Origin of the sequence: Streptomyces sp. NPDC006997, from assembly GCF_040635175.1 — a bacterium.
Taxonomy (GTDB): Bacteria; Actinomycetota; Actinomycetes; order Streptomycetales; family Streptomycetaceae; genus Streptomyces.
Window position 1 is genome coordinate 1 of sequence record NZ_JBEYHH010000021.1, and the last position, 57,671, is coordinate 57,671.

The following is a 57,671-nucleotide window of genomic DNA, read 5'->3' on the forward strand; positions in this document are numbered from 1 at the left end:
GAAGAAGATCCGCAACGCCCAGAAGCAGAAGGTGCCGTTCATGGTCATCGTCGGGGACGACGACATGAACGCGGGCACGGTGTCGTTCCGACTGCCACCGGTCCCCGCCGCGCTGTGCGTCGTGGGTCGGGCGCGGCTCTCAGACCAGGCCGTGGCGTACGGCGTGGGCGACCGCGTGGGCGCGGTTGCGGGCCTGGAGACGGGCCATGATCTCGTAGACGGCGTTCTTGACGGTGTGTTCGGAGCAGTCCAGCAGCAGGGCGATGTCCGCGTTGCCGTGCCCCTCGGCCATCAGGCGCAGGACCGAGGTCTGCCGGGCGGTCAGCGCCGACACGCCCGGGGCGGGCGTCCGGCCCGGCGTCAGCAGGAGGGACAACTCCGGGTAGGGGATGCTGTGTTGCGGCAGGGCGGCCCGGTGGACGGCCCTGGTCAGGCTGTCCACGGTGAGGTCGGCGCCGCCGAGCACGACCGCTCCGGCGCGCAGGGCCCGCAGTCGGCCGCCGCGGCCGACGGAGTCGCAGACCAGCAGCAGCGGCCCGGGGTGGCGCGCGCCGCACAGGGCCTGTTCCGGGGTGGCGGCGGCGATGACGGTGACGGTCCTGTGGGCTGCGTACGCGCCCTCGCCGGGGAGGAGTCCGGCCCGTTCGGCGAGGGCGCGGACCCGTTCCGCTCCCGGGCCGGGGGCCACCCGTACGGTCACGGCGGGGGCGCGGGTGACGGGCGGTTCGGTGAGGGTCGCGGTCACAGCAGGCCCGCCCGGAGCGCGTAGGCGACCGCGTGGGCTCGGTTGCGCAGCCGGAACCGCCGGGTGATGTCGTGGACGACGGTGGTCACGGTCCGCGGCGAGTAGGCGAGCCGCTGGGCGATCTCGGCCGTCTCGTGGCCCTCGGCGACCAGGCGCAGCACCGAGCGTTCCCGTTCGGAGAGCATCCCGTCGCTCCAGCCGCCGGAGCCACGGGCGTCCGTGTCCGGCCGGTCCAGGAGCTGTTCGAGCAGGCCGGGCGGCAGCGTGCAGTCGTCGCGCGCGGCGGCCAGCACCGCGTGGGCGAGGCGGGACACGTCGGTCTCACGGCGCAGCAGCAGGCCGCGGGCGCCCGCGGCGAGCGCGTGCAGGACGTCCCCGGCGGCGAGGGTGCTCGCCACCAGGACGACGGCGGGACGGTGGGTCTGGGTGCGGGTCGCGCGCACCATGTCGAGTTCGGCCGGACCCAGCCGGTCGACGGCGAGGACGGCGACCCGCGCGTCGGCGGGCTCGCAGACGGTCAGTTCGGGGTGGACGAGCAGGGTCGTACGGGTGCCTGCTTCCAGCACCGGGTCGAGGGCGACCACACTGACGGCTACGGGTGCTCCCATCTGCTGCTCCTTGGAAGATCGGCCGCCCGGCCGAGGTGGTGGGGGCGGTGGGGCGTGGGGACTTGGGAACACCGTGCCGTTCCCGCCGGTGCGACGGCATCGGTAGACGGACCCCACCTTTCCGCCCGGGGGGCGGGTGGGTGGGGGGGCTCCCGTGGCGGGGGCGGGTTCCGCGCGGGTGGTGGGGGGCGGTGCGGTGTCCGGAGGTGGGGGCGCCAGCCCGTGGGAGGGGGCGGGTATGGGGGACGGGCGCGTCACCGGTCCCCCTGGAGCGCCGGGTACACGCGGTCGCGTTCCCCCTGTGCGGGGTCCGTGGGGGCGTGCGCCACCTGCGGTTTCCCCGGTCCCGCCGGATAGCGTGCGGCCCCCTCCCCAGGGGTGGGGAGGGGGCCGCGGAGAATATGGGGGACGGTTACCCATGTGGGGGTCGTAGGGAGTCTGCGACCTTCTTTCTCGTGACCGACACCACCAGCCTCCCGACTCCCCGGACCGCCGGACTCCCCGCCACCTGGTGGGCCCCGGCGCTGACCCTCCCGGAGCGGCTCGCCGCCCCCGGGCTCCCCGAGGCGTCCACCGGAACCGACGCCCCGGGGCCGATGCCCTGGACGGCCGGGGACGCGGAGGGCTTCGGCCTGCGGCTGGCCAGACTGGGTGTGGACGGCGGCACGGCCGCCGCCCTGGCGGCCGAGCCCGCCGAGCGGCTGGCCGCGCGGACCGCGAAGCCCGACTGGGCCGCGTACGCGGAGGCGGTCCTGGCGGCGGCGCCCGAGACGCTCCCGCGGGTCGAGGTGGCGGGCGAGGGCCCGGACGTGTTCGCCCCGGCGGTACGGCCGGTGGTGACCGCGACCGCGGCGCGCCTCGCGGAGCTGGTGGAGCGCGGCGACAGGAACGACTCCGGTGACAAGGGCGGCGCGGGCCTCACGGACGCCGAACGCGCGGTCTGGATGGGCGCGTTCACCGAGGCGCTGACCCGCCAGCTGGTCCGGCAGGCCGCCCGCACCCTGGTCCAGGAGCTGCACGCGGCGCGGCGCTCCGGGCAGCTGACGGGGGCCGGTCCGCGCGAGCGGTTCGCCTCCTTCGTCTCCGCCACCGGCACCCGGCGGGGCCTGACGCGGCTGTTCGCCGCCTACCCGGTGCTGGCCAGGATGCTCGCCCGGACCGCCCTGGACGCCCTGGTGGCCGTCGCGGAACTGATCGCCCGCTTCCAGGCCGACCGGGCCGCCCTGACCGAGACGCTGCTGGACGGCCGGACGCCGGGCGCGCTCGTCCGGGTCGACCTGGGCCGGGGCGACGCCCACCAGGGCAACCGGTCGGTGGCGGTGCTGTGCTTCGCCGACGGCACCCGGATCGTGCACAAGCCCCGGCCGCTCGACCAGCACGCCCTCCTCGACACCCTGGTCGACTGGCTCAACGCCAAGGTGCCCGGTCTTGGCCTGCGCACCGCGCGCACCCTGCGCCACGGCACGTACGGCTGGCTGGAGTTCATCGAGCACCGCTGGTGCGCGTCGGTCACCGAGACGGACGCCTTCTACCGGCGCCAGGGCGCCCTGCTGGCCCTGCTGTACGCGGTGGACGGCGCCGACATGCACTACGAGAACGTGATCGCGCACGGCGACCAGCCGGTCCTGGTGGACGCGGAGACGCTGCTGCACACCGGGCTCGGGCAGGCGCTGACGGCGGGCCCCGACCCGGCCGCGGACGCCCTCGCCGCCTCCGTGCACCGCACCTGTCTGCTCCCGCACCTCCTCATCGGGGACCACGGCGCCCTGGACATCTCCGCGCTCGGCCGGGACACCGACGGCACCTTCCCCAGCGAGGGCCTGCGCTGGGAGGACAGCGGAACGGACACCATGCGGGCCGTGCGCGGCCCGCTGCCCAGCCCGGCCGCGCGGAACCATCCGCTGCCCGCGGGTACGTCCCTCACCGGGGCCGACCACACGGCGGCGCTGCTGGAGGGGTTCCGCGGCGCCTACACCGCGATCGCCGCGCACCGCGCCGAACTGCTGGACGACGGCGGCCCGTTGGCGCGCTGGGCGGACCGCCCGGCCCGGCTGATCGCCCGCCCCACCCGGCTCTACGCGACGCTCCTTGAGGAGTCCGCCCACCCGGCCCTGCTGGGCGACGCGCTCGCCCGGGAAGGGGTGTTCGCGGTGCTGTGGACGGAGTCCGAGCACGACCCGGCCCGGGAGCGGCTGGCGGAGCACGAGGCCGCCGCCCTGTGGCGCGGCGACATCCCCCTCTTCACCCACCGGCCCTCCGGCACCGCGGTCCGCGCCGACGACGGCACCACGCTGCCCGGTGTGCTCCCGGTGGCGGCCATGGCCGCGGTGCGGCGGAAGGTCGCCCGGATGGACGAGGTCGACTGCCACGACCAGGAGTGGATCATCGCGGCCACCCTCGCGGTACGCGGCGCGGGCTCGGCGCCCGGCCGTCCGCGGTCCGAACTCGCGGCGGCCTCGGTGCCGCCCGTGGCGCCCGAGCCGTCCCGGCTCCTGGCCGCCGCGTGCGGGATCGCCGACGTGATCACCGCCCGGGCGGTGCGGGACGGCTCGCGCACCAACTGGATCGGCCTGGAGCGGGTCGCGGGTCCCCACTGGGCGGTGCTGCCGATGGGCGCGGGGCTCGCCCAGGGGTACTGCGGGGTGGCGCTGTTCCTGGCCCACACCGACGCGCTCGCCGGAGCGGGACGGTACGCCGCGGCGGCCCGTGACGCCGTACGGCCGCTGCCCGCGCTCCTCAAGGCGCTCGCCGAGGACCCCGAGCTGTGCGAGGCCGCGGGACCCGGTGCCTACGACGGCCTCGGCGGGATCGTGTACGCCGTGGTCCGGCTGGCGGCGCTGCTCGACGACGGGCTGCGGGCGTGTCTGCCGGACGCGCTGACCGCGCTGGGCCACGCCGCGGTGGCGTGCCCCGACCCGGGGCTCGCCCAGGGCCGGGCCGGCGCGCTGGCCGCCGCCGTCGCCGCGTACGAGGCCACCGGCGACCCGGTGGCGCTCCGCCTGGCGGACGGCGTGGCGGACCTGCTGCTCGGCACACCGGCGAACGCGGCCGACGGGCAGGGCACGGCGTCCGGGTCCGGGTTCGCCGACGGTGCCGCCGGGATCGCCTGGGCGCTGTCGCGGTACGCCGCCCAGCGGCCCGAGCGCGCCCACCGGCCCACGGAGGCGGCCCGTGCCCTGCTCGGCGGTATCCCGCGGGCCGACGACGACACGGACCTGTCCTGGTCGGCCGGGCTGGCCGGACGGACGGTCGCCGGGCTGCTCCAGGGCGCCGCCGCCGACCTGCCGGAGGCCACCGCGCGACTCGTGCACGCCCCCACCGGCACCGACCTCAGCCTCGGCCACGGCGCCCTCGGCAGGCTGGAGGCGCTGGCCACCCTGGCCGCCGACGGCGACCCCACGGCCGTCTCCGCGCTGCACCGGCACAGCGGTCACGTCCTCGCCCTCGTCGAGGCGCAGGGCCACCGGTGCGCCACCCCCGACCACGTTCCCTCCCCGGGGCTGATGACCGGGCTGTCCGGCATCGGCTACGGGCTGCTCCGCCTGGCCCGCCCGGAGACCGTTCCCTCGGTCCTGCTCCTGCACCACCCCACGACCTGACCCCTGAGCACCACGGCATCCCCCACTCCCACCCCCTCCACCCCACAGAAGGGACAACCGTCATGGACCAGCACCTCACCGCCGCCGACGCCACCGCCGAGACCGCCACCACCACCGCCACCACCGAGCTGGACGCGGCGGGCGGCATCACCCTCTCCGGCCGCAACCGCGCCTGCGCCCGCGCCCGCGTGCTGGCCGGGATGGTCCTGACGAGCGGCGTCGTCATCACGCTGAGCACCCTGGACACCTCGGTCTCCGGCCCCAGCTGACGGACCGGCAGCGACCGCCCCGCGTGCTGGCGCGGGCCCGCCCGGCGGGCCCGCGCCGCCGCGTTCCCGGCGCCGCCCCGCCCCGACGCGGCCTGCCCCCGCGCGGATCCGCCGATTATCATCTCGGTCCATGCCTCCCCACACGCCTTCCCTGGTCGGCCGGGACACCGAACTCACCCGTCTCGAAGGCGCCATGGCCGAGGCGAGGCGAGGCCGCGGCGGTGTCGTCTTCCTGGTCGGCGAGGCCGGGGTCGGCAAGTCGCGGCTCGCGGCGGAGGCCGTCGGCGGGGCGCTCGACTCCGGGATGCGGGTGCTGCGCGGCCGGAGCAGCACCACGGGCCCCGCCGTGCCGTTCCGGCCCCTCACCGAGGCGCTGATGTCGCTGTTCCGCGGCGGCGACCCCGTGGACGACCTCGCGCTCGGCCCGTACCGCCCGGTCCTGGGGCGGCTGATCCCCGACTGGGACACCGGGGAGCGCGACACCAGTTCCATGGTCATCCTGGGCGAGGCGGTGCTGCGGCTGTTCATCGCCGCCGGGCGCGACCGGGGCCACCTGCTGCTCCTGGAGGACCTGCACGACGCCGACCCCGAGACGCTCGGGGTGCTCGAGTACCTGGTCGACAACCTGGAGCACACGCCGGTCCTGCTGGTGGCGACCGTGCGTACGGACATCAGTGACGCGCTCGACCTCGCGCAGTCCGCCCGCCGCCGGGGCGCCGCCACCCTGATCGAGCTGGCGCCGCTGTCCGAGCCGCAGGTGCGCGAGGTGATCGCCGCCCAACTCGGCGTGGACGGCCCCGACGACGTGCCCGCCGAGGTGCTGACGCGGCTGTGGGAGGACAGCGCGGGCAGCCCGTACCTGGTCGAGGAACTCCTCCAGTCGATGATCGGCTCCGGCACGCTCGTCCAGGCACCGGACGGCTGGCGTGCCGTCGGGGACCTGCGCCGTGACGTTTCCTCGACGCTGGCCCGCGGCATCGTGCGCCGGGTCGACCGGCTGGGCGCCCAGGGCCTGATGCTGCTGTCGGCCGCGGCCGTCCTGGGCCGCCGGTTCCCGCTCTCCGTGCTCCAGCGGATGACCGGCGTCGACGACCGCACCCTCCTCGGCCATCTGCACGCGGGCGTCGCCGCCCGGCTGGTCGTACCGGACGAACCGGCGCCCGACTGGTACTCCTTCCGCCACTCCCCCACCGTGGAGGCCCTGTTCACGCAGATGACACCGGGTCAGCAGGCCGACCTGGCGCGGCGGGCCGCCCAGGCGGTCGAGGAGCTGCACCCGGGGCTGGAGGGTGACTGGTGCGCGCTGGCGGCCGGGCTGCGCTGCGCGGCGGGCGACCGGGTCGAGGCCGGGCGGCTCTACGCCGACGCGGGCGGCCGGGCCCTGACGGCGGGCGCGCTGAACTCCGCCGTGACGCTGCTCAGTCGCGCCGAGGGCCTGCTCGCGGACGCGGACGACCCGCAGGCACGGGCGGCGGTGCTGGAGAACCTGCTGCCCGCGCTCGCGGAGGCGGGCGACTTCGCGAGCGCCTTCGACCTGGTGGACGACCTGCACGCGCTCGGCGGCGCCGGACTGAGCGAGGTGCGCCTGGCCACCCTGCACGCCCGGCTGGCCAAGGTGGCGCACCTCGCCGGGCGGTGGAGCGACGGCAACCGGCAGATCGCGCGGGCCCGCGAGGTGCTGCGGTCCACGTCCGACGAGACGGCCGCCCCGGCCGTGGCGGCCGTCGACGTCACGGCGGCCTACCTGGCCCTGGACACCCCCGGCCCGGACCGCACCCAGCACGCCGAGAAGCTGGCCCGCGCCGCCGCCGACACCGCGGAGCGGCACGGGCTGCCCGTCGTCGCCTGCCAGGCGTGGGAACTGCTCGCCACGGTGGCCAGGGAGCGGGACCCGGAGGAGTCGGCGGCCATGCTCCAGCAGGCGCTGACCACCGCCGAACGCCACCGGCTGCCGTTGCAGCGCATGTACGCGGCGACCCGGATGGGCGGCAACGCGTGGCTCGCCGAGGGCGACGCCTCCGGCCTGCTGGCGGCCCGCGCGGAGGCGCTGCGGCTGGGCTCGGTGAACATCGTGCACACCGTCGACGGCATCCTCGTCCTCGACTCCGTGCTGCGCGGCGAGGAGGAGGCCGCGCGGTCCGCCGCCGACGCGTGCCTGGCCGTGGTCCGACGGCTGCGGCTGGCGCCCGCCGTGCGCTACGTCCTGATGGCGCGGGCCACGCTGGAGGCGCACCGCGGGGACCGGCCCGCCATGGAGGCGGCGCTCGCGGCGTTCACCGAGTGGGACGGCGCCGGTTCCCAGGAGGAGCCGCTCAGCCTGGGCCTGGCGCGGGCGTTCTGCTCGCTGCTTGAGGAGAACCGGGAGCAGGCCCGCGCGGAGCTGGCGACCGTGCTGGAGCTGGAGGCGGACAACCCGTCGACGTACCACCTCAGCGGCACGCACGGCCTGGTGCTCCTGCTGGACGCGCTGGCCGGGGACGCGGACCGGGTCCGGCACGAGGAGATCACGGCGACCGCGATGGCCCGGATGCGGTGGAACCGGCAGTTCGTGGGACTCGCCGAGGCGGTGCTGCTGGGGCGGGAGGGCGCCGGGGAGCGGGCGGCGGCGGCCGTGGAGTCGGCGCTCGCGGTGGCACGGCCGTACCCGCTGGCGCGGCACCTGGGGCTGCGACTGGTCGCGGACGCCGCGCACCAGGACGGCTGGGGCGATCCGGTGGGCTGGCTGCGGCGGGCCGAGCACTACTTCCACGAGCGGGACGTCCCCGCCGTCACCGGGGCCTGCCGGGCGGGGCTGCGCCGGCTGGGCGCTCCGGTGCACCAGCACCGCAGCGGTACCAGCGGCATCCCCGAGGAACTGCGCACGCGGGGCGTGACGGTCCGGGAGTTCGACGTGTTCCGGCTGCTCGCGGAGCGGCTGAGCAACAAGGACATAGCGGACCGGCTGTTCATCTCGCCGCGGACGGCGGAGAAGCACATCGCGAGCCTGGTCACCAAGACGGGAGCGGCCAACCGCGCGGACCTGTGCGCGCGGTCGGCCGCTCTGCGGGACGCCTGAGGACCGTCCCCCCGTACGCGCTACCGCATCTCGCGTACCGCGCGGGAGCCGAGCACCGCCAGACCGGTGGCGGCGAGGACCGCGGCGACCACGCCGAACAGCGCCAGGTGGCCGGTGCGGGCGAGGGCGCCGCAGAGGATCAGGGAGAGCGGGGCGGCGGCGTAGCCGAGGACCATGTCGACGGAGACCACGCGGGTGAGGACGTCCTGCGGGATGTTCCGCTGGATCCAGCTGAGCCCGAACACGCCCTGGTAGCCGATGGCGAAGCCCATGGCGAGGACGGTCACCACGACGACCGGGGTGCTCTGCGCCAGGCCGAGGACGGCCATCCCGGCGCCCAGCCAGCCCGCGAGGGCGGCCACCAGCAGGCCCACCCGGGGCCGTCCGCCGACGGCGCCGCCGACGAGGGTGCCGAGCACGGCGCCCCCGGCGAGCGACCCGTTGAGGATGCCGAGGGTGGCCGAGCCGCCGCGCAGCACCTGGTCGGCGAGGGTGGCGAAGCCGACCGTGAAGGGGCCCGCGTAACAGAAGTTGACGGCCGTGTCGAGGGCGACGATGGTGCGCAGCCGGGGGTCGCGCAGGGTGTAGGCGACGCCCTCGCGGATCCGGGCGCCCAGCGACGGTCCGGTCTTCGACGTGCCTGACTCCGGCTTCTCGGGGCGAGGACGGGTGCGGATGCGGGACACGCACAGGCCGCACAGGGCGAAGCAGGCGGCGTCGACGAGGAAGGCGACCGGTGCCTGGCTGAGGGCGATGACCACACCGCCGACGGCGGGGCCGAGGACGGCGGCCGTCCGGGCCCCGGCGCCGAGCAGGGCGTTGGCCGGGGCGAGCAGGTCCTCCTCGACCACCGAGGGCAGGATGGAGACGCGGGCGGGCTGGAAGAAGGCGTCGACGGCGCCGAACCCGGCCGCCGCCGCGCACAGCATCCACACGGTGAGGTCACCGGTGAGTCCGACGACGCCGACCGCCGCCATCAGCGCCGCGCGGATCCAGCTGGAGACGACCATCAGGGTGCGGGTCGACCAGGTGTCGCCGAGGGTGCCGCCGACCAGGGTGAGCAGGGCGCGCGGTACGGCCTGGAAGGCGAGGACGTAGCCGAGGGTGAGGGTGGAGCCGGTCAGGCTCAGGGTGATCCAGGAGAACGCGACGACGCTGAAGCCGTCACCGAGGAGGGAGAGCGCCTGCCCCGTCCACAGGAGGCGGAAGGAGCGGTGCCGTACGGGCGCCCACAGCCGCGGCCGGTCCGCGGCGAGGGTGGTGGCCATGGGGTGCCTCTCTTCGAAGGGACGCGTGGGTCAGTAGCGGACGGGCAGGGCGGTGAGGCTGCGGTTGAGCAGGGACGGCTGCCAGGTGAGCCGCTCCGGGTCGGTGAGGGCCAGCCCCGGCCGCTCCCGGACCAGCGTGCGGACGGCGCTGACGGCCACCAGCCGGGCGAGGGCGGCGCCGATGCAGAAGTGGGCGCCGAAGCCGAAGCCGAGGTGGGTGGCGCCGGTGCGGGTCACGTCGAAGCGGCCGGGGTCGGGGAAGCGGGCGGGGTCGCGGTTGGCGGCGGCGGTGACGAGGAAGATCCGGTCCCCGGCGCGCAGGGTGTGGCCGTCGAGTTCGAGGTCTCGGGCGGCGGTGCGGATCGACATCTTGGACGGGCCGTCCAGGCGCAGCGTCTCCTCCACCGCGCCCTGCGCCAGCTCCGGTTCTCCGCGTACGGCGGCCAGTTGGTCGGGCCGGGTCTGCAGGGCCAGGACGGTGTTGGCGATGAGGTTGCTGGTGGTCTCGCCCCCGGCGAACGCCATCTGGGTGAGCAGGCCGACGAACTCCTCCTCGGTGACCGAGTCACCGACCCGGCCCTCCCCCAGGACCTGGCTGATCAGGTCGTCGCCGGGTTCGGCACGGCGTCGGGCGACGAGGTCGCCGAGGTAGTCCTCCAGGCTGACCAGGGCCTGGAGGGAGGCGCGGTACTCGCTCTCCTCCTGGGCGGTGCCGAGGACGAGGTCGGCGACGCGGGTGTTCCAGTACCAGAAGGAGGGGCCGTCGGTGGGCGGGATGCCGAGCCAGCGGGCGAACACCAGGGCGGGCAGCGGTTTGGCCACGTCGGCCATCAGGTCCCCGGTGCGGCCCGGGACGGCCTTGCGGGCGAGGACGGCACGGGTCGCCTTCTCGGTGAAGGCGCTGTAGCGGGCGACGGCGCGGGCGGCGAACGCCTCCTGGAAGACCTGCCGCAGCCGCCGGTGCTCGGGCGGGTCGTTGAAGACCATCCAGCGCGACAGGATGCCGAAGGCGCGCTCGGCGTCCGCGCGGGCGCCCTGCGGTACGGCGTCCATCAGCGGCCGGACCCGGTCGGCGGAGACGGCCCGGTCCCGCAGGCAGCGCATGACCTGGTCGTAGCCGGTGACGAGCCAGGCGTGGTGCAGCGGGCTCCACCGCACCGGGGCGTCGTCGCGCAGGGCGTCGAGGTGGCCGTAGGGGTCGGCGACCATGTCGGGGGCGAGCAGGTAGCGCTCGGTGAGGGCGGGGGCGTGGGTGGTCATCGCGCGTCCTCCGTCTCCAGGGCGGTGAGCAGGTCGGCGATGCCGGTGACGCGGGGCTCGGCCATCATCGACATGTGGTCGCCGTCGGTGATGTGCAGGGTGAGTCCGCCCCGGGCGGTCTCGCGCCAGCGGGCCACGTAGGTCTCGTAGTCGACGTCGAGTCCGGGCATCACGCGGCCCCGGGGCAGGTTCGCGGCCTCGCTGCCGACGACGAGGTGGATGTGGCCGGGGTAGGGGCGGACCTCGTAGGCGGCCAGGGCGGCGAGCAGGGAGTGCCAGACCTCGATGGGGGCGTTCTCGACGAGGGCGGCCTCGGCCGGGCTCATCCCGGCGCCGAGGAGGGTGGCGGTGAGTTCGGCGGTCACCTGGTCGCGCCGCGCGGAGGGGGGCAGTTCGCGCAGCCGGTCCCGCAGCCGCAGGGCCTGGCGCAGGTCGCGGGTGACGCCGTCGAGGCGGGCCCGGGCCGCGGCGTTGGGCAGGTAGGGCTCGACCAGGACGAGCGGGGCGACGGGGTGTCCGGCCCGGTGCAGCTGGGTGGCCATCTCCAGGGCGATGTTGGCGCCCATGGACCAGCCGAGCAGGGCGTGCGGGCCCGCCGTGCCGCGGTCGGTCATCTCGGCGGCGTAGTTGGCGGCGATGCCGGTCACGGTGCTGGGGTCGACGCCGCCGAGCAGGCCGCGGGCCTGGAAGGCGTGCACGGGACGGCCGGGCGGCAGCGCCCGGGCCAACGGCACGAACCAGGTGGCGCTGCCCCCGGTGGGGTGCACGCACCACAGGGGTTCCCCGGTGCCCTCGCGCAGCCGCACCTCGGAGGTGACGGCGGCGGGCAGGGCCTGGCCGGCGGCCCGGGTGGCGTGGGCGGCGAGGCGGGCGAGGGTGGGGTGTTCGATGAGGTCCCCCACGGTCACGGGCAGTCCGCGCCCGGCGGACATCAGGGAGACGCGGACGGTGGACAGGGAGCTGCCGCCGATGCGGAAGAAGTCGTCGTGGACGCCGATCCGGGACAGGCCCAGGACCTCGCGCCAGATCTCGGCGAGGATCCGCTCGGCCGGGGTGGCCGGGGCGACGTACTCGGCCTCCGGCTGGTCGAGTTCGGCGGGCGGCAGCGGCAGGGCGCGCTTGTCCGTCTTGCCGCTGCGGTTGACGGGCATCTCGTCCAGGACGACGAACCGGGACGGCAGCATGTAGGCGGGGAGGGTGGTGCGCAGGGCGCCGCGCAGGGCGTCGGGGGCGGCCTGGTCGGCGTCGTCGGTGACGAGGTAGGCGACGAGGGCGGGTTCGCCGCCGGGCAGGTCGGTGCGGTGCAGGACGACGGCCTGGCGGACGCCGGGCAGGTGCCGGAGCGCGTGTTCGATCTCGCCCAGTTCGATGCGGAAGCCGCGGAGTTTGACCTGGGCGTCGCGGCGGCCCAGCCACTCCACCGAGCCGTCGGGCCGGTAGGCGCCGAGGTCGCCGGTGCGGCAGAGCCGTTCGCCGGGCGCGCCGTAGGGGTCGGGGACGTAGGTGGCGGCGGTGAGCGCGGGCCGTCCCAGGTAGCCGCGGCCGACGGCCTGGCCGCCGAGGTGGATCTCGCCGGGGACGCCGACCGGGACGGGCTGGAGGTCGTCGTCGAGGACGTGGATCCGGGTGTTGCGGATGGGGGTGCCGACGGGCGGGCGGCCCCGGCCGGGGGCGAGGTCGGCGGCGACGGACCAGACGGTGGTCTCGGTGAGGCCGTAGACGTTCTGGAAGCGTCGGCCGCGTGACCAGCGGTCGGCGAGCGCGGCGGGGCACTCCTCGCCCGCGACCTGGAGGACGCGCAGGTCGGGGAAGGTGTCCTCGCCGAGGACGGCGAGCGCGCTGGGCGGCAACATGCCGCCGGTGACGCGGGCCTCGCGCAGGGTGCGGGCCAGGTCGGGGCCGGGGCGCAGGTCCTCCTTGGGCGCGGTGACGAGGCGTCCGCCGTTGGCGAGGGCCCAGGTCAGTTCCAGGATGGAGGCGTCGAAGCCGAAGGAGGCGAACTGCAGGACGCGGTCCTCGGGGGTGGGTTCGACCAGGTCGCGCTGGCCTTCGAGCATGTTGGACAGGCCGCGGTGCGCGATGGCGACGCCCTTGGGGCGGCCGGTGGAGCCGGAGGTGTAGATGAGGTAGGCGAGGGTGTCGGCGTCGGCCTCCCGGCCGGGCACCGGTCCGACCGGTTCGGCGGGCGCGTCCAGGCAGATCGCCGGGCCGTCGAAGGGCACGGCGTCGGCGAGGGCGCGCTGGGTGAGCAGGACCTTCATGCCGCTGTCCGCGGCCATGAACGCGAGCCGCTCGGTGGGGTGCTGCGGGTCGAGCGGGACGAAGGCGCCGCCGGAGCGGAGCACGCCGAGGGCGGCGCGCACCCAGTCAGGACCCCGGTCGACGCAGATGCCCACGACGGTCTCGGGGCCGACGCCGAGCAGCCGCAGCCGTCGCGCGATCTGCTCGGCCTGCTCGTGGAGTGCGCCGTACGTCAGCGGCTGGCCGCGGTGTTCGACGGCGACGGCGTGCGGGGTGCGGGCGGCCTGTGCGGCGACGTGCTCGTGGAAGAGCAGCGGGGAGGACGGCAGGTCGGGGCCGCTGGCCCAGTCCAGGACGGTGGCGCGGGCGGCGCCGGTGGCGGTGGGCCGCCGGACCCGGGCGCGCGGGTCGGCGGTCATGGCCTCCAGCTGGGCCACGAAGACGTCGGCGACCTGCTCGGCGGTGGCGGGGGCGACGTAGGCCGGGTCCGCGTCGAGGGTGAAGGCGTTGACGCTGGCGTTGACCAGCAGCGGGAACATGGTGCGGGCGATCTCCAGGGAGTCGTCCCAGGAGTCGTGCGCCAGGCGGTGGAAGTTGACGTAGTTGAAGACGGTGTCGGTCAGGTCCGGCTCGGTGGGCCGCAGTTGGGCGATGCGGACCAGCGGGACCCTGCGGTGCGGCAGCATCTCCTGCTCGGCGCGGAAGACGTCCCGCAGGTGGGTGAGCCAGTCGCCGCGCGGCCGGTCGACGCCGAACGGGACGGTGTTGAGGAACAGCCCGCGCATCCGGTCGGCGCCGGGTACCTCCGGGCGGCCGTTGGTGACCAGGCCGACGCTGTGGCCACGCACGCTGTCGTCGCGGTCGGCGAACAGGCTCATGGTGTGGTGGAAGGCGGTGAGCAGGACGGTACGGCGGGGTACGCCGGCCTCCTTGGCGAGACGGCCGATGCGTTCGGTGAGGTGGGCGTAGGAGCGCCGTACCTCGTGTACCGGCGGCCCGTCCGCCGCCCCGGCCTCGGTGCGGCGGCGCAGGGTGACCGGGCGCAGCTCGGCGAGCCGGTCCCGCCAGTAGGCCAGGGACTCCTCGCTGTCCAGCGCGGCCCGCTCCAGGGCGACGTACTCGGCGAACGCGGGCACGGTCGGCGGGCGCGGCGCGGCGCGGTGGGTGACGGCCTCCCGGTGCAGGGCCAGCAGGTCGGCGACGAGGGAGGTCAGGCTCCAGCCGTCGAGGACGACATGGCAGTCCGTGAGGACGAGGCGCAGGTCGTGGTCGGTGACGTGGTGCAGGTGGATGCGGACGAGGGGCGCGGCGGCGAGGTCGAAGCGCCGGTCGAACTCCTCGTCGACGAACCGGCGCAGCCGGGCCCGCTGCTCCTCGCGGGGCAGGCCGCGCAGGTCGGTGTAGCCGACGGGCAGGTGGGCGGCGCGGTGCACGAGTTGCAGGGGTTCGCGGTAGCTGACGAGGTCGACGGAGGTGCGCAGGATCGGGTGGGCGGCGACGAGGGCGTCCACGGCGGCCTGGAAGGCGGCGGCGTCGAAGCCCTCGGGGACGCTGATCTTCAGGTCGGTGACGTTGTGGTAGGCGCCGCGCCGGGGGTCGGCGAGCATCTCGTGCAGCATCCCGGCCTGGAGCATGGTGAGCGGGTAGGCGTCGGCGAGGCCCTCGGGCAGCCGGTCGGCGTCGGCGCGGTCGAGCTGGGAGAACGGGGCGACCGGCGCGGGGGCGTCGACGGCCTCGGTGGCCTGGGCGGCGAGGTCGGCGAGGGTGCGGGCGCGGAAGACGTCGGCGACGGTGAACGCGAGACCGGCGAGCCGGGCCGTGCCGACCAGGCGCAGGGCGAGGATGGAGTCGCCGCCGAGGTCGAAGAAGTTGTCGGTGCGGCTGACCTGCTCGACGCCGAGGACCTGGCCGAACACCTCCGCCAGCGCCCCCTCGGTCGGTCCCTCGGGCGCGGCGTACGCGGCCGGTCCGGTGGTGGTGGGGCGGACGGCGGTGAGCGCGGCGCGGTCCACCTTGCCGTTGGCGGTCAGCGGCAGCCGCTCGTGGCGGACGAAGAGGGCGGGGACCATGTACTCGGGCAGGGTCAGCCGCAGCCGGTCGCGCAGCGCGGGGGCGTCCAGGGGGCGGCCCTCGGGGGTGACGACGTGGGCGACGAGGCGGGCGGTGCCGCCGTCGCGGCGGGCGACGACCGCGGTGTCCGTGACGCCGGGCAGGGCGCGCAGGGCGGTCTCGATCTCGCCGGGTTCGATGCGGTAGCCGCGGATCTTGACCTGGTGGTCGGCGCGGCCGACGTAGGCGAGCTGCCCGTCGGGCAGTACCCGGACGAGGTCGCCGGTGCGGTACATGCGGGTGCCGGGGGCACCGAACGGGTCCTGGAGGAAGCGCTCGGCGGTCAGCTCGGGCCGGTTGCGGTAGCCGCGGGCGACACCGCCGCCGGACACGTGGAGTTCCCCGACGCCGCCGTGCGGGACGAGGCGGCCCCAGGCGTCCAGGACGTAGCCGTGGGCGGCGGTGAGCGGGCGGCCGATCGGTGAGCGGACGGTGCCGTGGACGTCGTCCTCGGTGAGGGTGCGGATCGTGACGTGGACGGTGGTCTCGGTGATGCCGTACATGTTCACCAGCGCCGGGCGGTGGCCGGGTGCGGTGAACCAGTCGCGGTAGTCGCGTACGTCGAAGGCGTCGCCGCCGAAGACGACGGTGCGCAGGGCGAGGTCGGAGAAGTCGGCGCCGGTGTCGCGGAGGTGGGCGCGCAGGCCCTTGAAGGCGGCGGGCGTCTGGTTGAGGACGGTGACGCCCTCGTCCCGCAGCGTCCGGTGGACGGCGGCCGGGTCGCGGACCTCGTCGGCGCCGAGGACGACGACGCGTCCGCCGGTGGCCAGGGGTGCCCACAGCTCCCAGACGGAGAAGTCGAAGGCGGGCGAGTGCAGCAGCGTCCACACGTCGTCGGGGCCGAAGTCGAAGTGCCGGTCGGCGGCGCCGAGCAGCCAGGCCAGGTTGCCGTGGGTGATCTCGACGCCCTTGGGGCGGCCGGTGGAGCCGGAGGTGTAGATGACGTAGGCGAGGTCGTCGTGGGCGGGGACGGTGTCCTCGGCGCGGTGCGGGGCGTCCTCGGGGCCGGGGGTGCCGAGGTCCAGGAGGCGGGCGGGGAGTCCGTCGACGGCGGGGCGGGTGGCGGTGTCCGTGACGATCAGTGCGATGCCGGAGTCGGTGACGGTGAACTCCCGGCGTGCCTTCGGGTGGGTCGGGTCGAGCGGGAGGTAGGCGGCTCCGGCCCGCCAGACGGCGAGGAGGGCCACGGCCAGGTCGGGGGTGCGGTCGAGGCAGACGCCGACGAGGTCGCCCGGGGTGACGCCCGCGGCGCGCAGCCGCCGGGCCAGCGCCGAGGCGCGGGCGTCGAGCTGGGCGTAGGTGAGGCGGCGTCCGGAGCCGGTCACGGCGACGGCGTGCGGGGTGCGGGCGACGTGGTCGGCGAGGCGGTCGGCGGCGGTGCGCGGGGCGGGCGCCGGGGCGGCGGCGTCGAGGGCGCGGGCGGGGCCGTCCGGTCCGAGCAGGTGGGCGCGGTCGGCCGCGCTGAGCGGGTCGACCGTGCTCAGCGGGGCGTCGGGGGCGGTGTGGAACGCCTCCAGGAAGCTCACCGTGTGCCGGGCGAGCGCGGCGACGGACTCCTCGGCGAAGAGGTCCGGCCGGTAGACGAAGGCCAGTTCGGTCCGGCCGCCGCCGTCGCGCAGGTCGAGGGTGAGGTCGAACTTGGCGGTGGTGAGGTCGATCCGGTGGGGGGTGCCGGTCGCCGCGCCGAGGGCGAGGGTGCCGGAGCCGGTCTCGGTGTGCGTGTAGAGGACCTGTACGAGCGGGTTGCGGACCAGGTCGCGCTCGGGGCTGAGCGCGTCGACGACCTTCTCGAACGGCAGCGACTGGTGGGAGAACGCCTCCAGGACCCGCTCCCGGGTGCGGGCGAGCAGCGTGGCCGGGGCCGGGTCGTCGGAGAGGTCGCCGCGCAGCACGAGCGTGTTGACGAAGAAGCCGACGACGTCCTCCGTCTCGGCGCGATCGCGGTTGGCGACGACGGTGCCCACGGCGATGTCGTGCTGCCCGCTGTGGAAGGCGAGCGCGGCCTGGAACGCGGCCAGCACCGTCATGTACGTCGTCGTCCCGGCGCGGCGGCCGACGGCGGCGAGGGCGTCGGTCAGGGCCGGGGGCAGCAGGACGGTGTGGACGGCGCCGTGGCTGGCGGGCCGGTCGGGGCGGGGGTGGTCGGTGGGCAGGTCCAGTGGGGTGAGTCCGGCCAGCCGGGCGGTCCAGTGGTCGAGGGCGGCCGACTGGTCGTCGGCGCGCTGCCAGATCGCGTAGTCGGCGTAGTCCAGGGGCAGTTCGGGCAGGTCCGCCGGGCGGCCCTCGCTCCTGGCCCGGTACAGCTCGGTCAGGTCGCGTACGAGGAGGTCGAGCGACCAGCCGTCGGAGACGATGTGGTGCATCCCGAGGACCAGGACGTGGTCGTCGTCGGCCGCGCGGACGAGGGTGGCGCGGAACGCCGGTTCCCGGGCGAGGTCGAAGGGGCGCAGCGCGGCGGCGTGCACGGCGCCGTCCAGGTGCCGGGCGCGGTCCCCGCCCGGTGGAGCGCTCACGTCGACGACGTCGAGTACGGCGTCGGGGGCGGGCAGCACCCGCTGGTAGGGGACGCCCTCGTGTTCGGGGAAGACGGTGCGCAGCTGCTCGTGGCGGGCGACGAGGTCGGCGACGGCGGCGTGCAGGGCGGGCACGTCCAGGGGGCCGGTGAGGCGCCAGGCCGCCGGGAGCAGGTAGGTGGGGGCGCCGGGGTCGAGCCGGTCCAGGAAGTACAGGCGTTGCTGGCTGGCGGAGAGCGGGGTCCGCTCCGGGCGGGGCCGGACCCGGACGGGGCCGTCGGCGGGGGCGGCGGCCTTGCCGCGCAGCCGCTGTTCGAGCAGCCGCCGGGCGGCCGGGGACAGGCCGCCGCCGCTGGTGAGGGGTCCGGGGCGCACGTCGGGCGTGGTCATGGGGCACTCCGATGTCAGGTCGGTGAGGGGCGGGCGGTGCGGCGGCGCGGGCTGCCGGGCGGGACGGCGGACGGGGCGCGGGGCCGCGAGGAGGGGCCGGGACGGGGGCGCGGGCGCCCCCGCGGGGTCGGCGGACGGGGCGCGGGCCGCCCGCGGGACCCTCGGACGGGGCGCGCGGCCGGTCAGAGGTCGGCGGTCAGGGACAGGTCGATCTCGTCGTCGCTCATCTGGGAGATCAGCTCCAGCAGGCGGCGTTCGACCTCGGCGGCGAGCCGTTCCACGGTGGGGTGTTCGAAGAGGTCGCGGACCTGGAGGGGGCAGTCGAAGGCGGTCCGCAGCCGGGAGGCGACCGAGACGGCGCGCAGCGAGTGGCCGCCCAGGGCGAAGAAGTCGTCGTGGACGCCGACCCGGGGCAGGTCGAGGACCTCGCACCAGATCTGGGCGATGACGGTCTCCGCCGGGGTCCGCGGCGGCACCAGGGTGTGCGGCTCGCGGGCCGCGGGCTCGGGGAGGGCGGCGGTGTCCAGCTTGCCCTGCACGGTCAGCGGCAGCGCGTCGAGCAGGACGAACGCCGACGGGACCAGGTAGTGGGGCAGGTGGGCCCGGCAGTGGTCGGCGAGGGACTCCTCGGAGAGGCCGCGTCCGGCGACGTAGCCGACCAGGGCAGGTTCGCCGTGCGCCGACGTGCGGACGAGGACGGCGGCGCCGTGCACGCCGGGACAGGCGCGCAGGACGGCCTCGCTCTCGCCGGGCTCGACCCGGAAGCCGCGGATCTTGACCTGGTCGTCGTTGCGGCCGAGGAACTCCAGGTCCCCGGAGGGCAGTCGGCGCACGATGTCGCCGGTGCGGTAGAGGCGTCCGCCGGGTCCGCCGTAGGGGTCGGGCACGAACCGTTCGGCGGTGAGGGCGGGCCGCCCGAGGTAGCCGCGGGCCAGCTCCGGGCCGCCGACGAGGAGTTCGCCGGGGACGCCGTACGGGGTCAGCTCACCGCGGGGGCCGACGACGTAGGTGCGGCGGCTGCCCAGGGCGCGGCCGATGGGCACCCGGCCGTCGGGACGGGCGCCGGCCCGGTGCGCGGTGGCGGAGATGACCGTCTCGGTGGGGCCGTAGGTGTTCACGACGGGCACGCCGGGCAGGTGCGCGAACCAGCGGTCCAGCGGGTCGGCGGGCAGCGCCTCCCCGCCGGTCACCAGCAGCCGCAGGGTGGCGAGCCGGGGGGCCAGCGCGTCCAGGCGGGCCACGAGTTCGACCCAGTAGGACGGGGTCAGTTCCATGACGGTGATCCCGGTCGCGGCGACCCGGTCGGCGAGTTCCTCCGGCGCCCAGATCGTGTCGGGCCGCACCACCACGCTCGCGCCGACGCTGAGCGCGGGCAGCGTCTGTTCCAGCGAGGCGTCGAAGGAGGTCGAGGCGAAGGTGAGCACCCGGTCCCGGTCGGTCAGCGCGAACGTCTCGCGGGCGGCGGCGACATGGGCGTCCAGGGCGTGGTGCTCGACGCCGACGGCCTTGGGCCGTCCGGTGGAGCCGGAGGTGAAGATGACGTAGGCGAGGTCGTCGGGGCGGGGGGTGTGGCGGGGGCCGTCGGGCAGCGGTGGGGTGGTGTCGGCGTCGACGGCGCGGGTGCCGAGGGCGGCGACGACGTCCCGGGTGCCCGCGTCGCACACCACCTGCCGTACGCCCGCCTCCTCGATCATGTGGCGCAGGCGGCGCGTGGGGAGCCGGGGGTCGAGGGGGACGTAGGCGCCGCCCGCCCGCCAGACGGCGAGCATCGCGGCGACGGCTCCGGCGCCCCGGCCCGTGCACACGCCGACCGGGTCGGCGGGACGGGTGCCCGCGGTGGTGAGCGCGGCGGCGATACCACCGCTGCGGGCGTCGAGGTCGGCGTAGGTGAGGGTGGTGTCCTCGCAGACGACGGCGGTCGCGTCGGGCCGCCCCGCCACGGCGAACGGCGGCGCCGGGGGGACGGCGCGTCCGGCGTGGGCGAGCAGGTCGGCGCGGTCGGCCGCGGAGAGCAGCGGCGCCTCGTCGACGCGGACGTCCGGGGTGTCGAGGAGGGTGTGCAGGAGGCGGCCGGTGTGCTCGGCGAAGCGGGTGGCGGTCTCGGGGTCGAAGAGGTCGGCGGCGTACTCGACGTTGAGGGCGAAGCCGCCGTCCCGGATGACGAAGGTGGCGGTCAGGTCGAACTTGGCCGAGCCCCACGGCAGGGTGAGGTCGGTGGCGTCCAGGCCGGGCAGCGGCTGGCGTCCGGCGGTGCCGTCCTGGACGTCGACCATGACCTGGAAGAGCGGGTTGCGGGACAGGTCGCGTTCGGGGCGCAGCCGTTCGACGACCTTCTCGAAGGGGACGTCCTGGTGGTCGAAGGCGCCCAGGACGACGTCGCGGACGCGGTCCACGAGGGTGCCGAGGTCCGGCCGTCCGCCCAGGTCCGTGCGGAGGACGACCGTGTTGACGAAGAAGCCGACGAGGGGCTCCAGTTCGAGGCGTCCGCGTCCGGCGACGGGGGTGCCCACCGAGATGTCGCTCTGGCCGGTCCAGCGGGCCAGGACCGCCTGGGCGGCGGCGAGCAGCACCATGAAGCGGGTGGCGCCGTGCTCGCGGGCGCAGGCGTCGACCCGGTCGACGAGGTGGTGGGGCAGGGCGACCTCGACGGCGCCGCCCCGCCCGGTGAACGCGGCGGGCCGGGGCCGGTCCGTGGGCAGGTCGAGTGCCGGGGCGCCCGCCAGGGTCTCCTCCCAGTAGGCGAGTTGGGGCTCCAGGGCGCCGCTGTCGACGCGGTCGCGCTGCCAGACGGCGAAGTCGGCGTACTGCACGGGCAGCGGGGGCAGGGCGGCGGGGCGGCCCTGGGCGCGGGCGTGGTAGTGCTGGGCGAGTTCGTCCAGCAGGACGTGCTTGGACCAGCCGTCGGTGACGGCGTGGTGCAGGGCGATCAGGACGACGTGGTCGTCGTCGGCCAGTTCCCACACGCCGGAGCGGAGCAGGGGCGGCCGGGCGAGGTCGAACCGGCGGGTGGCGTAGGCGGCGGCGCGGGGGCGGAGCGCGTCGACGCGGCGCGATCCGTCGGGGTCGGGCCCGTCGGGGCGCTCGGGGACCCGCTCCCAGTGCAGCGGGACGCCGACCGGGTCGCGCACCTCCTGCAGGGGGCGGCCGTCGGTCTCGGTGAGGGCGGTGCGCAGCACCTCGTGGCGGGTGACCAGGTCGTCGAGGGCCTGCTGCCAGGCGGTGCGGTCGAGGCCGCCGCGGACCCGCCAGCAGTACCACAGGAGGTAGGAGTCGCCCCGGTCGGAGGTGCGGTCCAGGAACCACAGCCGCTCCTGGGCGAAGGACAGCGGCAGCGGTCCGTCGCGGTCGACGGGCACCACGTCGGTGGCGCCGGAGGCGCGGGCGGCGGCCACGCGGGGGGCGAAGCCGCGCACGGTGGGGTGCTCGAAGACGGTGCGCAGTTCGATCTCGCGGCCCAGGCGCTGGGCGATCCGGGAGACGGCCATGGTGGCGAGCAGGGAGTGGCCGCCGAGGTCGAAGAAGCCGTCGTCGAGGCCGACCCGGTCCAGGCCCAGGACGTCGGCCCACACCTCGGCGACGATCCGCTCGGTCTCGTCGCGCGGCGCCGCGTAGGCGGGTCCGGCGGCGGCCCGCTGGTGCCCGGGGTCGGGCAGCGCGGACCGGTCGAGCTTGCCGGAGACGCCGACGGGCAGGGCGTCCAGGACGACGAAGTCGGTGGGGACGGCGTACTGCGGCAGGTGCTGTGCGCACCAGGCGCGCAGCGCGGCCCGGTCGGGGACGGCCGGGGCGTCGGGGGCGGGGACGACGTAGCCGGTGAGGCCGCGGCCGGTGGCGCGGTCGGGGCGGGCGGCGGCCTGCGCGACGAGCGGGCAGGCCCGCAGCACGGTCTCCACCTCGCCGAGTTCGATGCGGAAGCCGCGGATTTTCACCTGGTCGTCGCGGCGGCCGAGGAACTCCAGGTCGCCGTCGGGGGTCCAGCGCACGAGGTCGCCGGTGCGGTAGAGGCGGGCGCCGGGCGGGCCGTAGGGGTCGGGCACGAAGCGGTCGGCGGTGAGGGCGGGCTGGTTGAGGTAGCCGCGGGCCACCTCGGTGCCGCCGATGAGGAGTTCGCCGCCGACGCCGACCGGGACGGGCGCGCCGTCGGGGTCGACTACGTGCACGCGCCGGTCGCCGAGGGGGCGGCCGATGGGCACGGTGTGGGCGGGTGGGTCGTCGGCGTCGTCCGCGTCGTAGGTGGTGGCGGTGACGGTGGTCTCGGTGGGGCCGTAGGCGTTGCAGACGCGGACGTGGGGGACGGCGGCGCGCCAGGCGGCGAGCGTGTCGGGTGGGACGGCCTCGCCGCCGAGGACGAGGAGCCGCAGGGTGGCGAGGGCGGCGGCGAGGCGGCGGTCGAGGCAGTGGGTGAGTTCGGCCCAGTAGGTGGGTGGCACGTTGACGACGGTCAGGGCGTGGCGTCGGACGATCTCGGGGACCTGGGTGGGCAGCCAGGGCTCGTCGGGGCGCATGACGACGGTGGCGCCCGCGGTGAGGGCGGGCAGCACCTGGTCGAGGGAGGCGTCGAAGGAGAACGAGGCGAAGGCCAGGACGCGGTCGGCGGCGGTGATGCCGAAGCGGGCGCGGGCGGCGGCGACGTGCGAGGCGAGGGCGGCGTGTTCGACGCCGACCGCCTTGGGGCGCCCGGTGGAGCCGGAGGTGAAGATGACGTGGGCGAGTTCGCGCGGGTGCGGCCGGTGCCGGGGGCCGTCGGCGGCCGGGGCGACGGTGGTGACGTCGACCAGGACGGGGGCGAGACCGGCGGCGTCGGCGGCGGTCGCCGGGTCGGTGAGGACGCAGCCGAGGCGGGCCTCCCGGGCCATGAACCGCAGCCGCTCGGCGGGGAGTTCGGGGTCGAGGGGCACGTACGCGCCGCCCGCCCGCCAGATGCCCTCGATCGCGGTGACGGACCACAGGCCGCGGCGGACCAGCACGCCCACCGTGTCGCCCGGCCGGACGCCCTCGGCCCGCAGCCGGGCGGCCAGACCGCCGGTCAGGGTGTCGAGTTCCGCGTAGGTGAGGCTGTCGTCGCCGCACCGCAGCGCGACCGCGGCGGGGCTGCCGGAGAAGGCCGGGTACGGGGCCGGGGTGGCCGGGCGGTCGCTGGCGCGGTGCCAGTCGGGGCGGGGCCGGGCGAGCGCGCCGGGCCGCGCGGGAAGGGCACGGGCCAGCTCCCGCACCGGGGTGCCGGGTGCGGCCAGGACGGCCCGGAGCAGGGCCACGTACGCGTCGGCGAAGACGCGCATGGTGGCGGCGTCGAACAGGGCGGTGGCGTACTGGAGGAGGGCGGCGACGCTGCCGTCCGCGCGCAGCGTCAGGTCGAGGAAGACGTCCAGCGGGGTCTCGGTCAGCGGCGGTTCGACGAGGGACACGTCCAGGCCGGGCATCCGCACCGGCTGGATGGGCGCGTTGAGGAGGGTGAACGACGCCTGGGCGAGGGGGTGCCGGGACAGGTCGCGGGAGCCGCCGAGCGCGCCCACCACCAGGTCGAAGGGGGCCTGGGCGTGGGCGAGGTCCACCGGGACCCGGGCGCGCACCCGGTCCAGGAGGGTGCCGAAGTCCGGTGCGCCGCCGAGGTCGGTGCGCAGCACGACGGTGTTGACGAGCGGGCCGATGACGGTGTCGGCGCCGGGCCGGGCGCGGTCGGCGAGGGTGCTGCACACGGCGATGTCGTCGTGGCCCGCCCACTGCCCGAGCAGCGCCTGGTAGGCGGTGAGCAGGACCATGTACCGGGTGGCGCGGCGGGAGCGGGCGAAGGCGTCGACGGCGGCGACCAGGTCGGCGGGCAGGTCGAAGCGGACGACGTCGCCGGAGCCGTCCCAGGTGCGTGGGCGCGGCCGGTCGGTGGGCAGGTCGAGCGGGGCGAGGCCGGACAGCCGCTCGCGCCAGTGGGCGAGCAGCCGCTCCAGACGGGGGCCGCGCAGCCGTTCGCGCTCGGCGCGGGCCAGTTCGGGGTAGGCGACGGCGGGCGGGGCGACGGGGTCGCCGCGGTACCCGGCGGCGAGTTCCTCCAGCAGGACGCCCCACGACCAGCCGTCTACGGCGATGTGGTGCACCTCGACCAGCAGCAGGTGCTCGTCGGGCGCGACCCGGCCGAGGACGGCGCGGACCGGGTGGTGCGCGGCGAGGTCGAGGGGCCGTCCGAGGTAGCGCGCGTAGAGGTCGTCGGGCCCGGTCGCCTCGACGCGTTCCAGGGGGATGCCGTCCGGGGCGTCGACGACCGGGACGGGTTCGCCGTCCACGGCGGTGAACCGGGTGCGCAGCACCTCGTGCCGGTCGACGACCGCGGCCAGCGCGCGGTGCAGCCGGTCCGGGTCCAGGGGGCCGCGCAGCCGCAGGACCAGCGGGAGCGTGGACCCGCTGGCGGAACCGGCGAGCTGGTCCATGAACCACAGTCGGCGCTGCGCGAAGGACGCGGTGCGGGTGTCGACGCCGTCCAAGGCCCTCTCGGGGGCCGGTCCTGATGTCACTGTGAGCCTCCAAGCCGTCTTTCGCAGCAGACTGCCGCCGACGGCCGGGGGCCCATAGGGAAGAAGACGCAGCACCGCGCGCAGAGCGGGTTGCCGTACGGTCCCGGCCACCGCCCCGCCGCGGGGCGTCACCAGCCGCGGGGCTCCCGGCTCACCTCGTGCTCCCGCCCGTCCGCGCGCGGCAGCGGCTTGAGGTCGACCTGGACGCGGTGGGTCGCGTCGTGGCTCACCGAGCCGCCGAGGCGGGCCTCCACGACGCCCAGGCGCAGGCCCGCGCCGCCCTCCCCGGCGCGGTGGAACTGCACCGAGAACTCCAGGCTGACCTGCTCCACGCTGAACCGCCAGTCGCTCGCGGCGCCCTCGGCCTGGGCGCGCGCGAGCTCCGCGCGGACCGTGCCGATGGCCTCCGCCAGGCCGACCGGTTCCGGTTCGTCCACGGCAACTCCTCGTCGTAGCGGGTTGGTTGGACCAGGGTCGTCATGAGTCTAGGGAGCGGGGTGCCACGCGCGTAGGGTGAGGTCGTATGGGGGAGTTGCGCGCTGACTGGAGGCTGAGGTTACGGCGGGGCGACGCGGACGGTCCGCTCTGTGGTGCCGGGGTGCTCGTCGACCAGCGCACGGTGCTGACGTGCGCGCACGTCGTGCGGCGGCCGGACGCCGTGATGTGGGTGGAGTTCGCGGAGAACCGCGCCCTGGAGCCGGTGGCCGCGCGGGTCGCCCCCGGGGGCTGGCTGGCAGGGGGCGGGGGCGGTGAGGACGTCGCCGTGCTGCGGCTGGACAGCCCGCGTCCGCGGGCCCGGCCCGCCCCGCTGGAGTCCCGGCTGTTCAGCGGCATGGAGGTGTTCGCCACCGGGTACGCCGAGGGCTTCGACGACGGGATGACCCTGTGGGGGCGGATCAGCGGCGCCAGCGGTGAGCGGGTGCAGCTCGACGCCGCCACCAAGGCGGAGGTGGTGCGGGCGGGGTTCAGCGGTGCCGCCGTGTGCACCCGGCCCTTCGAGGGGCGTCCCGCGCGGGTCGTCGGTCTCGTCGTGAGCTGGCGGGGTGACATGGGCGAGCTGCTGCCGGAGACCAACCGGCTGGCCTTCTCGTACCTCGTCCCGGTGGACCGGATCGCCGAGCTGTCGCCCACCGTGAAGGAGCTGAGCGGTCCCGACGCCTGGGACCACCGGTTCGAGGCGCGGCTCAACCGGTGGTTCGACGAGCCCGACGACGACGATCCCGTGAAGATCACCGTCGTACCGCCCGGCAGCGGAAAGGACCGCTCGCTGCGGCACCTGCTGCACCGGGCCGACGAGGTGTACCGCGGTGGGCGGTCCGGCAGGCCCGACCTGGCCGACCACGCCCTGGAGCACATCGACTTCCCGCCCGGCCAGTACCTGACCTACTGGGACTGGCTGCTCGGCGCCCGGCGGCGGCCCGCGCGGGTGCCCCTCGCCGGGTCCGGGCGGCGTCCGGCCTGTGTCGTCGTCGACGGGTTCGACGAGGAGCCGGAGCCCGGCCCGCTGGTCGAGCTGCTCGCGCGGCTGCGGGAGTGCGGGCTGCGGCTGCTGCTCGTCTTCCGGCACGAGGGCGGCACCGGCTGGACCGCCGCCCGTGACGCCCTGCTGCGGCCCGCCCTGCTCGGTCACGCGGACGCGCTGCTCGCCCGGCTGGAGCGGGCCGAGTTCAGCCGGGCCGTCCGGTACGGCGTCGTCGGCAGCGGCTCCCTGGACACCGTGACCGAGCGGGCCGACCGGTACCGCGCCGAGCGCCGCGCCGTCGACGCGCTGACCGACCCGCACCGGCACCTGACCCGGCTGCGGGAGCTGGTCACCGCGCTCCGGGCCGAGCTACGGCCGCACGACCGCGCCTGACCGGTCCCCCACTCCCCCGCCCACCGCCCGAGGAGGCCGCTCCCGACCATGACGACCTGCCCGCACCGGCGCTTCGGCGGAGCCCCCTGCGGCGGGCCCGTGCTGCCCACCGGCCACTGCGCCGAGTGCGGCCGCCACCAGGAGGGCCCCGGGCTGCCCGCGCTGTCCGACGCCCCCCGCGACCTCGGCCCACGCGACCTGCTGACACTGCCCGGCCGTGAACCGCGGCCCGCGCGGGCGCGGCTCATCCGGCCCGAGGCGCCGTCGCGCATCCGGATGGGATGCTCGTCGCCGGAGTGCGGGGTGACCTTCGCGCCGCCGTACACCGCGGGTCCGGTGCCGGTCCAGGGGTACTGCCCGGCGTGCGGGGAGCCGTACTCGTACCGGCCCGACCTCGCCGCGGGCGACGTGCTGCGCGACCAGTACCGGATCATGGGGCCGATCGCGCACGGCGGGCAGGGCTGGGTGTACCTCGCGGAGGACACCCACCTCGGGGACGTCGTCGCCGTGAAGGGGCTGCTCAACCGGTACGAGCGGGACGGCGCCCGGCTCGCCGACGTCGAGCGGCGCAACCTCGTCGCCATCCGGCACCCGCGGATCGTGCAGATCCGCGACTTCGTCGCCAGGCGCGGGGAGGACGGGCGGGTCACCGGCGGGTACCTCGTCATGGACGACGTGGGCGACGGCACCCTGGAGAAGGTCGTCGAGGAGGTCAGGCGCGGGGAGTCCGTCCTCGACATCGAGCACGTCGCGGCGTACGGCTGCCAGATCCTGGAAGCGCTCGGGCATCTGCACGCGGGCGGCGAACGGGTCTTCCTGTACGGCGACATGAAGCCGTCGAACGTCGTGCACCACCGCGACGGCGTCAAGGTCATCGACCTCGGCGGGATGCGCGAGGAGGGCCAGAGCGAGCCGCCCGCCCATGTGACGCCGCCGTACATGGCGCCGGAGACGGAGACCTCCGGGCTGCCGACCGTCGCGCACGACCTGCACACCGTCGGGGTGACCCTGCGCGAGCTGGCCGTCTGGGCGGTCGACGAGGTGCCCGGACTCGGCGCCGCGTCGTTCTGGTGGGTCGTGGAGCGCGCCACCCGCGCCGACCCCGACCTGCGGTTCGCCAACGCCCGTGACATGGCGGGGCAGTTGCGGGGCGCCCTGCGGGAGATCCGCGCCCTGCGCGGCAAGAGCGACCCGCCCGAGCCGTCGCACTACTTCCGGCCGTCGCCGCGGCTGCTCGGCGCCCGCCTCGGCACCGTACCGGGCATCGCGCACTGGCTCGACCGTCCGCTGCGGCACCGCCACGACCCGCCCGAGGCGCCGCCGCTCGACCCGGGCGCGCCCACCCCGACGGAGATCGCCCGCTGTCTGCCCGTGCCCAGGCGCTACCCGGACGACCCGCAGACCGCGCGGTTCGAGGTGAGCGGCGGCTACGACCCCGACCAACTGCTCGGGCAGGACGGGGAGCGGCCGACGTCGGTGGAGGTCTGCCTGCACAACGTGCGGGTCCTGCTGGACCAGGACCGGCGGGAGGACCTGGAGCGGGCCCAGGAGGAGCTGGACACCGCCGACTCCATCCCGGGGCCGCGGGCGGTGCGGCAGTGGCGGCTCCAGTGGCACCGCGCCCTGGTCGCGCTGCGCCGCGCCGACCTCGACGCCGACCCGCGCCAGGTCGCCGCCGCCAAGGCGCACTTCACCCGGGTCCGGCTCGACCTGCCCGGCGAGTACGCGCCCAAGCTGGCGCTCGCCTACTGCGGGGAACTGCTCGGCGAAGACGCCGCCGCGCCCACCGCGCGGGAGCTGTACGAGGCCGTGTCCGCCCGCAACCCCGCGCACGGCGGCGCCGCCCTGGGCCTGGCCCGGCTGGCGCTGCGCGACGGTGACCGGACCGCCGCCCTCGACTTGCTCGGCCGGATCCGTCCGGGCTCCCTGGACCACGCCGTCGCCCGGATCGCCGCCCTGCGCATCCGCGCCGCCCGGCTGTCCGGCGTCCGGGACCCGCTGCCCTCCCTCGCCGCGGCCGACACGGCGCTGGCGGAGCTGCACCGGCTCAGACACCGTGACCCGGGGGTCGGGGAGCCGAGCCTGTCCGCGGACGAGGCGCTGCGGCTGGGCATCGAACTGCACGAGTGGAAGCTGGACGCGCTCTACCACCGCGCCGACCGTCCCGGCCCGCCCGGCCGGGGCGCCGCGCGGCTCGGCCCGCGCCGACTGCGGCGGCTGGGTCCACAGGAGCACGAGGTGCGCGCGCAGATGGAGCAGCAGTACCTGCTGCTGGCCGCCCACCACAAGGAGTCCGCCGCCGCGCACGAGCACCTGGTGGACCTCTCCCACGCGGTACGGCCGCAGACGGCGGTCTGAGCGACCGGCGACGAGGACGAAGCCCCACGGCGAAGGAGTGGTGACCTACCGACATGAACAGCCCCGCCCGGCAGCCGCACCTCGGCATCCGGCTGCGCGTCGACCTCGACCGGGACCTGACGCCGCGCCGCAACGCCACCATCGAGGCGCACCTGCGCGTCGAGGTGACCGCGACCGGGGCCGCCGCCGAACTCCCCGCCGTGGAACTCGCGGTGATCATCGCGGTGGACGTCGCCGAGCCGCGCCGGGAGGCGGCGCGGCGCGCGCTGCCCGCCGCGCTGCGCGCGCTCCCCGACGACATCTCCTTCACCGTGCTCGGCGGCGGCCCGGAACCACGGCGCTGCTACCCCCTCGGGGACCGGGAGTGGGCGGTGGCCGACGCGCGCGAGCGGCGCCGGGCGGCGTTCGCCGCGGGCGCCGTACCGCTGCACCGGGACGGTCCGCGGCCCGCCGGGTACGCCGTCTGGGCGGCCCGCGCCCGTGCCCTGCTCGCCGCCCGCCCGCTGTCCGTACGGCACCTGGTGCTGATCACGGACGGCAGCGGCGCGGCGGACGAGACCCGGCTGGCGGAGGAACTGGACCTGTGCGCCGGGCAGTTCACCTGCGACGTGTTCGCCGTGGGCAGCGACTTCGCCCCCGACCCGCTGCTGGCCCTCGCCGAACGGCTGCACGGCACCGCCGAGTTCGTGGAGACCGGCCTCACCTCGGCGGTCACGGCGGCGGTGGCGCGGCTGCGCCGGGTGCACACCCCGCACCTGCCCGTCGAGGTGACCGCGCGGCCCGCCGTCCGCCAGGTCTCCCTCACGGAGAAGGCGCCCCGGCCGCACCGGCTCGGCGGGCTGCCGCAGCCGGGCCGACCGCACCGCTGGCACTTCCCCGCCTACCGGTGGGAGCCCGGCGGCTACGACTACCTGCTCACCCTCGTCGCCGACGCGGACGGCGACCCGCTCGACACCGACCTGCTGTTCGCCATGGTCTCCGTCGGGGAGGCGCACGCCCCGGTCACCGCGCGCTGGCACCGGCGCGCGGAGCCACCGCCGCCCGGGCTGGCGGGCGGCTCCAGTGTCCGCTCCGTGAACGCCACCACCGCGATGCGGTCCGCGCTGCGCAAGGGCCTGCACGCCCTCCGGGAGCAGCGCAGGGACCAGGCGGAGGAACTGCTCGGACAGGCGGCCCGGCTGGCCACGCGGTACGGCGCCGACTGGGTGCTGCGCGAGATCGGCGCCGTGGCCGAGGTGGCGGACGCGGCCTCGGGGCGGGTGCGGGTGCGGTCCACCGTCGACGCGCACACCCTGGGCGGGATGATCCTGCGGGCCGGGTCCCGTCCCGGCGGGCCGCTCACCGACCTCGCCGACCCTCCGCCCGGCCCGCGCTGCCGCCGCTGCCGCACGCTGGCCGGGAGCGAGGCCCGGTACTGCGTCGCCTGTGGGGAGAGGCTGCCGTGAGGCCCCCGTACTCGCCCGCCGCCTTCTGGCGCGCCCGCCTCGGCCGGTTCCGGACGCGGCGGCTCCTTGAGGCGCACCTGCTGGTGGTCGTCGTGTGCGCGGCCGTCGCGGTGAGCGCGCTGCTGCTGTCCTACCGGCAGACCCAGCAGTCCGCGCGGACCCTCGCCACCCGGGAGGCGCCCGCCGTGCAGGGCCTCGCGGCGACCCGGCTGGCGGTGCTGCGCGCCGACTGGGAGGTGGACGACCTGGTCCGCCGGGGGCTGGTCGACGTGGCGGGCTCGGGCGAGGCCTACCGGTCCCAGCTGTCCGCGGCCGACCAGGTGCTGTCCCGGATCGGGGACCGCACCGACCAGGACCTCGGCACCGTCAACGGACTGCTCGACACCTACGGCAACTCCCTCACCAACGCCATGACGGTCTACCACGACCAGCGCTTCATGCGGGAGCAGAAGCGGTTGGAGGCCCACTCCCTGCTGACCCGCCCGCACGTCGGCCTCGTGCCCCGCCTCGACCAGCTCCAGCACGGACAACTGACCCGCGCCACGGCCACCGCGTCCATGGGCTGGCTGCAACGCGGCGGCTGGTGGCTCGCCGAGGCCACCCTGGCGGTGCTGGCACTCGCCCTGCTGTCCGCGCTGTTCGTCCTGCGCGACCGCTGCGGCCGGGACTGGGACCCGTCGCTGCTGGCCGCCCTCGCGCTGACGGTGCTGTGCGCGGTGTGGCCGCCGCTGACCGCGTCCTCGGCACAGGACGACCTGGACGCCGTACGGGCCGATCTGCGGCAGGTCACCGAGCTCTCCCAGCGGTCGGCTGGCAGCCCTGGGCTGGCCGCACGCCAGGAGGACCTCGCCGAGCTGTCCGAGCAGGTGCGGCGGGAGCTGTCGGACGACGGCTGGGTCGAACGGGTGTACCAGGGTTCCCTGATCGGCGGTCTGCTGGTCGTGTTCCTGCCCGTGGTGGGGATCGGCCTGCGCCTTGACGTGTACTGGAGGCGGCGGTGACCCGCAGGTTCAGACTGCTGGTACTCCTGGTGGTGCTGGTGGTGACCGGCAGCCTGGTGGCGCTGTGGACACAGCGGGACGAGCCGGACCCGGTGACCATCCTCGGTCCGTGGACGGACGCCCAGGAGCGGCAGTTCGAGGAGGTGCTGCGCGGCCTCGGCGTCCCCTTCGACTACCAGGGCACCGCCGCCCAGCGGGAGGTACTGCTCTCCCAGGTCCAGTCCGGCGACCCGCCGGACATCGCGATCATGCCGGGCGTCGGCGAACTCGCCGAGTACGCCGACCAGGAGCGGCTGAAACCACTCAACGGCCTCTACGACGCGTCGGAGTACGGCGCCCCGTGGAGCTCCGCGGACGACGCCTCCGAGGACGTGTACTGGGTGCCGGTGAAGGCCGACCTGAAGAGCATCGTCTGGTACCGCCACGGCAACGAGCCGTCCGGGACGCCCGCCCCGATGGAGAGCTGGTGCATCGGCATGGGCGACGACGGCGCCTCCGGCTGGCCCGGCAGCGACTGGATCGAGGACCTCGTGCTGCAACGGGCGGGCCCGGAGACCTACGGCGAGTGGGTGCTGGGCCTGGAGCCGTGGACGGAGAAACCGGTGCGCACCGCCTGGCGGGCATGGGGCCGTCTGCTTCAGCAGAACCCCGGGGCGGCCGAACACGCCCTGCTGACCGACCACCGCAGCGACGCGGACCGCGACGGGCTGCTGTTCGCGAACGAGAGCGGCTGCACCCTGGAGCACCAGGGTTCCTTCGCCCGCGCCTTCTACGGGGACCGGCACGCGGGCCTGACCGACTCCGCGAAGCTGCTGCCCGGCGGCCCCTACAGGCTGCGGGCCCACGAGGTGACCGGTGACTTCGCGGCCCTGTTCAGCGACCGCCCGCGGGCGAGGGAGCTGATAGGGAAGCTGGCCTCCCAGGAGGGCCAGCGCGCGTGGGCCCGGTTCGGCGACGTGTTCTCGGCCAACCGCGAGGTGCCGCCGAAGCACACGGACACCGGCGCGGACATCGCCGAGCGGCTCACCGGCAGCGGCGTCCGCTGCCTCGACGCCTCCGACGTCATGGCACCCGCCCTCCGGGACGCGTTCTACGAGGCCACGCTGCTGACCATGGCGCGGGCGGCGGAGGGCACGGACCTCGACATCCCGGGCCTGCTGAGCGACCTGCAACGGGTCCAGGAGGCGCAGCCGCGGGCACGGGCGGGGCTGGAGCGGGTGTGCAGCGGGCCGTGACCGCCCCCGGTCAGCCGTCCGCCCCGGCCAGCGGGTTGGGCAGCGGCAGGTAGCGTGCGGCGGCGCCGTCCGCGCCCGTCCAGCGCAACAGCAGGTTGGTCTTGGCGGGCAGGGCGGGCGCGGTGAGCAGGGCGGTGGCCTCGGGGACGCCGTGCCGGGACAGTTCGCGGCGGACGGCGGGCCAGGGGTCGTAGGCGGGGTGCCGTTCGGTCAGTACCCCGGCGAGTTCGACGAGGTGGTTGACGACCAGGCAGTACACCAGCCGCTCCCACCCGGCGGCCCGGTCCGTCTCCGGGAGGAGCTTCACGCCCTCGGCGTCCCGGTACAGGGCCCGCACCGGGGTGCCGGTGGCGTCGACGGCGACCAGCGTGTTCTGCAGGTGCGCCTCCAGGACGACGCCGTGGTCGGCGAAGGCCCGCAGCGCGGGCGGTACGACCTGGGCGAGGTACGCCTCCCACCAGGGCGCCGGGTCCCGCAGGCCGTCCAGCGGGCTGCCCGGGAAGCCCTCCACGAGCCCGGCGGCCAGCAGCGGGGTCGCGCCGGGCGGGAGGTGGCCGCGCACCCCGTCGCGGACGAGGACGGCGAGCTCCTCGAAGGCGAAGCGGGCGGTGCGGTAGCCGCGGTCGGCGAGCCAGGCCGCCGGGCCGGCCGCCAGCGCCGTCACCACCGCCGTGTCCGTGCGGCGCAGTCTCGCCAGGTCGTGGCGCCACAGCCGCCGTACGTCGTTGGTGATGCGCACGTCCAGACTGAACTTCAGGAACAGGTCGGCCCAGGGCGCGTACACCGTGCGGATCGCGGCCGTCGGCCAGGCGTCGAAGCCGGTGGTGCCCAGCCGGACCAGGCGGCCGTCGGCGAAGGCGGGGGCGAGGGCGGGCGCGGTGAGGGCGAGCTGCCAGGGGTGGGCGGGCAGCAGCCGGTAGCCGTCCGGGGCGGGCCCCAGGGCGTCCAGGGCCGAGGTGTCGCCCTCCTCGACGACCGTGTCGGCGCGCACCCCGAGCAGCACCAGCGGGAACCGGGCGTACGCCTCCGGCGCGTACGGCAGCCACGCCCGGGCCGGGCCGCCGCCGCGCGCCTTGGGGGCGGGGTGGTGCGGGTGGCCGGTGAGCAGCGCCTGCTCGGAACGCAGGTACGGGTCCTCCGGCGGCGTCGCCCGGGCCCGGGCGGTGAGCAGGGCGGCGACCGCGTCCCGGCTGTCCAGGATCTCGGCGGGCAGCTCGGGGTTGGCCAGGCCGGTGTGGTGGGCGAGTTCCTCGGCGACGAGTGTGACCAGTTCGTGGTGGACGAGGCGGTGCCAGCACCCTTCCGCGTACACCTCGGGCGCGCCGGGCCGCCGGGTGCCGCACACCCGCAGCAGCCGTCCGCCGGGCAGCCGGTACACCCGGCGCGGCCCGCGCGCCGGGAGCGGGCGGGCCACCTCGCGCAGGAGGCAGTTCAGCAGGGGCGCGGCGGCGTAGGCGTCGGCGAGGGCGGCGTGGGAGGACGTGCCGGGGGCCGCGTCGGGGGACGTGCCGGGGGCGGCGTCGGAGGGCGTGCCGGGGGCGGCACCGTGGGGGGTGGCGGAAGGCGCGTCGGGCGCGGTGCCGTAGGGCGTGCCAGGGGCCGTCGCGGGCGCTGCGGCATCATCGTGCGGCGCGGCGTCGTCGTCGGCGGCGGCGGTCGGGGGCATGGGGTCCACGCGTTCCACTCGTTCCCTGTGGTCCGTATCGGCGCGAGAGGATCAGTATCACTGCCGTCGTCCGCCGCCGTGACCGCCGTGTTCGCGCCGCCGCCAGCCGAGGAGCCCGCCCGTGCACCGTCCCCCCACCGCCGCCGAGGCCGAGGTGGCCGAGGAGCTGGCCGTCGTGCGGCCCGCTCTCATGGCGCGCTTCACGGCCGAGCTGCCCGGTGCCCGCGCCGCCGTCCTGACCCGGCTGTGGCGGGCGTTGACGCATGAGCCGCTGCCCTGGGTGGCGCGCCGGGACGGGGGCGTGCTGCGGCTCCGGGACGGGCGTCGGCTGCGCGGGCCGGTGCCCGACCCGTACGCGACCGGCGCGTACGTCACCGCCGTCGACCTGGACGGCGTACCCGAGGACGACCCGGAGCGGCTGATGGCCGCCCTCGGGGTGCCGCACGGGGCGGCGTTGGCGCGGGAACTCGGCAACAGCGCCGGTTCGTTGGCCCTGTCGAGGGCCAACCAGGGGCCGGAGGCGCGGGAGTGGCCGGACAGCGTCTGGGGGTGGGAGCGGCGGGTCGTCGACGGGCACCCGTTCCACCCGAGCTGCCGGGCCCGGCCCGACTTCTCGGTGGCCGAGCAGTTGGCCTACGCGCCGGAGCACGGGCCGCTGGTGGAGCTGGGGCTGCTGCCGGTGGGGCCGGAGGCGTGCCTGCTGGCGGGTGACTGGCCGCAGGAGCTGCGGGACGGCGGGCGGGTGTTGGTCCCGGTCCACCCGTGGCAGGCGGCGCACGTGCTCAAGCCGTCCGGTGACGGGGCCCTCGCGGGCGCGCTCCCCGCGCGTCCGCTGATGTCCCTGCGCACCCTCGCGCTGTGCGGCGGCGACGGCGGCCCGCACGTCAAGACCGCGCTGAGCGCCCGTCTGACGTCGTCGGTGCGGGACATCTCGGTGCCGTCGGTCACCGGTTCCGCCGCCCTGTCGGAGTTCGGGCAGCGGGTGGCGGAGCGCGCGGACGGCCTGCTGCACGTCACCCGCACCCTGGCCGCGGCCACGGACGGCACCCGGGACCTGGCCGCCGTCCTGCGCGAGTCGCCCCTGGCGTACGCGCGGCCGGGGGAGCGGGTGGTGCCGGTGGCCGCCCTGCCGACCACCGCGCTGCCGGACTCCCCCGCCTGGCTGGCGGACTTCACCCGGCTCGCCCTGACGGCCGGGCTGCGGCTGCTGGAGCTGGGCGTGGCGCTGGAGGCGCACGGGCAGAACCTGCTGGTCGTGCTCGACCCGACCGGCGCCCCGCTGCGGCTGGTCTACCGGGACCTCGCCGACATCCGCGTCAGCCCCGCCCGGCTGGCCCGGCACGGCCTCGACGCCGACGGCCTGCCCGCCCGTATCCGCACCGACGACGTGACCGCGCTGCGCCGCAAGCTGTTCGGCTCGCTGGTCGCGGGCGCCCTGGCCGCGACGGCGGGCAGCCGTACGGCACTCGGCGCCGCCCTGGAGAGCGCCGTACCGGACCTCCCGCCGGGCCCCGACCTGGCCGCGCTGCGTCAGGAACCGCTGCCGACGAAGGCGTTGACGCTGATGCGGCTCTCCCCCGCCGTCCCGGGGGACCAGTGGACGACCCTGCCCAACCCGCTCGTGTCCTGAGTCGCACCCCCGTTTTGATGCCGGGCACCCCGGATCACTAGGATCCGGCGATGATCACAAGAAAACGGCTGGCGTCCGGGGCCTGTGTCCTGTTCGCCGCGCTGACGGCCGGGCTCGCGCTCCCGTCCACGGCGCTCGCCGACGAGACCACGGCCGCCGCGCCCAAGGTCAACCTGCTCCTGGACGTGAGCGGTTCGATGCGGGCGCGGGACATCGACGGGCAGTCGCGGATGGCGGCGGCGAAGCAGGCCTTCAACGAGGTGCTGGACGCCACCCCCGAGGAGGTGCAGCTCGGCATCCGCACCCTCGGCGCCGACTATCCGGGCGACGACCGGAAGAAGGGCTGCGAGGACACCGCGCAGCTCTACCCGGTCGGCCCGCTGGACCGCACCGAGGCCAAGACGGCGGTCGCCACGCTGGTGCCCACCGGCTGGACGCCGATCGGCCCGGCGCTGCTGAAGGCCGCCGACGACCTCGACGGCGGCACCGGCTCCAAGCGGATCGTGCTCATCAGCGACGGTGAGGACACCTGCGCCCCGCTCGACCCCTGCGAGGTGGCCCGGGAGATCGCCGCCAAGGGCATCGGCCTGACCATCGACACCCTGGGCCTGGTGCCCAACACCAAGATGCGGCAGCAGCTCAGCTGTATCGCGGAGGCGACCGGCGGCACCTACACCTCAGTCGAGCACGCCGACGAACTGTCCGACCGGGTCGGTCAGTTGGTGGACCGCGCCGCCGACCCCGTCGTCGTACCGCAGCCCGCCGAGGGCGCCGACGCGTGTGCGAAGGCGCCGACGCTGGAGTCCGGTCTGTGGACGGACCGGGCGGAGTTCGGGGAGCAGCGCTGGTACCGGGTGGACCTGCTGCCCGGCCAGGAGCTGCGTGCCTCGGTGAGCGTCTCCGCCGACCGGGCGGTGAGCCCGTCGTACGGGGTGCTGCTGCGGGCGGTCACGGTGCACGGCCGGGAGATCGTGCGCGGCGAGGCGGCGGGCAACGGCCGCACCGACGTGGTCTCGACGGGTCTGCGCTACCCCAAGCCGGAGCGCGACGACGATGACGGCAAGGCCGCCACGGAGGCGGTCTGCCTCCAGGTCACCCACTCCTACTCGGGCGCCGACGGCGTCAAGACCACGCCGGGCCTGCCGGTCGAGCTGACCGTCGACGTCGTGGACGGGCCGAGCGGCGCCGACGACGTGGCCTCCTTCGGCCTGGGGCGCGGCTGGTGGCTGCTGGGCGCGCTGGTCCTGACCGGTTTCGTCGCCGGTCTGCTGTGGGGCTGGCTGTCCCGCTGGCGGTTCGCGGTCTGGAGGACCCACTGATGCGTACGTTCAAGGTACTGGGCGCGGCCCTGCTGGCCCTCGGCCTGGCCGCCGGACCGGCCGCCGCCGACTCCGCCTCCCCGAGCCCGTCCGACGACGACGGCGGCGCCCCCACCGAGGCGGGCACCTCCTTCCGTACGGCGACGGAGATCGACCAGGGCGAGACGGCCACGGCGAACGGCTCGGCGGGCGACTACCTGTACTGGTCCTTCCCCGCCGACACCGGCCAGCGCCCGACCGTACGGGCCACGGTGAAGCTGCCCGAGACGCACGCCGCGCAGACCTGGCAGGTCGACGTGTACGACGGTCTGCGGCGCCGCCAGTCCTGCCAGTACGGCGCCCAGACCCGCACCGCCGCGGCGGACGCGTCCTCGGTCGAACTGGCCTGCGTGCTGCGCACCGTACGGGCCTGGTCGGAGCCGTGGGCGAACGACCCGCTGCCGGGCACGTACTACGTCCGGCTCACGGCGGTCGGCCTGGGCACCGGCGACCTCGGACTGCCGGTCAGCGCCGAACTGGAGGTGGACTCGAAGGACATCGGCGGTTCGGCGGCGGTGGACGGCTCCCTGGCGGAGCCGCTGGTGCCGGGCGTCGCGGTCACCTCGGCGCGGGACGACGAGGAGTCCGCCGGTGCGGTCCTGTCCGCGATCGACCCGGACGACGGCTGGGCGTCCGGCTGGTGGTCGGACCGCTGGGTGTGGACCGCGGTGGGCGGCGCGCTGGCGGCGCTCGCGGGGATAGGCGGTTACCGCCTGACGCGCGGTTCGGGACGGCCGTCGCGGGTGCCATCGGGCGCGTGACGGGGAACTGACGGAGGGGGAGGCCCGGCCGAAGAAGCCGGGCCTCCCCCCTTTTCCTTGGTCACCCCTCCCGCAGGGCCTTGGCGAGGGTCCCGTCCCCGAACACGCCGATCCGCCCGTCCCGCACGGCGTCGGCGACGGTCGTCTCCCCGCGCGCCACCGCCGTACAGGTGCCGGTGTCGAGCACGAGCCGGGCGTCGGGTTCGGCGGGGGCGGCCCCGTCGCCGTACACCGCCCCTTCCCGCGTACCGACGTACAGATGGAAGAGCCCCTCCTCCAACCGCACTTCGACCAGCCCCTCCCCCTGCCGCAGGGCCCTCAGCAGCGGGAGCGCGAACCAGTGCGCGCGGACGGCGTCGGTGGGCCGCCGCTCCCCCAGCTCGGCCTGCCCCCACTCCCCCAGGGCCTGCAGGACCGGCAGCAAATCGCTTCCACGCGGGGTGAGTTCGTACACGTAGGCGGCACCGGGCGGCGGCAGCCGGCGGCGGGTGGCCAGCCCGTCGCGCTCCATGTCCCTCAGCCGGGAGGCCAGTACGTCGGTGCTGACGCCCGGCAGGTCCGCGTGCAGGTCGGTGTAGCGGCGCGGCCCGGCGAGGAGTTCCCGGACGACCAGCAGGGTCCAGCGGTCGCCCACGGTGTCGAGGGCGCGGGCGGTGGAGCAGTACTGGTCGTAGCTTCGACGAGGTGACATGCGACGCAGTCTAGACATGTCATTGGACTTTCCAAGCGGCCACTTGGTAAAACCAAGCAACACCACGAACCGGAGGGGCGAGCGCGCATGGAGTTCCGGCAGTCGAGCAAGCTGAGCGAGGTCTGCTACGAGATCCGCGGCCCGGTGATCGAGCACGCCAACGCGCTGGAGGAGGCGGGGCACAGCGTGCTGCGCCTGAACACCGGCAACCCGGCCCTGTTCGGCTTCGAGGCGCCCGAGGAGATCCTCCAGGACATGATCCGGATGCTCCCGCGGGCCCACGGCTACACCGACTCCCGCGGCGTCCTCTCCGCCCGCCGCGCGGTCGCCCAGCGCTACCAGACGCTGGGCCTGGAGGTCGACGTCGACGACGTGTTCCTCGGCAACGGCGTCTCGGAGCTGGTGTCGATGGCCGTCCAGGCGCTCCTGGAGGACGGCGACGAGGTCCTCATCCCCGCCCCCGACTTCCCCCTCTGGACGGCGGTGACGACCCTCGCGGGCGGCAAGGCGGTGCACTACCTCTGCGACGAGCAGGCCGAGTGGTACCCCGACCTGGCCGACATGGAGTCGAAGATCACCGACCGCACCCGGGCCGTGGTCGTCATCAACCCCAACAACCCCACGGGCGCGGTGTACCCCAAGGAGATCGTCGAGGGCATCCTCGACCTGGCCCGCAGGCACGGCCTGATGGTCCTCGCCGACGAGATCTACGACCAGATCCTCTACGACGACGCCGTCCACCACTCCGCCGCCGCGCTCGCCCCCGACCTGGTCGTCCTCACCTTCTGCGGCCTGTCCAAGACCTACCGGGTGGCGGGCTTCCGCTCCGGCTGGCTGGTCGTGACCGGCCCCAGGCAGCACGCGCGGAACTACCTGGAGGGCCTGACCATGCTGGCCTCCATGCGCCTGTGCGCCAACGCCCCCGCCCAGTACGCCATCCAGGCCGCGCTCGGCGGCCGCCAGTCCATCCGCGACCTGACGGTGCCGGGCGGCCGACTGCACGAGCAGCGGAACGTGGCGTGGGAGAAGCTGAACGAGATCCCGGGCGTCTCGTGCGTCCGCCCCAAGGGCGCCCTGTACGCCTTCCCGCGCCTCGACCCGAAGGTCCACAAGATCCACGACGACGAGAAGTTCGTCCTGGACCTGCTCCTGAGGGAGAAGATCCAGGTGGTCCAGGGCACCGGCTTCAACTGGCCCACCCCCGACCACTTCCGCATCCTCACCCTGCCCCACGCGGACGACCTGGAGGCGGCGATCGGCAGGATCGGGCGGTTCCTCGGGGGGTACCGCCAGTAGGGGGTACGGGACAGCACTGGTACACCGGCCCACTGTCCGGACGGCGACGCGTGACGCACCGCGACGGCGCGGAGTTGGGACAGGCGGCACAGGGAGGTGTCCGGGCATGGACGACGACGAGGAGTCGGCGGGCGTACTGCGCACCGTCGGCAAGGTCATCAAGATCAGCCGGGAGCGGAAGGGGCTCACGCAGGCCGAGTTGGGTGCGGCCATCGGGTACAGCGAGGAACAGGTGTCCTCCGTGGAACGGGGGCGGCGCGCCCCCAGAATGGTGTTCCTGGAGGCGGCGGACCAGGTACTGGACGCGGACGGGCTGATCACCGGGCTACGGAAGGACGTGGAGGAGGCCCGGTATCCGAAGAAGGTACGGGATCTGGCGAATCTGGAGGCGGAGGCGGTTGAGATCTGCGCCTACGACAACTCCGTCGCGAACGGGCTCTTGCAGACGGAGGAATATCTGCGGGCGGTGTTCGGATCGCGTCGGCCCGCCTTCTCCGAGGAGGAGTTGGAGCGACTTGTCGCTGCGCGGCTGGCACGGCAGAGGATCATCGACCCCCAGCTGATGACCCCGGCGTTCAGCTTCGTGCATGATGAGGCGACTCTGCGGAGGCGGGTCGGGGGAAGAATGGTGCTTCGTCGGCAGCTTGAACGGCTGTTGGAAGTCGGGGTCATGCGGAACGTGGAGATCCAGGTGCTGCCCATGGATCGTGAGGACAACGCGGGTCTCGGCGGGCCATTCCATCTACTGCGCCTCAAGGAGGGCACGACTGTGGGCCACAACGAGGTCCAGCGGACGAGCCGACTGATCTCGGATCCGAAGGAGGTCCAGATCCTGGAGCTGCGGTACGGGATCCTCCGGGCTCAAGCCCTCCCACCACGAGAGTCGCTGGCCTTCATCGACATAGTTCTGGGAGAGACATGAGCCTCAAGTGGGTCAAGAGCAGCTACAGCACCGACGACGGTCCTGCGTGCGTCGAGGTCGCCCGAACCCCCGGAACCATCCACGTCCGGGACTCGAAGCACATACCGGGCCCGCAACTCGCCTTCCCTGCCGAGGGGTGGGGCACGTTCGTCTCGTACGCCGCCGCCGATCACCGGCGTACGACTCCCTGACACCCCGCGTCACGTCCCGTGAAGACGTACGCCGTCATCGGGGCGGCGACCGGTCCCGGCCCCAGACGGGACGTCATCTCCTGGATGACGATGGCCCGGACGGCCGGACCGCCGCCGCGTGCCTCGACGGCCGCGCGCACCGGCGTCCCGGTGAGGTACCCGGTGGCGACGTCGGCCGTCGATGCGGCCCGGCCCTCCAGTGTCAGTTCCCGCTCCTCCTCGACGGCGAGCCCGGCGTCCGCCAGGTCAGCGGCCACGACGGCGGGGTTGGCGTACCCGTGCGGGACCGTCGGGAGGAACCGCGGCGGGTCGGCTGGGAAGGCCCGCTCCAGCCCGGCCTGGAATGCGGCTTCGAAGGCGTGCGTGGCGAGCGGGCCCCAGGTGTTGAACAGGAACCGGCCACCCGGCGCCAGCACCCGGCGGACCTCGGTGAAGGCCGCGACCCGGTCGGGGAAGAACATCACGCCGAACTGGCAGACCACCAGGTCGAACCCGCCGTCCGGGAACGGCAGCCGCTGTGCGTCGGCCTGCCGCCACACCGCGCCCGGGGCCCGGACCGACCCGAGGGCGACCATGGCCTCGTTCAGGTCGGTCGCCGTCACCTCGGCCGAGGGTGCCGCCGCGAGCAGGCCCGACGTCAGCACGCCGGTTCCGGCCGCCAGTTCGAGGATCCGCCGGGGCCGGAGGGCTGCCGCTCGGGCGGCCAGGTCATCGGCGAAGGGCCGGAAGACCACCGGCACGAGGTACCGCTCATAGGCGGCCGGCATGGACTCGGACCACTGTCGGTCGGCGTCGATCCCCGTCATGCCCAGCACGCTAGCGCCGCCGAGAACCCCGGTTGGCTAGCCTGTGCCGCATGGCTGATCTTTTTCTCGTCCGGCATGGGGAGACCGAGTGGTCCCGGTCCGGGAAGCACACCGGGCTGACGGATGTTCCGCTGACCGAGCGGGGGCGGGCGGAGGCGCGGCGGCTGGTGCCGCTCATCAGGTCGCACCGGATCGGGGCGGCGTTCGTGAGTCCCTCGCAGCGAGCCCGGGAGACGGCCGAACTGATCGGGCTGACGGATGTGCGGATCGACTCGGACCTGCATGAATGGGACTACGGCGGCTACGAGGGGGTCACGACCGTCGAGGTCCAGCGGGACCGGCCTGGGTGGTTCCTGTTCACCGACGGGGTTGAGGCCGGACCTCCGCAGCGTCCTGGGGAGAGTCCGGAGGAGGTCGGTGTGCGCGCCGACCGGGTGCTGGGCAAGGTGGACGCGGCGCTCGCGAACACCGAGGGGTGCGTGGTGCTGGTGGCGCACGGGCACTTCCTGCGGGTGCTCACCGCGCGGTGGCTGGGGCTGCCGCCCGCGGACGGCGCGCTGTTCCAGCTCGCGACCGGGACGGTGTGCCGGTTGAGCACCGAGCACGGGCGGCCGGTGATCGCCGCGTGGAATGTCAGACCCGGGTCGTAACCTTCGAGGCAGTGGGTGACCAACGCCTGGAAGGAGCACGCCGTGACACGACCGCCGACCGCCGCCCAGCGGCGTGTGATCGACGCCGCCGATCCGGTCACCGGGCGCCTGCGGGGTGGTACGGAGACGCAGCTCGCGGCGCTGGTGAAGCGGGGGCTCGCCTTCCGGCACCCGCGGCCACCCCACGACCACTTCCTCACCCCGGCCGGGCACCGGGTACGGGAGGGGGTGCGGGTCAGTGCGGAGGCGTCCCAGGAAGTCGCCGAGTCCGCCGGGGTGTTCGCCGCCCGGGTCGGAGGCGAGGCGGCCGCGTCCGGGGTCGGGCGGGCGCGGGAGGTCCGCAGTGCCTGGGAAGGGCTCGTCGAGCTGCGCCGCATGACCAACCCCGACGGGGCGATCGACCGGCCCTGCGGGTGGGAGCGTACGCATCTGGTGCGGGCCGTCGCACTCGCCCTGGAGGCCGCCGAGCACCGGCCCGCCGGGGCGGAGGACGCCGAGGGGGGTTACCGGGTGCGCGGCACACCGCAGCCCGAGGCCGTCGCCGTGTACGAACCCGACGCCGGGGCGTTGCGCGCTTGCGCGGCCACACTGGAGCGGGCGGGCTGGCAGACCAGTGAGCACACCGAACCCCGTACGCGCGCGCGGTACCTGCTGGCCTCCCCACGGCGGGCGTGACCGGAGGCGTGCCAGGATCGGTGGCGAGAGCAACGACCTTCAGAAGGGGAAGTGGGCTGTGAACGAGCCGTTTTCCGTACGCGTCACCGTGCGCGGGTACGAGACCGACGTACAGGGCCATCTCAACCAGGCCGTGTACCTCAACTACGCCGAGCACGCCCGCTGGTCGCTGCTCCAGGCGGCCGGGATCAGCCAGAGCGGGCTGGTCGGGAAGGGCGTCGGGCCCGTCGCCCTGGAGACCACCATCCGCTACCGGCGGGAACTCCTCGCCGGTGACGAGGTCGACGTGACCTGTGCCTTCGAGTGGAGCGACGGCAAGACGTTCCGGATCGAGCAGCAGGTCGTCAAGGCGGACGGGACCGTGGCGGCCGAGGTGTCGGCCGTCGGGGGCCTGATGGACCTCACCGCGCGGAAGCTGGTGGCGGATCCGCCGGGGTACTTCAAGGAACTGGCGACCGATCCGGGCCTGTTCGGACTCTGACCGGCTCGCGCGGCATCCTCACCTCACCGTCACTCCCGCGCCCTCCCGGGCGCTGGCGGGCGCTGGCGGGCGGCGCGGCGACCGCTCTCCCCGACGCGGGCACTGGCGGCACCGTGGGGGCCGGGGGCGGACGGCGGGAACCCCCTGGGTGGCCGTCCCCGGGGGGCGCATGTGGGTGCGCGCCCCGGAGACGGCCACCGCGGGCCCCGTTCGGGTCCACGGTCACCGGCCGGGAGCCGTCCCTCCCGGCCGGAGGTCTGCGCCGGGTCAGTCCCGCGCGGCGATCCGCGCCAGCCGTCGCGCCTCGGCCCGCGTGGCGCGGGCGATCTCGTCCTCGTCGACGGTGAGCAGCCGTCCGTCGGCGACGATCTGCTCGCCGTGGACGAAGGACGCGGTGACCGGCGCCGCCGCGCCGAAGACCAGCGCGGTGACCGGGTCGGCGATGGAGGCGTGGGCGAGGGTGTCCATCCTCCACAGCACCAGGTCGGCCAGCTTGCCGGGCTCGAGGGAGCCGGTCTCGGCGGCCCGGCCGAGGACCTGGGCGCCGCCGTACGTGCCGAGGCGCAGCGCCTGCCGGGCGTTGAGGGCGGCCTCCTTGTGGGGGCCGAGGCGGTTGATGAGGAGGGCGTTGCGCAGTTCGGTGTGGAGTTCGCCGGACTCGTTGGAGGCGGTGCCGTCGACGCCGAGGCCGACCGGGACACCGGCGGCGAGCAGGTCGGGGACGCGGGCGATCCCGGCGGCGAGGCGGGCGTTGGAGGAGGGGCAGTGGGCGACGCCGGTCCGGGTGCGGGCGAAGGCGGCGATGTCGGAGTCGTTCATGTGGACGCAGTGCGCCATCCACACGTCCTCGCCGAGCCAGCCGGTGGAGTCGAAGTAGTCGGTCGGCCCCCTCCCGAACCGCTCGTGGCAGAACTTCTCCTCCTCGACGGTCTCGCTGCCGTGCGTGTGCAGCCGTACGCCGAGACGGCGGGCCAACTCGGCGCCCTGCCGCATGAGTTCCGTGGAGACCGAGAACGGGGAGCAGGGGGCCACGGCCACCTGGGTCATCGCGTCGAAGGAGGCGTCGTGGTACCGCCTGACGGTCTCCTCGGTGGCGGCGAGGGCGTCGTCCAGGGTCTCGACGGCGAAGTCCGGGGGCAGTCCGCCGTCCTTCTCGCCGCGGTCCATGGAGCCGCGGGCGAGGGTGAAGCGTACGCCCGTCTCGTGGGCGGCACGGATGATCGCGCCGGACAGGTCGCCGGAGCCGCGCGGATAGACGTAGTGGTGGTCCATGGCGGTGGTGACGCCGCCGCGGGCCATCATGGCGAGGGAGCCGCGGGCCGCCGCGTACACCATCGGCTCGTCGATGCGCGCCCAGGTCGGGTAGAGGGCGACGAGCCAGTCGAAGAGGTTGTGGTCGGTGGCCAGGCCCCGGGTGATCCACTGGTAGAAGTGGTGGTGGGTGTTGACCAGGCCGGGGGTCACGAGATGGCCGGTGGCGTCGATACGGCGTACGACGTTCGCCAGGCCCTCGGGGGCGCGGCCCGCGCCGAGCGACTCGACGCGGTGGTCCGCGATGACCAGGTACCCGTCGGTGTACTCGGTGTCGTGCGCGTCGACGGTCGCGATCGCGCAGTTCTCGATGACGGTGCGCCGGTCTGCTGCCATGGTTCGTCCTTTGCGCTGGGGTGGCGGGGGCACGGCAGGACCCTGGGGGTTCGAGTGCCGTGGCCGGGGGCGGGTTCCCCGGCCACGGGTGCCGAAAGGGGGGAGACGGGGCCGGGTCAGAGGTGGGTGAGGTCCGCCGGTATGCGCGCCTCGCAGCCGTCCCGCAGGACGGTGCCCTCGATCAGCCCGTAGGGCCGGTCGGCGGCGTAGTACACCTCGTTGTCGTTCTTGAGCCCGAACGGCTCCAGGTCGACCAGGAAGTGGTGCTTGTTGGGGAGGGCGAAGCGGACCTCGTCGATCTCGGGGCGGTTCTCGATGATCCGGGTGCCCATCTGGTACAGCGTCTGCTGGAGGGAGAGCGAGTACGTCTCGGCGAAGGCGTGCAGCAGGTGCCGCCTGGTCTCCTCGTAGGAGGCGTCCCAGTCGGGCATGTCCCGCGCGTCGTCGGTCCAGTTGTGCCGCCAGCGGGCGGAGACCTCGGTGGCCAGGATGCGGTCGTACGCCTCCTTCAGGGTCGTGTACGCGTCCTTGACGTAGCCCCAGAACTCGGAGTCGGTGGAGTTCATGACGACCAGGTCCTTCAGCCCGGACACGACCTCCCAGGACGCGCCGTCGTAGGTGACCTGGGTCAGCCGGGTCTCCTGGCCCTTGCGGACGAAGGAGTGCGCGCCCTCGGAGCCGGGGGCGTCGACGCGCTCCCAGGCGTACTCCTCGATCCGGATGCGGGCGCGGTGGATGGGTTCCTGGCTGGTGACGAAGTGCCGGGCGAGGTGGATGCCGAACTGTTCGGCGGAGTCGACGCCGTGCTGCTTGGCGAACGCGTACACCGTGTTCTTGGTGGTGTCGGTCGGCAGGACGTGGGCGTTGGAGCCGGAGTAGTGGACGTCGTCCATGTCGCCGCTCAGCGACACGGACACGTTGAGGTCCCTGACGTGGTGCGTGGCGCCGTCCCGCGTGATCTTCACGACGCGGTTCTCCGCCTTGCCGTACTGGTTCGGGCCGAGCATCGTGGCCATGGAGCTAGCTCCCTCGGTAAACGGAGTAGCCGAACGGGTTGAGCAGCAGCGGTACGTGGTAGTGCTCGCCGGGCACGACGGCGAAGGTGATCACTACCTCGGGGAAGAACACCCCGGGTCCGCCGTCCCGGTTCGCGGGGGCGTCCCGCTGCGCATCGGCTTGGCTTTGGAAGTGCGGCTCCACCGCGAAGTCGAGCCGTACGTGGGTGGTGCCCTCCGGCAGCGCCGGGAGGTCCCTGCACCGGCCGTCCGCGTCGGTCGTGGAGCCGCCGAGCGCCCGCCAGTCCGCGTCGCGTCCGGCGCGGGCCACGAGGTGGACGGCGACGCCCTGGGCGGGGCGGCCGACGCTGGTGTCGAGGATGTGCGTGGACACGGAGGCGGGGGTGCTCATGGCAGGTCAGTCCTTAGCGGGGTCGTCGACGAGTCGGGCCAGGCGGATCCGGTTGATCTTGCCCAGTTCGGCGCGGACGATCTCGCGTTCCCGCTCCGGCGGGTTGCCCATCCGTTCCCGGAGCGCGTCGCGCATCTCCTCGCCGGTGCGGCCGGTGGCGCAGACGAGGAAGACCTGGCCGAACCTCTCCTGGTAGGCGAGGTTCAGCTCCAGCATCTCGGCCCGCAGTTCCTCGGAGGCGCCCGCCATGCCGCGCTGTTCGCGGGCGGAGGCGGGGTCGCCGGGCCGGGGGCGGCCGATCGGGGGGTGTCCGGCCAGGGCCTCGTCGAGGTCGGCGGGGGTCAGCCCGGCCAGGGCGGCGTCGCTGGCGGCGTACAGGTCGCCGGGGGTGGGGTACGGGCGCCCGGCCACCAGCCGCTTCGCCCAGGCGCCGGAGGCGCACACCTCGACGAGGGCGGAGAGGGCGGTGCGTTCCTCGCTGTCGTTGAGTCGGGCCAGGCCCGGCGGCGGTGAGGTGGACGTCACGGGAGCCTCCGTGGCCTTGTGTCGAACGGGCTGCGGACAGCTAACGCGCTCCACCGGACACGCGTCAACAGTTTGTTGAAAATTCCGGGTTACGAAGCCCCCGCTCCCGGTTCAGGAAGTCCCCTTCTCGCGGTTCAGGTAGTTGTAGACGGTGAAGCGGCTGACGCCCAGCGCGCTCGCCACGGTCTCCACGCCGTGCCGCACGGAGAAGGCGCCGCGCGCTTCCAGCACCCGTACGACCTCCTGCTTCGCCTTGCGGTCCAGTTCGGCGAGCGACTTGCCCTTCTCGCGCTCCATGGCGGCCAGGATGCGGTCCAGCGAGTCGGCCAACTGCGGCAGCCGCACGGCGACCACGTCGGCACCGTCCCAGGCGAGGACGACGTCGTCGGGACCGGCCTCGCCGGGCGGGAGCAGTTCCCCGCCCATGGCGTCGACCAGCGGTTTCACGGCGGCGACGAAGGGCTCGTCGCCGTTCACCGGTCACCCTCCCCGACCACGTTGACCTGGAGCGAGACCCGGGTGGCGCCCGCTTCCAGCGTCCGGCGCAGCAGCGCGTCCACCGTGGTGAGCACCACGTCCGCCCGCCCCTCGACGGTGTTGCCGAACGGCCCCACGTCCACCGCGTCCAGCTCCGCGGCCTCGACGACCTCCCGGGCGACCAGCGCATGCGCGGGTGCCTCGTCGAGGTCGAAGGGCTCGGTCGTGAACTCCACTCTCAGTCGCATCAGTCCCACCGCACCCATCCCGTCGGCTCCTCCGTGAGCGTTGGCCCAGCCCCCCGGCCGGGCGGCGCGTCCGGGACGCCACGCCCACCAGGGCTCACTCCGACACGACCTCAAGAGACTCGCCGAAGAGTATCCCCGCACCGTCACGGACGGCACGACCCGCCTCCCGGGGCAAATACCCCTGGGGGTATTTGACGCGACTCGCCGGACAGTCGTACGCTCCGGGGAGTAGATACCCCAGGGGGTAATTGAGGAGGCAACGAAGTGCCTCGCGAGGCGACCCGGGAGCCCTTCGCCGTCCGCGCCAGCGGCAACCGCGGCAGGGCCGCCACCAACCGGATGACCCCCCGGCCGCTCCACCCCCGCACACCGGCCAGCCGGAAGGAGCAACACCTTGGCCGCCACCCCTCCCCCCACCGACGCGCCGGTCTCCGGCCGTCATCGCGTCGCCGTCATCGGCGGCGGCAGCGGCGGCGTCAGCGTCGCCGCCCGCCTGCGACGCGCGGGCGTCAGTGACATCACCCTGATCGAGCCGTCCGACACCCACTGGTACCAGCCGCTGTGGACCCTGGTCGGCGGCGGCCAGGCACCCCTGAGCGCCACCCGCCGCCCCGAGGGGTCGGTGATACCCGACGGTGTGCGCTGGATCCGCCGCCGCGCCCTGGCCGTCGACCCCGACGCCCGTACGGTGGCCCTCTCCGGCGGCGCCGAGCTGACCTACGAGTACCTGGTGCTGGCCCCCGGCCTGAAGCTCGACTGGAACGGCGTGCCGGGCCTCGCCGAGGCCGTCGGCCACGACCGGGTGAGCAGCAACTACGCGCCCGAGTACGCCCCGCGCACCTGGGAGCTGATCCGCCAGCTGCGCTCGGGCACGGCCGTCTTCACCCACCCCGCGACCCCGCTGAAGTGCGGCGGCGCCCCCCAGAAGATCGCCTACCTGGCCGCCGACCACTGGCGCAGACGGAAGGTCCTGGACGACATCCGGGTCGTCCTCGTCATCCCCGACCCGGCACTGTTCAAGGTGCCCGCCTGGTCACGGGTGCTGGACCAGGTGGCCGCCCGGTACGGCATCGAGGTGCGGCTGCGCTCCGAGATGACCGCCGTCGACGGCGACGCCCGCGAGATCACCGTCACCGACCACGCCGACGGCACGAAGGAGACCATCGGCTACGACCTCCTGCACGCCGTCCCGCCGCAGAGCGCGCCCGACTGGATCAGGACCGGACCGCTCGCCGACCCGGCCAGCCCGCAGGGCTTCGTCGCCGCCGACCGGCACACCCTCCAGCACCCCGCGTACGGCAACGTCTTCGCGCTCGGCGACGTGGCGAACCTGCCCACTTCGAAGACCGGCGCCGCGGTGCGCAAGCAGGCCCCGACGGTCGCGGCGAACCTGCTCGACGTCATGCGCGGCCGCGAGCCGTCGCACCGCTACGACGGCTACACGTCCTGCCCGCTGGTCACCGCCCGCGACCGGATGCTGCTGGCCGAGTTCGACTACGACCTCCAGCCCACGCCCACGTTCCCCCTGCTCGACCCCTTCAAGGAACGGCGCACGATGTGGGCGTTCAAGCGGTACGGCCTGCCGCCGATCTACTGGCGCGGAATGCTCACCGGCCGCCTCTGACCGGTCGGCCCGGGCGTCCCCCGGCCCGGGCCGACCACCCCCGCCCTTCTCCCGGGGCGGACCAGACGCCTTTACCTGCCCCCAAGGCATCTCGACCGGGCATGTCGACCCACTTCCGAGAAGGGGTCGTCACGCGCGGCGGCGTGCTCCGCCGTGCGCCGGACCCCTCGGGGTGCGGAACCGTCGCGTCCGCAGGACGCTGAAGGCATGGCACACCCGACACGGCATCCGCACATCGTGGTCCACTCCCCGGCCCTGGACGGCTCCCGCCGGGTCACCGCGGGCGACGAGACGCTGGGGGTCGCCTCACACGTCGACGACGTGGGCGAACTCCTGCGGCTGGCCGACCTGTACGTCACCGACGTGGAGGGCACCGACCTCATCGAGTGGCAGGGCGGCGGCCCGGACGACTGGCCGGGGTTGTCCGAGCACCACGAGGAACAGCACCAGGGGCACCACGAGCAGCAGCACGAACAGCGTCACCAGCAGCACCACCAGCAGCGTCACGGGGCGTGAGCGCGTCTACGGCAGCGGTCGTACACCCGCTACGAAACCCTCAAATCAACCTCTGAATCATGCCGCGGGAGGCTTCAACAGCCCCCCGCGGCGGGCATTCTGCCGTCACACGGGGCCCGCCGGCACGGGGGCGGCGGGCCCCGGCACGGGGGCGAGGTGAGGAAGGTGTACGGGGGATACGACGGGACGGCGGTCCGTGTGGGCCGACTGGCACCCCAGGAGATCGCACTGCTGCGGGGCGGCCCACGCGCCGCCGTGACCGTGGCGGTGCTGGCGCTGCACCTGCGCGGCGCCGTGATGCCGGAGGGGCCGGGGACGATGAGCGCCCGCGCCCCGGACGCGGAGGCCGGGGAGACGCCGCTGGAGATCGCCGTGTACGGCGCCCTGCACCGGCCCGGCACTCCGCGCACGCTGGCCCGCCACCCTGAGGTGCGGCTGGCGGTGGCCCGGATGCGGATCCCGCTCGCGGAGGCGGGGCTGCTGCGCTATCCGCTGCTCGGGCCCACCCGTGCCACCCGGCGCGAGATCCGCGCCCTGGCCAGACGCCATCCCGTGCCGGTGACCCGGCGCGGGCTGAGCGACCACGCCCGGCTGCTCGCGGTCGCCCTGCACGGGGAGACGGCCTGGCAGGTGGTCGCCCCGCGCTCCGCGCTGCGGGCGGGTCCGTCCATCCGTCCGCCAGTTCCTCAGACCTTTGCCTGATCAGGCCCAGGGAGGGGGTAAGTGGGGGGGTGGGCACCGTCAAGGGCCGGACAGACGAGGGCCGGTGGGCGCACCATGGGTCCATGTCCGAGAGCGTGTCGGTGCGCTGTCCGGCCTGTCGGCGAGCGCACACCTACTCCGCGCCGTCCTACCCCTGCCCGTGCGGCGCCCCGGTCGCGCCGCCGCTCGACCGGCACGGCGTCGCGGCGCCCGTCCGCCACCGCTCCTGGGACGCGGAGTGGCTCACCGTGTGCTGCGCCGCCTGCGGCCGTCCCGGCCAGTGGCCGCGCCCGGAACTGGGCTGCCCGTGCGGCACGGTGCTGCGCGTACCGGTCGCCTCGGGCCGCGCGGAGGAGGCCCTCGGCGCCCGCGACACCGTCCTCGCCGCCGCCCGGTACCTGCACCGCCTCGGCCACCGTGAGCTGCGCCGCGCCGCGCACCGGCCGCCCTCCGGCGTCGCCCTGACCGCCCCGGGGCTGCTGGCCCACGTCGACCCGTCGGGGCGGCCCGCCACGTTGCGGGACGTGGAGTGCGTGTGGCTGACGGCGATGACCCGCTCCGTGGACTGCGCCCACTTCTCCCGCGGCGGGTACGCCGCCGACGCCCGCGCCCGCGCCGGACGGCTGGGCGTGGCGCTGTTCGTCCTCGGCCCGGCGGGCGAGGTCCGCCCGCTCGGCGCCCCGGGCACGTGAAAGGCGCCGGTCCCCCGGGGGGAACCGGCGCCGCTGAGCGGACGTACCGACCGGGCTACGGGTTGACGCAGCCGATCGAGCCGACCGGGACGTTGTTGCCGGTCGATGTGGCGGTGAAGCCGAACGTCACACTGCCGTCCGGCGCGATGGTCCGGTTGTAGTCGGCGTTGCTGACCTTCACCGTGCCGTCGCTCCCGGTACTCAGCACACCGTTCCAGACGCTGTTGATGCGGGTGCCGTCACCCGGCTTCCACTGCACGGCCCAGCCGTTCTGCGAGGTCGTGCCGTGGTTCATCACCTCGACGGAGCCCTGGAAGCCGCCGCCCCAGCTGCTCGTCACCGAGTAGACGGCCATGCAGCCGGTGTGCGGGTCCGTCGGGTCCGTCGGATCGGTCGGGTCCGTCGGGTCCGTCGGGTCCGTCGGGTCGGTCGGCGGGTTGTTGATGCCGGTGACCTCGCCGTTGCCGCCGTCGAAGACGACGTCGGAGCAGGAGTAGAAGTTCTCGTTGCTGTCCGAGCGCACCCACTGGATGAAGATCATCGCGTTGCCCGACCGGCCCGAGGGCAGGTTCAGGTCCCAGTAGTAGTGACCGGACTCGCTGCCCACCGAACCCGACTGCGGCGGGTTGGTGACCGTCTGGATCAGGTCCAGGTCACCCCAGCCCAGCGGAGAGGTCGGCGAGTAGCCGGGCTTGGAGAGGTACACCCGGAACGAGCCCGGGTGCGCCGCCCAGTTGCTGTACTTCACCCGCATCGTCGACCCCGAGGTGAGGTGCGTCCGGGGCCAGTCGGAGCGGGCGGCGTTGTAGCCGGTGAAGTTGTACGGCGAACGGTCACCGGCGCTGCACAGCTTGCCGTCGGGCACGTAACCGGCGCCCCGGCCGCCCGCGTTGGAGTCGAGCACCGCGAACCAGTTGTACAGCGCCGTCGCGCCGCTCTCGGCGAGCGCGGCCTCGCAGGCCGGGTTCGTCGGGTCCAGGGCGCCGGAGCTGGTCTGGGCGTCCAGATAGCAGAGGTAGGTCCGCGATCCGGGCATCATCGCCACGCCGTGCGCCTTGGCGCTGCCCTGCGCGAGCAGGGCCAGCGCGAGACCGCTGAGCAGGGTCGCGAGCACCGCCATCAAGGAGACGATGCGTTGGGGTCGGGCCATGGTGCCTCCTGTGCCTGTGTGGGGATGTGTGCGGGTCGTGCCGCGCCCTGGTGGGCGTTTGGAGCCCCCGCCCGTCCGGGGAGCGGTCGCGCCGGACGGGCGGGGGAGTCGCGGGGAGTGGGTGGTCAGCTGGGCGGGGTGCCCCAGGCCAGCTCGGTTCCGAGGTAGGCCGGGATCTCCGGGGCGTCGGTGTAGGTGGTGGCGGTGGAGCGGCTGGCGTCGTCGGACTCGTCGAAGGCGGACCAGTCGGACTTGCTCATCCGCAGCTGGATGTCACCGGTGTTCCCTCCGGCGGCCAGCGTGCCGTCGGAGAAGGCGACCTCCAGGTAGGCGTCCGCGCCCGCGACCGGTGTGCTCAGCGGGACCACCCGCAGCTCGACCTTGGAGCAGCCGACGGCCGCGTAGTCGCACCAGGCGCTCACCGTGGACGAGCCGCCGTCCCGGGTGAAGTAGTAGCGGGCCGTCACCTGGCTCAGGTCGACCGACCCGCTGCCGGTGTTGGCGATCCGCAGACTGGGCCGGATGGCGTTGTCCGCCACCGAGACGTCGTTGTTCTTGTACGTCACCTTCAGACCGCCCGCCGGGTCCGGACCGCCGCCGTCCGTGCCGGTGGTGACGGTGAGCGCGGTGGACGGCGCGGAGACGTTCCCGGCGGCGTCGCGGGCGCGCACCGTGTAGGCGTAGGCCGTGTCCGCGGTCAGGCCGGTGTCGGTGAACGCAGTCGTGGTGACCGGCGTCGAGGTGACCCGGGTGCCGTCGCGGTAGACGTCGTAGCCGGTCACGCCGGTGTCGTCGGTGGCCGCCGTCCAGGCCAGCGAGACGCTGCCCGCGGTCTTGGCGGTGGTCCGCAGCCCGGTCGGCGCGGTGGGCGCGGTGGTGTCGTCGCCGTTGTCGTTGCCGCCGTCGTCGCCGACGGCCGGGTTGGCGTTGCGGACCAGCATGGCGAACTGGTCGTGGAACCAGTGCCCGGCGAGCGGGGCGCCCTCCAGCGCGCCGGTCTTGTTGCCGCCCGCGTTGGGCGCCGAGTACGTCGGGTCGCACATGGGGTCGAGGTGCTTGCCCTCGTCGTTGGGTATCTCGGTGCTGGCCCCGTCCGACTCACCCGGCGGCTTCACCCAGAGGAACGCGTCGAGGCGGGAGTCGGGGAGCCCGGCGGGCGCGGCCTGCGGGGGCTGTCCGAGCCCGGCGCCGGAGACGTTGCACCACAGCCCGCGGTGGGTCCTGCGGTCCACCTTGGACTCGCTGACGTAGGTGTCGAGGCTGGTGCTGGTGCTCACGGCGGTGGGTCGGCCCGCGCCGCCCCAGCCGTTGCGTGAGGTGTCCACGATCATGCCGGTGGCGGCGGGCCACCCCGCGCTGACCAGCGCGCGGTGCACGTTGGCCGTGAAGTCCGTCTCGTCGAAGTTCGGGTTCCACTCGTAGTACTCGCCGGACCGGATCTGGTTCCCGCCGACCTGCTTGGTCGGGTCGGGCAGGAACGGCTCGGCGAGCGGCGTGTAGTTGGAGACGTTGGTGACGAGGCCGTCGACGCTGCTCAGGCCGGCCCGGGTGCCCTTGGCGACGTCCGTGTACAGCTGCACGGTCCCGCTGAGGTTGTTGTCCCAGCCGAGCCAGCCGGAGTGGGCGAAGTCGAGGTAGGTGTAGACGTTGGGGATGGCGTGCAGCTGGTCGAGCGCGTAGCGCACGCCGTCGGCGTAGACGCCGCTGCTCTTGGCCTGCGCGCACTCGGGGTCGGAGGTGTTGGTGACCAGGTTCGGCAGCCCGTCCGGCTCGATGACGGTGGTGATGCGGATGTCCTGGTACTTGGGGTCCTTGAAGACGTTCGCGATGACGTCGATGTACTCGCTCTTGTAGCGGGCGAGCCCGGCCGCGGTGAGCGGCAGTTCCCCGTTGGAGGCGAGGGCGGCGCAGTCCCGGCCGGGCAGGTCGTACACCACGAAGGTCGCGGTGATCGGCTGGCCGGGCTTCTTCTGGGCCAGGGCCAGGTCGAGGTGGTCGGCCAGGCTCTTGCGGCCCGCGTTGGCGTCGCCGCCGTGGATGGCCGCGATCCGGTCCAGCCAGACCGCGGTCGGGTAGTTCTTGACCTGCTCCATCTTGGCCTTGAGGGCACTGTCGCTGGTGCGGGCGATGGACGTGTCGACGTGTTCGGCGTAGTCGGGGTTGACGTAGAAGGTGGCTCCGGCGAACGGGTTGTCGACGTGGGCCTCGGCTGCCGCCGCCTGCGACGGTCCGGTCAGCTGGGCCGCGGTCGCCAGCAGCAGCGTGCTGAGCACGGCGGCCAGTGCGGCCGGCCGCATCCGGCGCGGGCGGCGCGGGCCGGGGCCCGTGCGTCTGCTCCGGTCTGTCATGTGCCCTCCTTGGGGTACGGGTGCGTGGTGCGTGGTGCGGGTGCGTGGTGCGTATGTGGTGCGTGGTGCTGGTGTAGTGCGTGTGCTGGTGCGGGTGTGGTGCGTGGTGCGGGTGGTTCAGCCGGTGGTGCAGCGCGGAGCGGGACTGCCCGCGCTGCCGTTGGCGGTGTAGCCGAACGAGGTGGTCGCGCCGGGGGCCAGCGCGCCGTTGGAGGAGGTGTTGCGGACGGTGGCCCGGCCGTCGGTGACGGTGAGGACGCCGTTCCAGAGGCTGGTGACGGTCGCGCCCCCGAGGTCCCAGTCGACGGTCCAGCCGGAGACCGGGCCGGTGCCGGTGTTCTTGACGGTGATCTCGGCCTGGTGGCCGCCCGGCCAGGAGTTGACGAGCCGGAAGTCGGCGGTGCAGCCGCCCACCGGTTCCGGGTCGGGATCCGGGTCCGGGTCCGGGTCGGGTGTGCCGTCGTACGTCAGCCCGTGGCCGTAGGGGAACAGCGGGCTCTTGCCGTCGCCGTCGTTGACCGGCTGCTGGGAGGCGCCGCGCATCCAGCTGACCGGGAGCCTGCCGGTGGGCGCGTGGTCGCCGAAGAGCACGTCGGCGACGCCGGCGCCCTCGGTGCCGGGCAGCCAGGACGCCAGCAGCGCCCGCCAGTCCGGCAGTTGGGCGGCGACATCGAGCGGGCGCCCGGAGACCAGCACCACGGCGACGGGCACGCCGCTCGCCTTCAGCCGGGCCAGCGTCGACAGGTCCTCCTGGTCCAGGCCCATCGCCCCGGGCCGGTCGCCGCGCCCCTCGGCGTACGGGGTCTCCCCGACGACGGCGACGGCGGCCGAGTAGCTGCCGTCGACGCCGTTGCCGTACCGGTCGTAGGTCACCCGGGACGGGTCGGTGACGGCGGCGCGGATGCCCTGGAGGATCGTGGTGCCCTCGGTGACGGCTCCGCTGCGGCCCTGCCAGCCGACGGTCCAGCCGCCGCTCTGGTTGCCGATGTCGTCGGCGTTCTTGCCCGCGACGAACACCTTCGCCGACTTGGGCAGCGGCAGCAGGCCGCCGTCGTTCTTCAGCAGCACCTGCGACTCCCGCACCGCCTGCCGGGCCAGCGCCCGGTGCGCGGCGGAGCCGACCGTGGAGGTGTACGAGCGGTCGGTCAGCGGCCGTTCGAACAGGCCGAGTTCGAACTTCTTGGTGAGGATGCGCCGGTTGGCGTCGTTGACCCGGACCAGCGGGACCCGCCCGGCGTTGACCTCGCCCCGCAGCAGGGTGAGGAAGCGGGTGTAGTCGTGCGGGACCATCACCATGTCGACGCCCGCGTTGACGGCGGTGGCGATCTCCGTGCCGGTGAACCCGCTCTGCCCGTCCAGCTGGTCGACGGCGGCCCAGTCGGAGACGACGAACCCGGTGAAGCCCAGCTCGCCCTTGAGCACGTCGGTGACCAGGTACTTGTGGCCGTGCGACTTCACCCCGTTCCAGCTGCTGTACGACAGCATCACCGAGCCGACGCCCCGCCGTACCGCCTCCGCGAACGGCGGCAGGTGGACCGCCCGCAGCTCCGCCTCGGACAGCTCCGTGTCGCCCTGGTCCACTCCCCCGGTGGTGCCGCCGTCGCCGAGGTAGTGCTTGGCGGTGGTGAGCACGGAGGCCGGGTCGGCCCCCAGGGTGGCGCCCTGCATCCCGGTGATGAACGACGTCATGGCGGTGGGCAGTTCGGGCTTCTCGCCGAAGGACTCGTAGGTGCGTCCCCACCGGTCGTTGCGGACCACGCACAGGCAGGGCGCGAACGACCAGTCGATGCCGGTCCCCGCGACCTCCTCGGCGACCGCGCGTCCGACGCGCTCCACCAGGTCGGGGTCGCGGGTGGCGCCGAGGCCGATGTTGTGCGGGAACAGCGTGGCGCCGCGCACCGCGTTGTGGCCGTGCACCGCGTCGATGCCGTAGATCACCGGGATGCCGAGCGGGGTGGCCAGGGCGGTGCGCTGGAGGGAGTCGTAGGTGTCGGCCCAGGTCTGGGCGTTGTTGGGGCTGACCGTGGAGTCGCCGCCGGAGAGCACCGAGCCGATGCGGTACGTCGCCAGGTCCGACTGCGGGGCCAGCGCCTCCTTCTCGACCTGGGTCATCTGGCCGAGCTTGTCGTCCAGCGACATCCGGGCCAGCAGGTCGTCGACCCGCTGCGCCACCGGCAGGGACGGGTCCTGGTAGGGCAGCGCGGCGGCGGACGCGGCGGGTTCGGGCGCGGGGGCCACGCCGGTCAGGCCGGTCACGGCGAGCGCGGCGGCGCAGAGCGCGGCGGCTAGCGCCGGGCGGCGGCGGGGCGGGGCGGTGCTCAGGGCCATGGGTCGTAGGGCCTTTCCGGGTGCGGGCCGGAGGAAGGGGTGGGGGCGACCGTGGACTCCGGCCCCGCCCCCGTCGGCGTGGAGGCGGGGGCGGGCCCGGAGCGAACCGGGGGGTGGGACCGGTTCAGGCGGTCAGGAGCAGACCGTCCCGTTCAGCCGGAACTCACCCGGCTGCGCGAACGATCCCGAGTACGTGCCCTGGAAGCCGAACGTCTGGCTGCTCCCGGCGGCGATGCTCGCGTTGTGCGCGGCCGGGGTCGCGGTGACCGCCCCGCTCGACGGGGAGATGGTCGCGTTCCAGGCGTTGGTGATCCGCTGCCCGGACGGCAGGGTGAACGCGAGCTGCCAGCCGTCGACGGGCGCGGAACCGGTGTTCCTGACCGTGACGTCGGCGGTGAAGCCGTCCTGCCAGACGTTGGTGGCGTA

41 protein-coding genes and 1 pseudogene (1 of these 42 running past the window's edge) are annotated in these 57,671 nt (G+C 74.9%); 22 read left to right on the top strand and 20 right to left on the bottom strand.

The features are described 5' to 3' along the window. Positions 1–7: 7 nt before the first annotated feature. Positions 8–79, top strand: a pseudogene (locus tag ABZ659_RS21585) (His/Gly/Thr/Pro-type tRNA ligase C-terminal domain-containing protein); the annotation flags it as partial. 60 nt (positions 80–139) lie between these two features. On the opposite strand, the gene ABZ659_RS21590 reads toward ABZ659_RS21585, so the two are convergent. Together ABZ659_RS21590 and ABZ659_RS21595 are read right to left on the bottom strand one after the other, a co-directional pair. Continuing rightward, the gene (locus ABZ659_RS21590) at positions 140–745 is read right to left on the bottom strand and encodes a LuxR C-terminal-related transcriptional regulator (protein ID WP_360222365.1); all 606 of its coding nucleotides are present in this window, start codon (positions 743–745) and stop codon (positions 140–142) included. Next, positions 742–1,353 carry a response regulator transcription factor gene (locus tag ABZ659_RS21595; protein ID WP_360222368.1) on the bottom strand — a complete coding sequence of 204 codons (612 nt, stop codon included), beginning with the start codon at positions 1,351–1,353 and terminating at the stop codon, positions 742–744. Before ABZ659_RS21595 ends, ABZ659_RS21590 begins: the two co-directional genes overlap by 4 nt. A gap of 455 nt (positions 1,354–1,808) precedes the next feature. Here ABZ659_RS21595 and ABZ659_RS21600 point away from each other — a divergent pair, with 455 nt between their 5' ends. The 3 genes from ABZ659_RS21600 (at position 1,809) to ABZ659_RS21610 (ending at position 8,276) form a co-directional block, all read left to right on the top strand. After that, positions 1,809–4,952: a type 2 lanthipeptide synthetase LanM family protein gene (locus ABZ659_RS21600; protein ID WP_360222371.1), complete on the top strand. Its 3,144-nt coding sequence runs from the start codon at positions 1,809–1,811 to the stop codon at positions 4,950–4,952. Positions 4,953–5,014: 62 nt separating this feature from the next. Next, complete coding sequence (locus ABZ659_RS21605; RefSeq protein ID WP_360222374.1) at positions 5,015–5,221, top strand: hypothetical protein; 207 nt, start codon at positions 5,015–5,017, stop codon at positions 5,219–5,221. 130 nt (positions 5,222–5,351) lie between these two features. Further along, positions 5,352–8,276 carry an AAA family ATPase gene (locus ABZ659_RS21610; protein WP_360222377.1) on the top strand — a complete coding sequence of 975 codons (2,925 nt, stop codon included), beginning with the start codon at positions 5,352–5,354 and terminating at the stop codon, positions 8,274–8,276. A gap of 20 nt (positions 8,277–8,296) precedes the next feature. On the opposite strand, the gene ABZ659_RS21615 is transcribed toward ABZ659_RS21610, so the two are convergent. The 5 genes from ABZ659_RS21615 to ABZ659_RS21635 all read right to left on the bottom strand — a co-directional run bounded on the left by ABZ659_RS21615 (position 8,297) and on the right by ABZ659_RS21635 (position 24,997). Beyond that, on the bottom strand, positions 8,297–9,544 hold the full coding sequence (locus ABZ659_RS21615; protein ID WP_360222380.1) for an MFS transporter: 1,248 nt from the start codon (positions 9,542–9,544) through the stop codon (positions 8,297–8,299). A 30-nt stretch (positions 9,545–9,574) separates the two neighbouring features. Further along, the gene (locus ABZ659_RS21620; RefSeq protein WP_360222383.1) at positions 9,575–10,804 is read right to left on the bottom strand and encodes a cytochrome P450; all 1,230 of its coding nucleotides are present in this window, start codon (positions 10,802–10,804) and stop codon (positions 9,575–9,577) included. Continuing rightward, positions 10,801–18,057: an amino acid adenylation domain-containing protein gene (locus tag ABZ659_RS21625; protein ID WP_360222386.1), complete on the bottom strand. Its 7,257-nt coding sequence runs from the start codon at positions 18,055–18,057 to the stop codon at positions 10,801–10,803. Before ABZ659_RS21625 ends, ABZ659_RS21620 begins: the two co-directional genes overlap by 4 nt. A gap of 182 nt (positions 18,058–18,239) precedes the next feature. Beyond that, positions 18,240–24,560, bottom strand: a complete 6,321-nt coding sequence (locus ABZ659_RS21630; protein ID WP_360222389.1) for an amino acid adenylation domain-containing protein — start codon at positions 24,558–24,560, stop codon at positions 18,240–18,242. A 128-nt stretch (positions 24,561–24,688) separates the two neighbouring features. Beyond that, positions 24,689–24,997: a trypco2 family protein gene (locus ABZ659_RS21635; RefSeq protein WP_360222392.1), complete on the bottom strand. Its 309-nt coding sequence runs from the start codon at positions 24,995–24,997 to the stop codon at positions 24,689–24,691. An 86-nt stretch (positions 24,998–25,083) separates the two neighbouring features. On the opposite strand from ABZ659_RS21635, the gene ABZ659_RS21640 reads away from it, so the two are divergent. Genes ABZ659_RS21640 through ABZ659_RS21660 form a run of 5 tightly spaced genes read left to right on the top strand, consistent with a single transcriptional unit; the run spans position 25,084 to position 32,454 of the window. Continuing rightward, entirely contained in the window at positions 25,084–26,415 is a 1,332-nt protein-coding gene (locus ABZ659_RS21640) for a serine protease (RefSeq protein ID WP_360222395.1), read from the top strand. 48 nt (positions 26,416–26,463) lie between these two features. Continuing rightward, entirely contained in the window at positions 26,464–28,773 is a 2,310-nt protein-coding gene (locus ABZ659_RS21645) for a tetratricopeptide repeat protein (RefSeq protein WP_360222398.1), read from the top strand. A gap of 53 nt (positions 28,774–28,826) precedes the next feature. Further along, positions 28,827–30,218: a hypothetical protein gene (locus ABZ659_RS21650; protein WP_360222401.1), complete on the top strand. Its 1,392-nt coding sequence runs from the start codon at positions 28,827–28,829 to the stop codon at positions 30,216–30,218. Continuing rightward, positions 30,215–31,219: a hypothetical protein gene (locus ABZ659_RS21655; RefSeq protein ID WP_360222404.1), complete on the top strand. Its 1,005-nt coding sequence runs from the start codon at positions 30,215–30,217 to the stop codon at positions 31,217–31,219. Before ABZ659_RS21650 ends, ABZ659_RS21655 begins: the two co-directional genes overlap by 4 nt. Next, positions 31,216–32,454 carry an extracellular solute-binding protein gene (locus ABZ659_RS21660; protein ID WP_360222407.1) on the top strand — a complete coding sequence of 413 codons (1,239 nt, stop codon included), beginning with the start codon at positions 31,216–31,218 and terminating at the stop codon, positions 32,452–32,454. The genes ABZ659_RS21655 and ABZ659_RS21660 overlap by 4 nt, the downstream gene beginning before the upstream one ends. Before the next feature lie 10 nt (positions 32,455–32,464). Here ABZ659_RS21660 and ABZ659_RS21665 read toward each other — a convergent pair whose 3' ends face one another. Beyond that, on the bottom strand, positions 32,465–34,120 hold the full coding sequence (locus ABZ659_RS21665; protein ID WP_360222704.1) for an IucA/IucC family protein: 1,656 nt from the start codon (positions 34,118–34,120) through the stop codon (positions 32,465–32,467). A gap of 121 nt (positions 34,121–34,241) precedes the next feature. Between ABZ659_RS21665 and ABZ659_RS21670 the strand changes: the two genes are divergently transcribed. The 3 genes from ABZ659_RS21670 to ABZ659_RS21680 are packed head-to-tail and all read left to right on the top strand — an operon-like array spanning position 34,242 to position 37,869. Then, positions 34,242–35,750, top strand: a complete 1,509-nt coding sequence (locus ABZ659_RS21670; RefSeq protein ID WP_360222410.1) for an IucA/IucC family protein — start codon at positions 34,242–34,244, stop codon at positions 35,748–35,750. Between the two features lie 50 nt (positions 35,751–35,800). Next, positions 35,801–37,069: a VWA domain-containing protein gene (locus ABZ659_RS21675; protein WP_360222413.1), complete on the top strand. Its 1,269-nt coding sequence runs from the start codon at positions 35,801–35,803 to the stop codon at positions 37,067–37,069. Next, a complete protein-coding gene (locus ABZ659_RS21680; RefSeq protein WP_360222416.1) occupies positions 37,069–37,869 on the top strand; it encodes a hypothetical protein in 801 nt (266 codons plus the stop codon). Before ABZ659_RS21675 ends, ABZ659_RS21680 begins: the two co-directional genes overlap by 1 nt. Before the next feature lie 61 nt (positions 37,870–37,930). Here ABZ659_RS21680 and ABZ659_RS21685 read toward each other — a convergent pair whose 3' ends face one another. After that, entirely contained in the window at positions 37,931–38,560 is a 630-nt protein-coding gene (locus ABZ659_RS21685; RefSeq protein ID WP_360222419.1) for a helix-turn-helix domain-containing protein, read from the bottom strand. An 87-nt stretch (positions 38,561–38,647) separates the two neighbouring features. Here ABZ659_RS21685 and ABZ659_RS21690 point away from each other — a divergent pair, with 87 nt between their 5' ends. From ABZ659_RS21690 to ABZ659_RS21700, 3 genes are all read left to right on the top strand, one after another. Next, positions 38,648–39,856, top strand: coding sequence for a pyridoxal phosphate-dependent aminotransferase (locus ABZ659_RS21690; RefSeq protein ID WP_360222422.1), 1,209 nt, complete (start codon positions 38,648–38,650; stop codon positions 39,854–39,856). 106 nt (positions 39,857–39,962) lie between these two features. Continuing rightward, positions 39,963–40,778, top strand: a complete 816-nt coding sequence (locus tag ABZ659_RS21695) for a helix-turn-helix transcriptional regulator (protein WP_360222425.1) — start codon at positions 39,963–39,965, stop codon at positions 40,776–40,778. Beyond that, positions 40,775–40,969 (top strand): DUF397 domain-containing protein, encoded by a 195-nt coding sequence (locus ABZ659_RS21700; RefSeq protein ID WP_360222428.1) that lies wholly within the window; start codon positions 40,775–40,777, stop codon positions 40,967–40,969. The genes ABZ659_RS21695 and ABZ659_RS21700 overlap by 4 nt, the downstream gene beginning before the upstream one ends. On the opposite strand, the gene ABZ659_RS21705 is transcribed toward ABZ659_RS21700, so the two are convergent. Beyond that, a complete protein-coding gene (locus ABZ659_RS21705; RefSeq protein WP_360222431.1) occupies positions 40,948–41,775 on the bottom strand; it encodes a class I SAM-dependent methyltransferase in 828 nt (275 codons plus the stop codon). The genes ABZ659_RS21700 and ABZ659_RS21705 overlap by 22 nt on opposite strands. Before the next feature lie 50 nt (positions 41,776–41,825). Here ABZ659_RS21705 and ABZ659_RS21710 point away from each other — a divergent pair, with 50 nt between their 5' ends. From ABZ659_RS21710 to ABZ659_RS21720, 3 genes are read left to right on the top strand one after another with little or no spacing between them, the layout of a single operon-like run. Next, entirely contained in the window at positions 41,826–42,425 is a 600-nt protein-coding gene (locus tag ABZ659_RS21710; protein ID WP_360222434.1) for a histidine phosphatase family protein, read from the top strand. 42 nt (positions 42,426–42,467) lie between these two features. After that, complete coding sequence (locus ABZ659_RS21715; protein ID WP_360222437.1) at positions 42,468–43,100, top strand: hypothetical protein; 633 nt, start codon at positions 42,468–42,470, stop codon at positions 43,098–43,100. 58 nt (positions 43,101–43,158) lie between these two features. Further along, a complete protein-coding gene (locus ABZ659_RS21720) occupies positions 43,159–43,581 on the top strand; it encodes an acyl-CoA thioesterase (protein ID WP_360222440.1) in 423 nt (140 codons plus the stop codon). A gap of 267 nt (positions 43,582–43,848) precedes the next feature. On the opposite strand, the gene ABZ659_RS21725 is transcribed toward ABZ659_RS21720, so the two are convergent. The 6 genes from ABZ659_RS21725 to ABZ659_RS21750 all read right to left on the bottom strand — a co-directional run bounded on the left by ABZ659_RS21725 (position 43,849) and on the right by ABZ659_RS21750 (position 47,885). Beyond that, positions 43,849–45,228 (bottom strand): 8-oxoguanine deaminase, encoded by a 1,380-nt coding sequence (locus ABZ659_RS21725; RefSeq protein WP_360222443.1) that lies wholly within the window; start codon positions 45,226–45,228, stop codon positions 43,849–43,851. 116 nt (positions 45,229–45,344) lie between these two features. Beyond that, complete coding sequence (pucL, locus tag ABZ659_RS21730; protein ID WP_360222446.1) at positions 45,345–46,244, bottom strand: factor-independent urate hydroxylase; 900 nt, start codon at positions 46,242–46,244, stop codon at positions 45,345–45,347. 4 nt (positions 46,245–46,248) lie between these two features. Further along, on the bottom strand, positions 46,249–46,635 hold the full coding sequence (gene uraH, locus ABZ659_RS21735) for a hydroxyisourate hydrolase (protein ID WP_360222449.1): 387 nt from the start codon (positions 46,633–46,635) through the stop codon (positions 46,249–46,251). Between the two features lie 6 nt (positions 46,636–46,641). Further along, complete coding sequence (gene uraD / locus ABZ659_RS21740) at positions 46,642–47,160, bottom strand: 2-oxo-4-hydroxy-4-carboxy-5-ureidoimidazoline decarboxylase (RefSeq protein WP_360222452.1); 519 nt, start codon at positions 47,158–47,160, stop codon at positions 46,642–46,644. A gap of 111 nt (positions 47,161–47,271) precedes the next feature. Beyond that, on the bottom strand, positions 47,272–47,586 hold the full coding sequence (locus ABZ659_RS21745; protein ID WP_360222707.1) for a helix-turn-helix domain-containing protein: 315 nt from the start codon (positions 47,584–47,586) through the stop codon (positions 47,272–47,274). 47 nt (positions 47,587–47,633) lie between these two features. After that, entirely contained in the window at positions 47,634–47,885 is a 252-nt protein-coding gene (locus ABZ659_RS21750) for a thiamine-binding protein (protein ID WP_360222710.1), read from the bottom strand. Between the two features lie 394 nt (positions 47,886–48,279). Here ABZ659_RS21750 and ABZ659_RS21755 point away from each other — a divergent pair, with 394 nt between their 5' ends. The 4 genes from ABZ659_RS21755 (at position 48,280) to ABZ659_RS21770 (ending at position 51,419) form a co-directional block, all read left to right on the top strand. Further along, entirely contained in the window at positions 48,280–49,509 is a 1,230-nt protein-coding gene (locus ABZ659_RS21755; RefSeq protein WP_360222455.1) for an FAD/NAD(P)-binding oxidoreductase, read from the top strand. Positions 49,510–49,716: 207 nt separating this feature from the next. Continuing rightward, on the top strand, positions 49,717–50,025 hold the full coding sequence (locus ABZ659_RS21760; protein ID WP_360222458.1) for a hypothetical protein: 309 nt from the start codon (positions 49,717–49,719) through the stop codon (positions 50,023–50,025). A gap of 165 nt (positions 50,026–50,190) precedes the next feature. Then, a complete protein-coding gene (locus ABZ659_RS21765) occupies positions 50,191–50,727 on the top strand; it encodes a TIGR04222 domain-containing membrane protein (RefSeq protein ID WP_360222461.1) in 537 nt (178 codons plus the stop codon). Between the two features lie 83 nt (positions 50,728–50,810). Next, positions 50,811–51,419, top strand: coding sequence for a hypothetical protein (locus ABZ659_RS21770; RefSeq protein WP_360222464.1), 609 nt, complete (start codon positions 50,811–50,813; stop codon positions 51,417–51,419). A 55-nt stretch (positions 51,420–51,474) separates the two neighbouring features. On the opposite strand, the gene ABZ659_RS21775 is transcribed toward ABZ659_RS21770, so the two are convergent. The 4 genes from ABZ659_RS21775 to ABZ659_RS21790 form a co-directional block, all read right to left on the bottom strand. Next, positions 51,475–52,569 carry a lytic polysaccharide monooxygenase gene (locus ABZ659_RS21775; protein WP_360222467.1) on the bottom strand — a complete coding sequence of 365 codons (1,095 nt, stop codon included), beginning with the start codon at positions 52,567–52,569 and terminating at the stop codon, positions 51,475–51,477. 125 nt (positions 52,570–52,694) lie between these two features. Further along, a complete protein-coding gene (locus ABZ659_RS21780; protein ID WP_360222470.1) occupies positions 52,695–54,917 on the bottom strand; it encodes a glycoside hydrolase family 6 protein in 2,223 nt (740 codons plus the stop codon). A gap of 117 nt (positions 54,918–55,034) precedes the next feature. Then, positions 55,035–57,245 (bottom strand): glycoside hydrolase family 3 N-terminal domain-containing protein, encoded by a 2,211-nt coding sequence (locus tag ABZ659_RS21785; protein ID WP_360222473.1) that lies wholly within the window; start codon positions 57,243–57,245, stop codon positions 55,035–55,037. Positions 57,246–57,377: 132 nt separating this feature from the next. Further along, on the bottom strand, positions 57,378–57,671 hold the end of the coding sequence (locus tag ABZ659_RS21790; protein ID WP_360222476.1) for a cellulose binding domain-containing protein. The gene runs 831 nt beyond the window's last position; only the last 294 of its 1,125 coding nucleotides appear in the window; the start codon falls outside the window, past its right edge — the gene reads right to left on this strand; its stop codon occupies positions 57,378–57,380.

Bases quoted from the DNA above. Each gene is read 5' to 3' on its own strand.
- ABZ659_RS21745 (WP_360222707.1), bottom strand. From the start codon at position 47,586: ATGGGCGGGGAACTGCTCCCGCCCGGCGAGGCCGGTCCCGACGACGTC.
- ABZ659_RS21615 (WP_360222380.1), bottom strand. From the start codon at position 9,544: ATGGCCACCACCCTCGCCGCGGACCGGCCGCGGCTGTGGGCGCCCGTA.
- ABZ659_RS21595 (WP_360222368.1), bottom strand. From the start codon at position 1,353: ATGGGAGCACCCGTAGCCGTCAGTGTGGTCGCCCTCGACCCGGTGCTG.
- ABZ659_RS21640 (WP_360222395.1), top strand. From the start codon at position 25,084: ATGGGGGAGTTGCGCGCTGACTGGAGGCTGAGGTTACGGCGGGGCGAC.
- ABZ659_RS21725 (WP_360222443.1), bottom strand. From the start codon at position 45,228: ATGGCAGCAGACCGGCGCACCGTCATCGAGAACTGCGCGATCGCGACC.
- ABZ659_RS21665 (WP_360222704.1), bottom strand. From the start codon at position 34,120: ATGCCCCCGACCGCCGCCGCCGACGACGACGCCGCGCCGCACGATGAT.
- ABZ659_RS21750 (WP_360222710.1), bottom strand. From the start codon at position 47,885: ATGCGACTGAGAGTGGAGTTCACGACCGAGCCCTTCGACCTCGACGAG.
- ABZ659_RS21625 (WP_360222386.1), bottom strand. From the start codon at position 18,057: ATGACCACGCCCGACGTGCGCCCCGGACCCCTCACCAGCGGCGGCGGC.
- pucL (WP_360222446.1), bottom strand. From the start codon at position 46,244: ATGGCCACGATGCTCGGCCCGAACCAGTACGGCAAGGCGGAGAACCGC.
- ABZ659_RS21610 (WP_360222377.1), top strand. From the start codon at position 5,352: ATGCCTCCCCACACGCCTTCCCTGGTCGGCCGGGACACCGAACTCACC.
- ABZ659_RS21760 (WP_360222458.1), top strand. From the start codon at position 49,717: ATGGCACACCCGACACGGCATCCGCACATCGTGGTCCACTCCCCGGCC.
- ABZ659_RS21605 (WP_360222374.1), top strand. From the start codon at position 5,015: ATGGACCAGCACCTCACCGCCGCCGACGCCACCGCCGAGACCGCCACC.
- ABZ659_RS21700 (WP_360222428.1), top strand. From the start codon at position 40,775: ATGAGCCTCAAGTGGGTCAAGAGCAGCTACAGCACCGACGACGGTCCT.
- ABZ659_RS21710 (WP_360222434.1), top strand. From the start codon at position 41,826: ATGGCTGATCTTTTTCTCGTCCGGCATGGGGAGACCGAGTGGTCCCGG.
- ABZ659_RS21780 (WP_360222470.1), bottom strand. From the start codon at position 54,917: ATGACAGACCGGAGCAGACGCACGGGCCCCGGCCCGCGCCGCCCGCGC.
- ABZ659_RS21645 (WP_360222398.1), top strand. From the start codon at position 26,464: ATGACGACCTGCCCGCACCGGCGCTTCGGCGGAGCCCCCTGCGGCGGG.
- ABZ659_RS21785 (WP_360222473.1), bottom strand. From the start codon at position 57,245: ATGGCCCTGAGCACCGCCCCGCCCCGCCGCCGCCCGGCGCTAGCCGCC.
- ABZ659_RS21620 (WP_360222383.1), bottom strand. From the start codon at position 10,804: ATGACCACCCACGCCCCCGCCCTCACCGAGCGCTACCTGCTCGCCCCC.
- ABZ659_RS21675 (WP_360222413.1), top strand. From the start codon at position 35,801: ATGATCACAAGAAAACGGCTGGCGTCCGGGGCCTGTGTCCTGTTCGCC.
- ABZ659_RS21695 (WP_360222425.1), top strand. From the start codon at position 39,963: ATGGACGACGACGAGGAGTCGGCGGGCGTACTGCGCACCGTCGGCAAG.
- ABZ659_RS21775 (WP_360222467.1), bottom strand. From the start codon at position 52,569: ATGGCCCGACCCCAACGCATCGTCTCCTTGATGGCGGTGCTCGCGACC.
- uraH (WP_360222449.1), bottom strand. From the start codon at position 46,635: ATGAGCACCCCCGCCTCCGTGTCCACGCACATCCTCGACACCAGCGTC.
- ABZ659_RS21770 (WP_360222464.1), top strand. From the start codon at position 50,811: ATGTCCGAGAGCGTGTCGGTGCGCTGTCCGGCCTGTCGGCGAGCGCAC.
- ABZ659_RS21690 (WP_360222422.1), top strand. From the start codon at position 38,648: ATGGAGTTCCGGCAGTCGAGCAAGCTGAGCGAGGTCTGCTACGAGATC.
- ABZ659_RS21705 (WP_360222431.1), bottom strand. From the start codon at position 41,775: ATGACGGGGATCGACGCCGACCGACAGTGGTCCGAGTCCATGCCGGCC.
- ABZ659_RS21680 (WP_360222416.1), top strand. From the start codon at position 37,069: ATGCGTACGTTCAAGGTACTGGGCGCGGCCCTGCTGGCCCTCGGCCTG.
- ABZ659_RS21685 (WP_360222419.1), bottom strand. From the start codon at position 38,560: ATGTCACCTCGTCGAAGCTACGACCAGTACTGCTCCACCGCCCGCGCC.
- ABZ659_RS21650 (WP_360222401.1), top strand. From the start codon at position 28,827: ATGAACAGCCCCGCCCGGCAGCCGCACCTCGGCATCCGGCTGCGCGTC.